At 68.2% G+C, this 56,037-nt stretch carries 54 protein-coding genes (2 of these 54 running past the window's edge); 28 read left to right on the top strand and 26 right to left on the bottom strand.

Annotated elements, in window-relative coordinates; translation table 11 throughout:
• From RHA1_RS24670 to RHA1_RS24685, 4 genes are all read left to right on the top strand, one after another.
• Positions 1-449, top strand: partial view of a sodium/solute symporter gene (locus RHA1_RS24670; protein ID WP_011597297.1) — the final stretch only. The gene continues 1,309 nt to the left of window position 1, outside the view; only the last 449 of its 1,758 coding nucleotides appear in the window; its start codon lies off the left edge, out of view; it ends in the stop codon at positions 447-449.
• A gap of 184 nt (positions 450-633) precedes the next feature.
• Positions 634-996 carry a DUF485 domain-containing protein gene (locus RHA1_RS24675; protein ID WP_009478082.1) on the top strand — a complete coding sequence of 121 codons (363 nt, stop codon included), beginning with the start codon at positions 634-636 and terminating at the stop codon, positions 994-996.
• On the top strand, positions 993-2,627 hold the full coding sequence (locus tag RHA1_RS24680) for a monocarboxylic acid transporter (RefSeq protein WP_011597298.1): 1,635 nt from the start codon (positions 993-995) through the stop codon (positions 2,625-2,627). Before RHA1_RS24675 ends, RHA1_RS24680 begins: the two co-directional genes overlap by 4 nt.
• Before the next feature lie 71 nt (positions 2,628-2,698).
• Positions 2,699-3,130, top strand: a complete 432-nt coding sequence (locus RHA1_RS24685) for a type II toxin-antitoxin system Rv0910 family toxin (protein ID WP_009478084.1) — start codon at positions 2,699-2,701, stop codon at positions 3,128-3,130.
• Here RHA1_RS24685 and RHA1_RS24690 read toward each other — a convergent pair whose 3' ends face one another.
• On the bottom strand, positions 3,131-4,045 hold the full coding sequence (locus RHA1_RS24690) for an ABC transporter substrate-binding protein (protein ID WP_029538401.1): 915 nt from the start codon (positions 4,043-4,045) through the stop codon (positions 3,131-3,133). It lies immediately after the preceding gene.
• An 88-nt stretch (positions 4,046-4,133) separates the two neighbouring features.
• Here RHA1_RS24690 and RHA1_RS24695 point away from each other — a divergent pair, with 88 nt between their 5' ends.
• Both RHA1_RS24695 and RHA1_RS24700 read left to right on the top strand, forming a co-directional pair.
• Positions 4,134-6,410, top strand: coding sequence for an ATP-dependent DNA ligase (locus tag RHA1_RS24695; RefSeq protein ID WP_518525571.1), 2,277 nt, complete (start codon positions 4,134-4,136; stop codon positions 6,408-6,410).
• The gene (locus RHA1_RS24700; RefSeq protein WP_011597301.1) at positions 6,410-7,006 is read left to right on the top strand and encodes a hypothetical protein; all 597 of its coding nucleotides are present in this window, start codon (positions 6,410-6,412) and stop codon (positions 7,004-7,006) included. Before RHA1_RS24695 ends, RHA1_RS24700 begins: the two co-directional genes overlap by 1 nt.
• On the opposite strand, the gene RHA1_RS24705 is transcribed toward RHA1_RS24700, so the two are convergent.
• Positions 6,956-7,222 (bottom strand): hypothetical protein, encoded by a 267-nt coding sequence (locus RHA1_RS24705; protein ID WP_011597302.1) that lies wholly within the window; start codon positions 7,220-7,222, stop codon positions 6,956-6,958. The genes RHA1_RS24700 and RHA1_RS24705 overlap by 51 nt on opposite strands.
• Positions 7,223-7,243: 21 nt before the next feature.
• A complete protein-coding gene (locus tag RHA1_RS24710) occupies positions 7,244-7,810 on the bottom strand; it encodes a hypothetical protein (protein ID WP_011597303.1) in 567 nt (188 codons plus the stop codon).
• Positions 7,811-8,068: 258 nt separating this feature from the next.
• On the opposite strand from RHA1_RS24710, the gene RHA1_RS24715 reads away from it, so the two are divergent.
• The 3 genes from RHA1_RS24715 (at position 8,069) to RHA1_RS24725 (ending at position 11,322) form a co-directional block, all read left to right on the top strand.
• The gene (locus RHA1_RS24715) at positions 8,069-8,755 is read left to right on the top strand and encodes a response regulator transcription factor (protein ID WP_011597304.1); all 687 of its coding nucleotides are present in this window, start codon (positions 8,069-8,071) and stop codon (positions 8,753-8,755) included.
• A 23-nt stretch (positions 8,756-8,778) separates the two neighbouring features.
• Positions 8,779-9,756 carry a HAMP domain-containing sensor histidine kinase gene (locus tag RHA1_RS24720; RefSeq protein ID WP_011597305.1) on the top strand — a complete coding sequence of 326 codons (978 nt, stop codon included), beginning with the start codon at positions 8,779-8,781 and terminating at the stop codon, positions 9,754-9,756.
• 78 nt (positions 9,757-9,834) lie between these two features.
• Positions 9,835-11,322: a DUF4153 domain-containing protein gene (locus tag RHA1_RS24725; protein WP_011597306.1), complete on the top strand. Its 1,488-nt coding sequence runs from the start codon at positions 9,835-9,837 to the stop codon at positions 11,320-11,322.
• A 102-nt stretch (positions 11,323-11,424) separates the two neighbouring features.
• Here RHA1_RS24725 and RHA1_RS24730 read toward each other — a convergent pair whose 3' ends face one another.
• The 3 genes from RHA1_RS24730 to RHA1_RS24740 are packed head-to-tail and all read right to left on the bottom strand — an operon-like array spanning position 11,425 to position 13,130.
• The gene (locus RHA1_RS24730) at positions 11,425-11,607 is read right to left on the bottom strand and encodes a hypothetical protein (protein WP_025431930.1); all 183 of its coding nucleotides are present in this window, start codon (positions 11,605-11,607) and stop codon (positions 11,425-11,427) included.
• Positions 11,608-11,634: 27 nt separating this feature from the next.
• Positions 11,635-12,441: an ABC transporter ATP-binding protein gene (locus tag RHA1_RS24735; protein WP_009478093.1), complete on the bottom strand. Its 807-nt coding sequence runs from the start codon at positions 12,439-12,441 to the stop codon at positions 11,635-11,637.
• Positions 12,438-13,130, bottom strand: coding sequence for a FadR/GntR family transcriptional regulator (locus tag RHA1_RS24740; protein ID WP_011597307.1), 693 nt, complete (start codon positions 13,128-13,130; stop codon positions 12,438-12,440). Before RHA1_RS24740 ends, RHA1_RS24735 begins: the two co-directional genes overlap by 4 nt.
• Before the next feature lie 94 nt (positions 13,131-13,224).
• On the opposite strand from RHA1_RS24740, the gene RHA1_RS24745 reads away from it, so the two are divergent.
• The gene (locus RHA1_RS24745; protein ID WP_009478095.1) at positions 13,225-13,686 is read left to right on the top strand and encodes a PPOX class F420-dependent oxidoreductase; all 462 of its coding nucleotides are present in this window, start codon (positions 13,225-13,227) and stop codon (positions 13,684-13,686) included.
• An 11-nt stretch (positions 13,687-13,697) separates the two neighbouring features.
• Here RHA1_RS24745 and RHA1_RS24750 read toward each other — a convergent pair whose 3' ends face one another.
• From RHA1_RS24750 to RHA1_RS24775, 6 genes are read right to left on the bottom strand one after another with little or no spacing between them, the layout of a single operon-like run.
• Positions 13,698-14,840, bottom strand: coding sequence for a CaiB/BaiF CoA transferase family protein (locus RHA1_RS24750; protein ID WP_011597308.1), 1,143 nt, complete (start codon positions 14,838-14,840; stop codon positions 13,698-13,700).
• Entirely contained in the window at positions 14,837-17,050 is a 2,214-nt protein-coding gene (locus tag RHA1_RS24755; RefSeq protein ID WP_011597309.1) for an acyl-CoA dehydrogenase family protein, read from the bottom strand. Before RHA1_RS24755 ends, RHA1_RS24750 begins: the two co-directional genes overlap by 4 nt.
• A gap of 11 nt (positions 17,051-17,061) precedes the next feature.
• Positions 17,062-17,931, bottom strand: coding sequence for an SDR family oxidoreductase (locus tag RHA1_RS24760; protein WP_009478098.1), 870 nt, complete (start codon positions 17,929-17,931; stop codon positions 17,062-17,064).
• A gap of 10 nt (positions 17,932-17,941) precedes the next feature.
• Complete coding sequence (locus RHA1_RS24765) at positions 17,942-18,817, bottom strand: MaoC/PaaZ C-terminal domain-containing protein (RefSeq protein ID WP_011597310.1); 876 nt, start codon at positions 18,815-18,817, stop codon at positions 17,942-17,944.
• 5 nt (positions 18,818-18,822) lie between these two features.
• Entirely contained in the window at positions 18,823-19,254 is a 432-nt protein-coding gene (locus RHA1_RS24770) for a type II toxin-antitoxin system Rv0910 family toxin (RefSeq protein ID WP_005243970.1), read from the bottom strand.
• A 47-nt stretch (positions 19,255-19,301) separates the two neighbouring features.
• Positions 19,302-20,486: a lipid-transfer protein gene (locus tag RHA1_RS24775; RefSeq protein WP_011597311.1), complete on the bottom strand. Its 1,185-nt coding sequence runs from the start codon at positions 20,484-20,486 to the stop codon at positions 19,302-19,304.
• A 104-nt stretch (positions 20,487-20,590) separates the two neighbouring features.
• On the opposite strand from RHA1_RS24775, the gene RHA1_RS24780 reads away from it, so the two are divergent.
• Positions 20,591-21,286, top strand: a complete 696-nt coding sequence (locus RHA1_RS24780; RefSeq protein ID WP_029538415.1) for a TetR/AcrR family transcriptional regulator — start codon at positions 20,591-20,593, stop codon at positions 21,284-21,286.
• 23 nt (positions 21,287-21,309) lie between these two features.
• Positions 21,310-23,601: a serine/threonine-protein kinase gene (locus RHA1_RS24785; RefSeq protein ID WP_237726941.1), complete on the top strand. Its 2,292-nt coding sequence runs from the start codon at positions 21,310-21,312 to the stop codon at positions 23,599-23,601.
• On the opposite strand, the gene RHA1_RS24790 is transcribed toward RHA1_RS24785, so the two are convergent.
• Positions 23,602-24,864, bottom strand: a complete 1,263-nt coding sequence (locus tag RHA1_RS24790) for an Nramp family divalent metal transporter (RefSeq protein ID WP_011597314.1) — start codon at positions 24,862-24,864, stop codon at positions 23,602-23,604.
• 165 nt (positions 24,865-25,029) lie between these two features.
• On the opposite strand from RHA1_RS24790, the gene RHA1_RS24795 reads away from it, so the two are divergent.
• Complete coding sequence (locus RHA1_RS24795; protein ID WP_011597315.1) at positions 25,030-26,205, top strand: acyl-CoA dehydrogenase family protein; 1,176 nt, start codon at positions 25,030-25,032, stop codon at positions 26,203-26,205.
• A 46-nt stretch (positions 26,206-26,251) separates the two neighbouring features.
• Here RHA1_RS24795 and RHA1_RS24800 read toward each other — a convergent pair whose 3' ends face one another.
• The 3 genes from RHA1_RS24800 to pdxR form a co-directional block, all read right to left on the bottom strand.
• Complete coding sequence (locus tag RHA1_RS24800; RefSeq protein WP_009478105.1) at positions 26,252-27,553, bottom strand: bifunctional o-acetylhomoserine/o-acetylserine sulfhydrylase; 1,302 nt, start codon at positions 27,551-27,553, stop codon at positions 26,252-26,254.
• Between the two features lie 40 nt (positions 27,554-27,593).
• Positions 27,594-28,121, bottom strand: coding sequence for an OsmC family protein (locus RHA1_RS24805; RefSeq protein ID WP_009478106.1), 528 nt, complete (start codon positions 28,119-28,121; stop codon positions 27,594-27,596).
• Between the two features lie 230 nt (positions 28,122-28,351).
• Positions 28,352-29,761, bottom strand: coding sequence for a MocR-like pyridoxine biosynthesis transcription factor PdxR (pdxR, locus tag RHA1_RS24810; protein WP_011597317.1), 1,410 nt, complete (start codon positions 29,759-29,761; stop codon positions 28,352-28,354).
• Positions 29,762-29,810: 49 nt separating this feature from the next.
• Here pdxR and RHA1_RS24815 point away from each other — a divergent pair, with 49 nt between their 5' ends.
• Positions 29,811-30,269: a carboxymuconolactone decarboxylase family protein gene (locus tag RHA1_RS24815; RefSeq protein WP_009478108.1), complete on the top strand. Its 459-nt coding sequence runs from the start codon at positions 29,811-29,813 to the stop codon at positions 30,267-30,269.
• A 46-nt stretch (positions 30,270-30,315) separates the two neighbouring features.
• Here RHA1_RS24815 and hppD read toward each other — a convergent pair whose 3' ends face one another.
• Complete coding sequence (gene hppD, locus RHA1_RS24820) at positions 30,316-31,521, bottom strand: 4-hydroxyphenylpyruvate dioxygenase (RefSeq protein WP_011597319.1); 1,206 nt, start codon at positions 31,519-31,521, stop codon at positions 30,316-30,318.
• A 217-nt stretch (positions 31,522-31,738) separates the two neighbouring features.
• Between hppD and RHA1_RS24825 the strand changes: the two genes are divergently transcribed.
• Positions 31,739-32,386 carry an IclR family transcriptional regulator gene (locus RHA1_RS24825; protein WP_011597320.1) on the top strand — a complete coding sequence of 216 codons (648 nt, stop codon included), beginning with the start codon at positions 31,739-31,741 and terminating at the stop codon, positions 32,384-32,386.
• Positions 32,387-32,391: 5 nt separating this feature from the next.
• Here the strand turns inward: RHA1_RS24825 and RHA1_RS24830 are convergent, their stop codons facing one another.
• On the bottom strand, positions 32,392-32,934 hold the full coding sequence (locus tag RHA1_RS24830) for a gamma carbonic anhydrase family protein (RefSeq protein ID WP_192815088.1): 543 nt from the start codon (positions 32,932-32,934) through the stop codon (positions 32,392-32,394).
• A 214-nt stretch (positions 32,935-33,148) separates the two neighbouring features.
• Here RHA1_RS24830 and RHA1_RS24835 point away from each other — a divergent pair, with 214 nt between their 5' ends.
• The 4 genes from RHA1_RS24835 (at position 33,149) to RHA1_RS24850 (ending at position 39,149) form a co-directional block, all read left to right on the top strand.
• The gene (locus tag RHA1_RS24835; RefSeq protein ID WP_011597322.1) at positions 33,149-34,366 is read left to right on the top strand and encodes a CaiB/BaiF CoA transferase family protein; all 1,218 of its coding nucleotides are present in this window, start codon (positions 33,149-33,151) and stop codon (positions 34,364-34,366) included.
• A gap of 16 nt (positions 34,367-34,382) precedes the next feature.
• On the top strand, positions 34,383-35,252 hold the full coding sequence (locus tag RHA1_RS24840) for a hydroxymethylglutaryl-CoA lyase (RefSeq protein ID WP_011597323.1): 870 nt from the start codon (positions 34,383-34,385) through the stop codon (positions 35,250-35,252).
• A gap of 28 nt (positions 35,253-35,280) precedes the next feature.
• Positions 35,281-36,648, top strand: coding sequence for an SLC13 family permease (locus RHA1_RS24845; protein WP_011597324.1), 1,368 nt, complete (start codon positions 35,281-35,283; stop codon positions 36,646-36,648).
• Positions 36,649-36,869: 221 nt separating this feature from the next.
• A complete protein-coding gene (locus RHA1_RS24850) occupies positions 36,870-39,149 on the top strand; it encodes a SulP family inorganic anion transporter (protein ID WP_011597325.1) in 2,280 nt (759 codons plus the stop codon).
• Between the two features lies 1 nt (position 39,150).
• Here RHA1_RS24850 and RHA1_RS24855 read toward each other — a convergent pair whose 3' ends face one another.
• On the bottom strand, positions 39,151-40,047 hold the full coding sequence (locus tag RHA1_RS24855) for an AurF N-oxygenase family protein (RefSeq protein WP_005255915.1): 897 nt from the start codon (positions 40,045-40,047) through the stop codon (positions 39,151-39,153).
• A gap of 99 nt (positions 40,048-40,146) precedes the next feature.
• On the bottom strand, positions 40,147-41,730 hold the full coding sequence (locus RHA1_RS24860) for an MFS transporter (protein WP_011597326.1): 1,584 nt from the start codon (positions 41,728-41,730) through the stop codon (positions 40,147-40,149).
• Positions 41,731-41,820: 90 nt separating this feature from the next.
• On the opposite strand from RHA1_RS24860, the gene RHA1_RS24865 reads away from it, so the two are divergent.
• Complete coding sequence (locus RHA1_RS24865; protein ID WP_009478117.1) at positions 41,821-42,492, top strand: TetR/AcrR family transcriptional regulator; 672 nt, start codon at positions 41,821-41,823, stop codon at positions 42,490-42,492.
• Positions 42,493-42,696: 204 nt separating this feature from the next.
• Here the strand turns inward: RHA1_RS24865 and RHA1_RS24870 are convergent, their stop codons facing one another.
• Positions 42,697-43,752 carry an adenylate/guanylate cyclase domain-containing protein gene (locus RHA1_RS24870; RefSeq protein ID WP_011597327.1) on the bottom strand — a complete coding sequence of 352 codons (1,056 nt, stop codon included), beginning with the start codon at positions 43,750-43,752 and terminating at the stop codon, positions 42,697-42,699.
• A 164-nt stretch (positions 43,753-43,916) separates the two neighbouring features.
• Here RHA1_RS24870 and RHA1_RS24875 point away from each other — a divergent pair, with 164 nt between their 5' ends.
• Positions 43,917-44,630: a DUF6319 family protein gene (locus RHA1_RS24875; protein ID WP_011597328.1), complete on the top strand. Its 714-nt coding sequence runs from the start codon at positions 43,917-43,919 to the stop codon at positions 44,628-44,630.
• Positions 44,631-44,752: 122 nt separating this feature from the next.
• Complete coding sequence (locus RHA1_RS24880) at positions 44,753-45,406, top strand: S1 family peptidase (protein WP_009478120.1); 654 nt, start codon at positions 44,753-44,755, stop codon at positions 45,404-45,406.
• 68 nt (positions 45,407-45,474) lie between these two features.
• On the opposite strand, the gene ilvD is transcribed toward RHA1_RS24880, so the two are convergent.
• Both ilvD and RHA1_RS24890 read right to left on the bottom strand, forming a co-directional pair.
• Entirely contained in the window at positions 45,475-47,169 is a 1,695-nt protein-coding gene (gene ilvD / locus RHA1_RS24885; protein WP_009478121.1) for a dihydroxy-acid dehydratase, read from the bottom strand.
• 37 nt (positions 47,170-47,206) lie between these two features.
• Positions 47,207-47,773, bottom strand: a complete 567-nt coding sequence (locus RHA1_RS24890) for a TIGR03086 family metal-binding protein (protein WP_009478122.1) — start codon at positions 47,771-47,773, stop codon at positions 47,207-47,209.
• Between the two features lie 84 nt (positions 47,774-47,857).
• Here RHA1_RS24890 and RHA1_RS24895 point away from each other — a divergent pair, with 84 nt between their 5' ends.
• The 4 genes from RHA1_RS24895 to RHA1_RS24910 all read left to right on the top strand — a co-directional run bounded on the left by RHA1_RS24895 (position 47,858) and on the right by RHA1_RS24910 (position 52,753).
• Entirely contained in the window at positions 47,858-48,856 is a 999-nt protein-coding gene (locus RHA1_RS24895; protein WP_081437533.1) for an aldo/keto reductase, read from the top strand.
• Positions 48,857-48,901: 45 nt separating this feature from the next.
• The gene (locus tag RHA1_RS24900; RefSeq protein WP_011597330.1) at positions 48,902-50,179 is read left to right on the top strand and encodes an MFS transporter; all 1,278 of its coding nucleotides are present in this window, start codon (positions 48,902-48,904) and stop codon (positions 50,177-50,179) included.
• Positions 50,180-50,261: 82 nt separating this feature from the next.
• Positions 50,262-51,842, top strand: coding sequence for an FAD-binding oxidoreductase (locus RHA1_RS24905; protein ID WP_050787375.1), 1,581 nt, complete (start codon positions 50,262-50,264; stop codon positions 51,840-51,842).
• Positions 51,839-52,753 (top strand): diacylglycerol kinase, encoded by a 915-nt coding sequence (locus tag RHA1_RS24910; protein WP_041811972.1) that lies wholly within the window; start codon positions 51,839-51,841, stop codon positions 52,751-52,753. Before RHA1_RS24905 ends, RHA1_RS24910 begins: the two co-directional genes overlap by 4 nt.
• 4 nt (positions 52,754-52,757) lie before the next feature.
• Here RHA1_RS24910 and hslR read toward each other — a convergent pair whose 3' ends face one another.
• Entirely contained in the window at positions 52,758-53,141 is a 384-nt protein-coding gene (gene hslR / locus RHA1_RS24915; RefSeq protein WP_041811975.1) for an Hsp15 family ribosome-associated heat shock protein, read from the bottom strand.
• Between the two features lie 47 nt (positions 53,142-53,188).
• A complete protein-coding gene (locus RHA1_RS24920) occupies positions 53,189-54,664 on the bottom strand; it encodes an MFS transporter (protein WP_011597334.1) in 1,476 nt (491 codons plus the stop codon).
• Between the two features lie 6 nt (positions 54,665-54,670).
• Between RHA1_RS24920 and RHA1_RS24925 the strand changes: the two genes are divergently transcribed.
• Both RHA1_RS24925 and RHA1_RS24930 read left to right on the top strand, forming a co-directional pair.
• Positions 54,671-55,234, top strand: coding sequence for a GNAT family N-acetyltransferase (locus tag RHA1_RS24925; protein WP_009478129.1), 564 nt, complete (start codon positions 54,671-54,673; stop codon positions 55,232-55,234).
• Positions 55,235-55,287: 53 nt separating this feature from the next.
• Positions 55,288-55,707, top strand: a complete 420-nt coding sequence (locus RHA1_RS24930) for a hypothetical protein (protein ID WP_005561883.1) — start codon at positions 55,288-55,290, stop codon at positions 55,705-55,707.
• A 13-nt stretch (positions 55,708-55,720) separates the two neighbouring features.
• Here RHA1_RS24930 and RHA1_RS24935 read toward each other — a convergent pair whose 3' ends face one another.
• Positions 55,721-56,037: the final stretch of an MFS transporter gene (locus tag RHA1_RS24935; protein WP_009478130.1), read on the bottom strand. It continues 1,132 nt past the right edge of the window; the window shows 317 of its 1,449 coding nt (coding positions 1,133-1,449); the start codon falls outside the window, past its right edge; the stop codon is at positions 55,721-55,723.

Genomic DNA, 56,037 nt, shown 5'->3' on the forward strand with positions numbered 1-56,037 from the left:
TCCGGATCGCCGCAGTCCTGGCCGGGGCGGTGCCGCTGGTGCTGTCGCTGGCGGTGACGTCGCTGGACCTGTCGCGCACGGTGGGGCTGGTGTTCGCGGTCGCGGCGTCGACCCTCTGCCCGCTGCTCGTGCTCGGCATCTGGTGGCGTGGTCTGACCGCCGCCGGGGCGGGTGCCGGGATGGTCGCAGGCGGGCTCGTCGCCGGCTGTGCCGCCGGGATCTCGGTGCTCGGCGGCTTCACCGTCGACGTCTGGAACGGCTGGCCCGCGGCGATGGTCGCGTATCCGGCCGCCGTCAGCGTTCCGCTGGCCTTCGTCACGATGGTGCTGGTCAGCAAGGTGACCAAGCGTCAGATTCCCGCCGACGTCAGCCGGATCTTCACCCGCATGCACGCCCCCGAACGCCTCGACGTGGGCTCCGACCGCGAGAGGGAGCTCCGCTCCCCGTGAGTGCTTGACGAGTCCCTGCACTCCTCGAGCACGCACGGGTGGCGGAGCCGCTTGTCGCGGTCGGGTGACCGTTCGGCGCACAGTCCCGCAGCTCGCCGTGTGACAGATGCCACAACCTGTTTCTGTGACTCAACTCTCACTAACGTCGGTAGCCAGTTCACTTCACACGACCAAGGAGTCTGCAGTGACCACAGCCGATCTCAGTGAGGGCGCACCGCAGAAGCGGCGCGCTCCTGATGCGCAAGCCTTCGTAGACATGCAGGCGAGCCCGGAGTTCCAGGAGTTGCGACACCGCCTGCGTAGTTTCGTCTTCCCGATGACGGCGTTCTTCCTCGCCTGGTACGCGGCGTACGTCCTGCTGGCCACCTACGCGGCCGAGTTCATGGCCACCAAGGTGATCGGCAACATCAACCTCGGCATCATCCTCGGTCTCGGCCAGTTCGTGACCACGTTCGTGATCACCGCGCTGTACGTCAAGTTCGCCAACCGGGAACTCGACCCGCGCTCCGCCGCGATCCGCGACGAGCTGGAAGGACCCCTCAAGTGATCACCACGCTCGCAGTCGGCACCGACGTCGGCAACCCGCTCCTCAACATCGCCATCTTCGTGGCATTCGTCGTGATCACGATGACCATCGTGATCCGGGCGAGCCGCACCACCAAGAAGGCCTCGGACTTCTACACCGGCGGCGGTCAGTTCTCCGGACCGCAGAACGGTTTCGCCATCGCCGGCGACTACCTGTCGGCCGCCTCGTTCCTCGGCATCGCCGGCGCCATCGCCGTCTACGGCTACGACGGATTCCTGTACTCGGTCGGCTTCCTCGTCGCCTGGCTGGTGGCCCTGCTGCTTGTCGCGGAACTGCTCCGTAACACCGGCCGGTTCACGATGGCGGACGTGCTGAGCTTCCGCCTCAAGCAGCGTCCCGTGCGGATGGCCGCGGCGCTGTCCACGCTGGTGGTCTCGCTGTTCTACCTGCTCGCGCAGATGGCAGGAGCCGGCGGACTCGTCGCCCTGCTGTTGAACATCGACGGCAAGGTCGGTCAGGGCGTCGTCGTCGCGGTCGTCGGCGTGTTGATGATCGTGTACGTGCTCGTCGGCGGCATGAAGGGCACCACCTACGTGCAGATGGTCAAGGCGGTCCTGCTGGTCGCCGGTGCGGGCATCATGTTCTTCCTCGTGCTGTTCGCGGTGCGCGGCAACTTCTCCCAGCTGCTCGCCGACGCCCAGGCGACGGTCAGCACTTCCACGAACGAGGCCATCGCGGGCCGCGACATCCTCGCTCCCGGCGCCAAGTACGGCATCAGCTCGATGAGCAAGCTCGACTTCATCTCGCTCGGCATCGCACTCGTCCTCGGCACGGCGGGCCTGCCGCACGTGCTGATGCGGTTCTACACCGTCCCCACCGCCAAGGAAGCCCGCCGCTCGGTCACCTGGGCGATCGGACTGATCGGCGCGTTCTACCTGTTCACGCTCGTCCTCGGCTACGGTGCCGCCAAGATGGTCGGCCCCGACGTCATCCTCGCAGCACCCGGCAAGGAGAACGCGGCGGCGCCGCTGCTCGCGTTCGAACTGGGCGGCACCATCTTCCTGGCGATCATCTCCGCGGTCGCGTTCGCAACGATCCTCGCGGTCGTGGCGGGGCTGGCGATCACGGCGTCCGCGTCGTTCGCCCACGACATCTACGCCAGCGTCATCAAGCGCGGACACGCGTCGGAGGAGTCCCAGGTGCGGGTTTCCCGGATCACCGTCGTCGTGATCGGTCTCGTGTCGATCGTCCTCGGCATCTTGGCCATGGGCCAGAACATCGCGTTCCTGGTGGCGCTCGCCTTCGCGGTGGCCGCCTCGGCCAACCTGCCGACGCTGCTGTACTCGCTGTTCTGGAAGAAGTTCAACACCACCGGCGCCCTGTTCAGCATCTACGGCGGCCTCGTCAGCTGCCTCCTTCTGATCGCGTTCTCCCCGGCCGTGTCCGGCAAGCCGTCGTCGATGTTCCCGAACGCCGACTTCGACTACTTCCCGCTCGCCAACCCGGGCATCGTCTCCATCCCGCTGGCGTTCGTTCTCGGCATCGTCGGCACCTATATCGGCCGCGGCAAGGCGGAGGATCCCGCCAAGCAGGCCGAGATGGAGGTCCGCTCTCTCACCGGTGTCGGTGTGGAGAAGGCCGTCTCCCACTGATGCCTTCGGCCTGTGAGTACTTATCAACCGCCCGCGGTTAATAAGTACTCACAGGCCGTTAGGCTGCACCAATGGCGAAACTCACGGTCAAGACCGATGTTCCCCTCAGCCCCCAGGACACCTGGGACAAGGCCTCGAATCTGCAGGACTTCGACAAGTGGTTCGTGGTCCACGACGGCTGGCGCGGCGAACTTCCCGAGACCCTCACGGCCGGAACCGAGATCAGTTCCGTCGTGACGGTCAAGGGACTCCGCAATCGCGTGAAGTGGACGATCAAGGAGTACGACGCCCCGAACCGCATCGTTCTCAAGGGTGACGGCAAGGGCGGCGTGAAGCTCGGAATGGTGCTCGACGTCAAGGCGAAGGGTGATGCGTCCGAGGTGGCGTTCACCATCGAACTCGGTGGCGCACCGCTGTTCGGGCCCATCGGCTCAGGTGTCGCGAAGGCGCTGAAGGGCGACATCGAGAAGTCCCTGAAGACGTTCGTCGAGCTATACGCCTGATCAGTCGAGGACGTGCGCGCCGCCGGTGTCGGTGATCCACTCGGCGGCAAGGGCGTCCAGCGTCCCGTCGGCGTAGAGCGAATCGACGGCCGCCGAGACGCACGCGGTGAGCGGACTGTTCTTCTCCAGCACGAGGCCGAAGAATTCGGTGACGGCGTTGGGGCGCGGGAACTGCCCGACGAGGACACTGTCCTTCACCTCGTTGGCGGTGATCTGAAATCCGGTCGGGATGTCGACCACCAGTGCGTCGATGTCGCCCGCGGCCAGGGCTGCCTTGGCGTCGTCGGTGGTGGTGAAACTGACCGGTGTCTGGCGGGGCTGCACGGTCTGGGTGATGGCGTCGAAACTGGTGGACCCCACCTGCGCCCCGAGACGGAACGGCGCGAGGTCGGCGAGCGACTTGGCTCGCGCAGCGGGAGAGTTCTTCAGCGCCAGCACCGACTGCGTGACGGCGTAATAGGGCGAACTGAAATCGACCGTCTCGCGCCGGGTGTCGACGATCGTGAACTGGTCGATGGCGAAATCGAAGTTCTTCTCGCCGGGCGCCAGCGCGTCGTTGAATGCGACGGTCTCGAATTGCACCTGGTCCGGACCGTATCCCAGCTTCTCGACCACTTCCCGGGCGACGGCGCCCTCGTAGCCCTTGCCGTTGGACGGGTCACCGTCGACGAACCACGGCTGGTACGACGGACTGTCGGTGGCGATGGTGACCACGCCGTCCCGCGCGGTGACGCCGCTACCGGGGGCGCAGTCGCCGACCGCGCGGGTGGACGGAAGTTTGGTGAACGCTTCGGGAATCGTCGAGGCTTCGGCCTGGGCGTCGACCTCCGACGCGGTGTCGGTGGAGCAGGATCCGGCGAGCAATGTCAGTGCAGCGGATATCGCGGCGACGGCTGTCTTGGGACCTCGGTGCACCACGCCATCTTGCCTGGCGGGTGGCGATCCGGCCAGCGAAGCGGCCGCGCGGCGCACAATATGTATGTATCGGCGGAGGGAGGCGCGCGTGGCCACTGCGGGAACCCGGCAACTGACGGTCGACGGACATCGCCTGTCCCTGACCAATCTCGGCAAGGTCCTCTACCCGGAATCGGAAACGACGAAGGGCGAGGTCATCGACTATTACACGCGGATCGCCCCCGCCATGCTCCCGCACGTCGTCGACCGCCCCGCCACCCGTAAACGCTGGCCCAACGGGGTGGACAGCGAGCCGTTCTTCGAGAAGAACCTCGCGGCCTCCGCACCGGCGTGGTTGGAGCGCCGTGCACTCGAGCACTCGGATCGGTCGGTGCACTATCCGCTCCTGAACTCGGTCGCGGCCCTGGCGTGGGCGGGGCAGCAGGCCGCACTCGAACTGCACGTGCCGCAGTGGCGGTTCGACGGACCACATCGGGGTCCCGCCACCCGGATCGTCTTCGACCTCGACCCCGGTCCCGGTGTGGGCCTGGTCGAATGCGCGGAGGTGGCACGGGCCGTGCGCGACCTGGTCGCGAACCTCGGCTGGACCGCGTACCCGGTCACCAGCGGCAGCAAGGGTATTCATCTGTACGTGCCGCTCGACCGGAAGCTGGACGGTTCGGGCGCGTCGACCGTCGCGAAGCAGGTGGCGACGGGACTGGAGAAGCTGCGGCCCGAACTCGTCACCGCCACCATGGCCAAGGCGGTGCGCGCGGGAAAGGTCTTCGTCGACTGGAGCCAGAACAATCCGTCCAAGACCACCATCGCGCCGTATTCGCTGCGGGGGCGCGCCCAGCCGTATGTCGCGGCGCCGCGGAGCTGGGACGAACTCGACGACCCCGACCTACGGCAGCTGCGGTTCGAGGAAGTGCTCGAACGGTGGGAGTCGGACGGCGACCTGCTCGCCGGACTCGATCCGCCGATCGAGAACGACGCCACCCTCGCCGAGTACCGCCGCAAGCGTGATCCCGGACGGACACCCGAGCCGATGCCGGACACGGTGCAGCCAGGGGAGGGCAACAGCTTCGTCATCCAGGAACATCACGCCCGGCGTCTCCACTACGATCTGCGGCTCGAACGCGAGGGGGTGCTCGTGTCGTGGGCGGTGCCGAAGAACGTGCCGACGACGACGGGGGAGAACCGGCTCGCGGTGCACACCGAGGATCACCCGCTCGAATACCTCACGTTCTCCGGGACCATCCCGAAGGGCGAGTACGGCGGCGGCGAGATGGCCATCTGGGACACGGGAACGTATGACACCGAGAAGTGGCGGGACGACGAGGTGATCGTCCAGTTGCACGGCGAGCAGGTGGAGGGCCGGTTCGCGCTGATCCGCACGAAGGGCGACCAGTGGCTGATGCATCTGATGAAGGATCAGACCCCGGGTGGGTCGCACACGTCCGAACTGCCGCGGGGACTGTCGCCGATGCTCGCGAGCCCCGGCACCCTCGACGGACTGGACGCCGACGAGTGGGCGTTCGAAGGAAAGTGGGACGGGATCAGGGTGATCGCCGAGATCAGTGGCGGCGAGCTGAAGCTGACGAGCCGGGCGGGCAACGACAAGACCCGCGACTACGCCCGATTGGGTTGGCTGGCAGACGCTCTCGGCGACCACGAGGTGGTCCTCGACGGTGAAGTGGTCGCGTTCGACGAGCGGGGTGTCGCGAACTTCGGCCTCCTGCAGCAGGGCAACGAGCCGCACTTCCTCGCGTTCGACGTGCTGTATCTCGACGGAGTGTCGTTGTTACGCAAGAAGTACACCGACCGGCGCCGCGTCCTCGAAGCCCTGGCGGCCAAGGTGGACGACCTGGTCGTTCCGCCGCAACTGCACGGGTCCGCGCAGGACGCTCTGGACGAGAGCCGCGGCAAGGGCTGGGAAGGTGTCGTGGCCAAACGCCGCGAGTCAGTGTACTTGCCGGGCAAGCGGGGGTCGAGCTGGATCAAGGTGAAGAACTGGCGCACACAGGAAGCCGTGATCGGCGGGTGGCGCCGGGGTCAGGGCGGGCGGTCCACGGGAATCGGGTCGGTCCTGCTCGGCGTTCCCGAGGACGGTGGGCTGCGCTACATCGGGCGCGTCGGAACCGGCTTCACCGAACGGGATCTGCAGGAACTCGCATCTACCCTGGGGCCGCTGGAAACAGACACCAGTCCGTTCGTCGAAGACCTGCCCACCGCCGACCGCAAGGGGGCCGTGTGGGTCACCCCGACACTGGTGGCGGAGGTGCGGTTCATGGATTGGACCGGCTCGAAGAGACTGCGGCACCCCAGCTGGCGTGGGCTCAGGGACGACAAGGCACCCGAGGACGTCGAAGTGGAGGTCTCGTGATGACCGGTATCCGATTCCAGTCGACCCCGGAGAACGAGATCCCCGTCTCCGTGCCGGTCGGCACCGTGCTGGCCCGCACCGAGTCGCTCGTGCTGTGGCTGACCGACGTTCACGTGTACAGCTGTGGTGTCGAATTCACGATCCAGGCACGCAGACCCGAGTCCACGGTGCTGCTCGACATGTTCGGCTTCGGCAAACCCGCGTCGGCGAAGAGCAGCGGGCCGTTTCTGTTCGGAATCGAGTACGCGGACGGCAGTGTGTTCACGAACCTTCCCGGCGCTCGCATGACCGACGGCCTGCACGGCGGGGCAGGGCGCGGCGGACCGCTCACCGCGGACAAGACGTATTTTCTCCAGCCGCTCCCGCCGCCGAAACGCTGGTCGATGATCACGGCGTGGCCCTACTTCGGGGTTCCGGAATCTCGGACCGACCTCGATTCCGCCGTCTTCGCCGAAGCCGCCGAGCGGGTGGAGACACTGTGGCCGGAACCGGTTCACGCGCTCGTCGAGGCACCGGACGGTCGACAGCAGCCGCCGGAACTCGAGTTACCGCCAGGGGGCTGGTTCGAATGGGCCGGCCGACGCGGTGTCGAATGACCCGGGCGGTTCCTGTGTCGGGGTGTGCAGCGCCGGGGGTGTGAAGACCGGTAGGGGCGCGGACGTCGTGTCCTCGTCCTGGTGCCGCTCGGAGACACTCACCTCGGCGGTCGGTGACGCCGTGCCGCCGGCGACGGCGATCCCGGCGGCTCCGACGACCGAGAGGACGAAGGCCGCGCCCCCGCCGATCGCGATACGGGTCTTGGTGTGGGACATGGTGTGGATTTCCTCCGGTGATCAGGGGCCGACGACGGTTCCGCCGTCGACGGGGCCGACTCCGCCGGGCGACTGCGGGGCCGCGGGCGGGGCAGGCTTCGGGCCGCCGCCGACGGGGAACGGATTGGTTTCGGGTTCGAGAACGCCCGGCTCGACCTGGCCCGGTCCTTCGAACGGACCCTTCGGCGGGTGAACAGGGTCGACGACGACGGGCGGGTCGACGACGACGGGCGGGTCGACGACGACGGGCGGGTCGACGACGACGGGCGGGTCCAACACGACGGGCGGCTGGGCGATGGGCGGCTGGGCGATGGGCTGCGGGACAACCGGCGGCTGGGCGATCGGTGCTCGGACGATGGGCGGTGCCGCCACGACGGGCGGAACGACACCCGGTCCCGGCGCAACCGTTTCGGTGTCTGCCGGGTAGCCGGGCGCCGAGTACCCGGGATTCACCGAGTAGCCGGGGTCTGCGACGACGATCCGACTCGGGGCCGGCGCGATCGCCGGAGCCGGCTGCTGCTGCGAGACGGCCCCCTCCGAACTCGGGGTCGGAGCCCCGTCGGTATGTCCACCGGCAAGAACGATCACTGCGGCTCCTGCGAGGGAGAACGTGAGGGCGGCGGTTGCGCCGATCGCGATGCGAGTTGCGGTGTGGACGATGGGATGCCTCCGGTGGTTTGGGGTGTCTAGCTGGGCTGATAGACCAAGCTTGCGCCGGGCGCGAGCCTTTCGACAGGCACCCCAGGGTGCGCATCTCCCACCCCGCGGCGGAACCGCGGGCAAACCTGCACAGAATCTTCACAAGCTCTGACGGGGATCCGCACGTGCGCCCAATACAGTCGGGGAATGGGCCAGCGAAGAGTGCTCGTCGTCGACGACGAGGCGACGATCCGCGAGGCGGTCGCGGCGCGGTTGCGGGCGGAAGGCTTCGACGTCGTGACGGCGTCGGACGGTCCCTCCGCCGTCGCTGAGTGCGAGGCCTCGTCGCCCGACGTTCTGGTACTGGACGTGATGCTGCCGGGATACGACGGCCTAGAGGTGTGCCGGCGCGTCCAGGCGTCGCGGCCGGTGCCGGTGCTGATGCTCACCGCGCGCGCCGACGAAACGGACATGCTGATCGGTCTCGGCGTGGGTGCCGACGACTACCTGAGCAAGCCGTTCAGCATGCGGGTGCTGGTGGCGCGGGTGCACGCGCTGCTGCGGCGGGCCGATCGTGCCCAGGAGACCGTGCCGGCCGAGCGGGACGGACTGTCCGTCGGCGACATCGAGGTGGACCTCGTGGAGCGTCGTGTCCGGCGCGGCGTCGACGAAATTCATCTGACGCGAACCGAATTCGACCTGCTTGCGTACTTCGCCTCCCGGCCGCGCGCGGCGATCGCGCGGGAGTCGCTCCTCGCGGAGGTGTGGGGGTGGGGTGACGGGGCGGGTAGCCGGACCGTCGACAGTCACGTGAAGGCGTTGCGCCGAAAACTCGGCGGCGACCTGATCCGCACCGTGCACGGCGTCGGCTATGCCCTGGACGTGCAGCGGTGAGCGCGGGCCGGATCCTGGACAGGATGCCTCGACCTCTCGATCCGCTGCGATCGTTCAAGGTGAAGACCGGTCTTCTCGTCGTGGCCGCGTTGTTCTTCGCTTCGCTGACGTTCTGGGTGACCGCTCGCTGGCCGTTCCGATACGCGCTGGTCCTGGCGTTGCTGGTGTCGTTGGCCGTGACCCAGATCCTCGCGCACGGCATGACGTCTCCGCTCCGCGCGATGACCGCCGCGGCCCGCGCGATGGCGACCGGCGACTATTCACGCCGGGTGCGGTCGACGTCGCGGGACGAGATCGGCGAGCTGGCTCGCGCGTTCAACCAGATGGCGGAGGACCTCGAGGCCGCCGACCGGTATCGCCGCGAACTCATCGGCAACGTCTCACACGAACTCCGTACACCGATCTCCGCTCTGCAGGCACTCCTCGAGAACATCGTCGACGGGGTGGAGGAACCCGACCCCGCCCGGATGCGGGTGGCGCTCGACCAGACCGAGCGGCTCGGCCGCCTCGTCGCCGAGTTGCTGGACCTGTCGAGGGTGGAAGGCGGTGCGGTGCAACTCGAACGGGAGAACTTTCCGGTCCGTGAGTTCCTCGAGGACGTGGTGCGGCAGTCGGAGGACCCGCGGCGACCGCGGCAGGTGATCGTCGACGTGCAGCCGCCGCACCTGCGCGCCGACGCGGACACCGCACGCTTGCATCAGGTGGTGACGAATCTCGTGGACAACGCGTTTCGGCACGGCCCGGCGCGCACCCGGGTGGTCGTCCGTGCCAGACCGGACGCGGGCGGCGTGATCATCGAGGTGGAGGACGACGGCCCCGGTATCGCGCCCGGCGAGCGGTCGCGGGTGTTCGAGCGGTTCACCCGCGGCGGCTCCACCGACGGTGGGACCGGCCTCGGACTCGCCATCGCCCGCTGGGCGGTGGATCTCCACGACGGCCGCATCGAGGTCGTCGACACGGCCGAAGGCTGCTGTATCCGGGTGAGTCTGCCCGCCGCCTGACTACCGATCCACAACCGGGACGCGACGTCCCGCGATGACGCCTGCCTTCATCCGGCAGCGACAACCAGGGAGGGAACCATGACCATCGCACCCCCACAACCCGCCGCGCCCCCGTCGGGCGACTTCTGGCCGAGACGTGCCTGGCGCCGCGACCGGACGTCGATGGCTCCACGGCCGATAGTCCTCGCGGCCTTGGCGGCAGGCGTGGTCGCGGCGCTGACGCTGCAGGTCACGGTGGTCGGCCTCGGCTACGTCGTCACCGGCGCCGCGGTTGCCGTCGCGGTGTTCGCGACGCGCAGGACGATGCCGACGGCTGTTCAGTCCGTCGCGATCCTCGGTGCCCTCGCCCTGCTGGCCGTGCTCAGCGTCCGCGGTGCGGGGTGGCTGGCCGCGGTCTGTGTGGCGCTGAGCTGGGTGGTCGGGTCGTTCGCCCTCGTCGGCGGACGCACGTGGACGGGGTTGGCGGCCGGGTCGTTCGCGTTGTGGTTCACACCGCTGCGGGTGGCGCGGTGGACGCGTCGAGGTGTGAGGCGGTGGCATTCGAGCGGGAAGGTGCCGGTGGGTAGGGCTCTCGGTGTCGCGGCCGTGACGGCCGTGCTGCTCCTGGTCTTCGGTTCGCTGTTCGTCGGCGCGGACGCGGGTTTCGCCGACTTGCTCGGCAGAGCCGCACCGACCGTCCACGTGTCGAATCCGGTCGGGCGGTTCGTGCTCGGCGTCCTGGTGTGCGGGGGAACGCTGGGGGCCGCGTACCTGCTGAGGCGGACGCCCCGCGTCGACGCACTCGCCCCCGGGCCGGGGCGTCCGGTTGCCCGGTGGGAGTGGGCGTTTCCGCTCGCACTGCTGGATCTGTTGTTCCTCGGGTTCGTCGCGGTGCAGTTGACGGTGCTGTTCGGTGGGAGCACGCACGTGCTGACCACGGCAGACCTGACGTACGCCGAGTACGCGCGACAGGGCTTCTGGCAGTTGCTGGCGGTGACCGCGCTGACACTGGTGGTGATCGCCGTCGCGGTCCGGAAGGCGGCGCGAGTGGAGGTGGTGGATCGAATCCTCGTGCGCGTGCTGCTGGGATTGCTCTGCGTGTTGACGCTCGTCATCGTGGCCTCGGCGATCCACCGGATGTCGCTGTACGAGAACCAGTACGGGTACACGCGGCTGCGGGTGACCGTGACGGTGACGGAACTGTGGCTGGGGTTGGTGTTCGTGTTGCTGATCGCGGCAGGCGTCCGGTTGTCGGGGCGGTGGTTGCCGCGTGCCGTCCTGGCATCCGCGGTGGGTGGGGTGCTCCTGCTCGCCGCGATCGATCCGGACGCGTACGTCGCCAGGAAGAACGTGGAGCGGTTCGGCGAGACCGGGCGGATCGACGTGAGCTACCTCGATTCGCTGTCCGTCGACGCCGTCCCCGCTCTCGATCGGCTGCCCGAACCGGAACGGTCGTGCGCCCTGTACCGACTCGACCGGCAGGTGAGGGGAGAGTCGCAATGGTACGAGTACAACGCGGCACGCAGCCGCGCGAAGGAACTGCTGGCCGCGCATCCCGTCGGCTCGTGTGAGCGGGCGGGGTCGTAGCGGTTCTCGCGCGGTTTGCCGGCGGATTTGCCGGAGTCACAGGCAATTGCGTGGGAACCGGGCCAATGGCCGTGCGGCTGTGGCGCGCCGAGCGCTACCCACTCACGACCGGTCGCGGAACGTCATGACGAAGCCGGCCATGGCGGCGAGCACGGCCAGGACGTAGACCGGCACCTGCACCCAGACGGGTGCGGTGCGGTTCACGATCATCGCCGCCGCCAGTGCGACGACGATGAGCACCACACCGTAGAAGGGGGTGCGCTGGGGGTGGTCGCCTCGTGCCATACCCACCAGTGTGCACCGCGTCGGCGGTTATCCGACCGTCTCGGGCACCCGCGTCTGCGCGACCCACCGCCCGCGTTGCCGGGTGATCTCGATCGGGTGGTCGAAGCATTCGCTGATGGTGTCGGTGGTGAGGACGTCCGTGACGGGGCCCTGTGCGATCACCCGGCCGTCGCGGATGAGGACGGCGTGGGTGGTGGTGGTCGGGATTTCCTCGAGGTGGTGGGTGACGAGGATGCTGGCGAGGCTCGGGTACGTTTCGCGCAGTTCGTCGAGTGCGGTGAGGAGTTGTTCTCGCGCAGCCAGATCCAGGCCGGTGGCGGGCTCGTCGAGCAGGAGGAGTTGCGGCTCGGCCATGAGGGCTCGCGCGATCAGGGCGCGTCCGCGTTCGCCCTGGGACAGGTTGGGCCACAGGGCGTCCGCGTGCTTCTGCATGCCGAGGGACGCGATGAGTTCGTCGGCGCGGGCGACCTGGCCGGCGGTCGGTGCCCACCTCGGCACGAACTCGGGTGTGTTGGTGAGACCGGTGAGCACGACGTCGCGCACCGTCAGCGGCGCGTCGATCCGGTGTCGCGGGTTCACGTGCCCGATGTGGGCGCGCAACTCCCGCATGTCGACCCGGCCCAGCTGATGGCCGAGGACGTGCACGGTGCCGTGGGTCGGATGAGCAAAGGCGCCGAGCATGCTCAGCAGCGTGCTCTTGCCCGCACCGTTCGCGCCGAGCAGCACCCAGTGCTGTCCGCGTTCGATGTGGAGGGTGATGTCGCTGAGCAGATATCGCCCGCTCCGCACGAGGTCGACGTGGTCGGTGCTGACGACCGAGTTGGGGGTGGTCACTGATGTTCGCCTTTCCGCAGAATCGACATGGTCGGATCGAGGTTGGCGGCGGTGGCGGCGACAGCCGCCCCGGCATCGCCTGCTTCCAGCGCGCGCACCAGGTCGTCGTGCGCGCAGCTGGTGTCGGGTCTGCCCGGTTCGTGGTCGACGAGTTCGGCGAGCGCGTCGACGAGCAGCGGCCGGATCGAGTCGAACAGGGCGGACAGGATCGAGTTGCCTGCGATCTCCAGGATCGCGGCGTGGAAGTCGAGGTCGGCCGCGACGAAGACGGCGGTCGACTCGGTGGTGCTGTCGTGCCGGGCCGACAGCTGCTCTCGCAGTCGCCGCAGATCCTCGGGGCGTGCGCGTTCCGCGGCGAGTCGGGCGGCCTCGATCTCGAGGGCTCGCCGCACCTCGTACACCTCGAGCAGGCGGGCGCGGCGCAGCAGCTTCCCGAGTCCCGCACCGCCCGTGGGTGGTTTCGCGACGAACGTGCCGACGCCGTGCCGCACGTCGAGCAGGCCGTCGCGGGCGAGCAGCCGGACCGCCTCGCGCACGGAGGAGCGGCCGACACCGAGTTCGGTGGCCAGTTCGGCCTCGCTGGGGATGCGGCTGCCGAGGGCCCACTTGCCGTCACGGATCCAGGCGGTGAGGAGTTCCTCGAGCTGGGGTACCAGCGGTCCGCTGCGGAGGGTGTGACGTCCGGCCATTCGGCGACGCTAGCACAGTCCTCAGACGTCTGAGGACTGTGGTGGAGCCTATGGTGAACCGGAGAGAACCAACGCAGCAGAGGAGAGGTGCACCATGGCCATCGCCACCGCAGACCGTGTCACGCGGGAAGAGTTGCTCGACTTCGTCCGGCCCCGCCATCGCAGCGTGCTGATCACCCGGAAGCGCTCCGGCGGCCTGCAGATCTCCCCGGTCACGTCGGGACTCGACTCGGAAGGGCGGATCGTCGTCTCCACCTACCCGCAGCGCGCCAAGGCCGCGAACGTGCGACACGACCCCGCCGTGAGCGTCTGCGTGCTCTCCGACGAGTTCAACGGCGCTTACGTGCAGATCGACGGAACGGCCGAGGTACTGGACATGCCCGACGCACTCGAGCCGCTGGTGGAGTACTTCCGCGGCATCTCCGGTGAGCATCCCGACTGGGACGAGTACCGGGACGCCATGCGGAAGCAGAACAAGAGCCTCATCCGGATCACCATCGACGAGTGGGGACCCATCGCGACCGGTGGCTTCCCGCCGGACGCCGATCGCGGATAGGTCCCCGTCACCTACTCGACGGCACCCGCCGAGCGCAGCTGCTCGATGCGCGACGGGTCGTAACCGGCCTGCGCGAGGATCGCATCGGTGTCCTGCCCGGGCCGCGGGGCCGGCCGGGGAACGGGCGCCGGGGTGCGGCTGAAGCGCGGTGCCGGTGCGGGCTGGCGGATGCCACCCACCTCGACGAACGTCTCCCGTTCCTTGTTGTGGGGGTGCTCGTGCGCCTCCCACGGCGACAGGACGGGCGACACGCACGCGTCGGAATCGGCGAAGAGTGCCGCCCAGTCGTCCCGCGGCCGGGTCGCGAACACCTCGGCGAGGCGCTTCTTCAGTTCCGGCGCCGCATCGAGGTCGTACTGCAACGGCAGATCCTCGCCGCTCAACCCCAGCACGTCGAGGAGTTCACCGTAGAAGTGCGGTTCGACGCACCCGACCGCCACGTGCAGACCGTCGGCGCACTCGTAGGTGTCGTAGAACGCGGCGGCCCCGTCGAGGACGTTCCGCTCCCGACCCTCCTGCCACAGACCGGCGGCGTTCATGCCGTGGACGAACGCCGTCAGCAGGGCCGCGCCGTCGACCATCGACGCGTCCACCACCTGTCCGCGGCCCGACCGGGAACGCTCGTGCAGCGCGGCAAGGATCCCCATCGTCAACATGAGGCCGCCACCGCCGAAGTCGCCCAACAGGTTCAGCGGCGGCACCGGCCGCTCGCCGGCGCGCCCGATGGGTTCGAGCGCGCCCGCGAGCGCGATGTAGTTGATGTCGTGCCCGGCCCGCGGTGCGAGAGGTCCATCCTGGCCCCAGCCGGTCATGCGCCCGTAGATCAGTCCGGGGTTGCGGGACAGGCAGTCGTCGGGGCCGATGCCCAGGCGTTCCGCGACGCCGGGACGGAAACCCTCGACGAGGATGTCGGCTGCTTCGACGAGTGTCAGGACGGCCTCCAGCCCCTCCGGAGTCCGCAGGTTCACGGCGATCGATCGTCGTCCGCGGTCGAGTACACCCGACGGCGCCATCAGCCCGCTGCCGCCGTCACCCGCCCGCTCGACGCGGATCACGTCCGCGCCGAGGTCGGCGAGGATCATGCACCCGAACGGGGCGGGCGCGAGGCTCGCAATCTCGACGACGGTCAGCCCGCTCAGCGGCCCACCGGTCACGACACCCCCTGCGCGTCGCGGGGCAGTCCGAGCATGCGTTCCCCGATCACGTTGAGCTGCACCTCGGTGGTGCCGCCGTAGATGGTGGTGGCGCGGCCGGCGATCAACTGCTCCATCGCCTTGTCGCTCGGCTCCCCGGGAATGCTGACGGCGCCCGCCGCCCCCAGTTCGGCGACGACGAACTCGGCGATCGACTGTCCGAGCCCCATGCCCAGCAGCTTCCCGACGCTGGACGTGGTGCTCACGTCCGCCCCCGACAGTTGCTTCAGCACGATCCGTGCGCCGATCAGATCGATTGCCTGGCTCTCGGCAACCAGTTCGCCGACGCGGAAGCGTGCCAGCGGGCCGAGGTCGCGGCCGCGGGCGAACTGCAGCAGATCCTTGTCGGTGGCGTAGGCCTCCATCTTCTGGCTCAGGGCCACCCGCTCGCCCGCGAGGGTCGTGCGGGCCACGTTCCAGCCGTCGTTCACGTTCCCGACCACGTTCTCGTCCGGGATGAACACGTCGTCGAGGAAGACCTCGTTGAACAGGGCCGACCCGGTCATCTCGCGCAGCGGCCGGACGGTCACCCCCGGCGTCGACATGTCCAGCACGAAGTACGTGATGCCCTCGTGTTTCGGCCTGGACGGGTCGGTGCGGGCGATCAGCATCGCCCAGTCGGAGAACTGTGCCACCGTGGTCCAGATCTTCTGGCCGGTCACCGTCCAGCCGCCGTCGACCTTCTCGGCCTTCGTCGTCAGCGACGCCAGGTCGGAACCAGCACCCGGTTCGCTGAACAGCTGGCACCACACGAGATCTCCGCGCAGCGTGGGGACGGCGAGATCCCGCTTCTGCGCGTCCGTGCCGTGGGCGACGACGGCCTGCACCGCCCAGCCGCCCATCAGCAGCTGCGGCATCGGGATTCCGGCGGCCTTGATCTCCTGGGCGATGACGATCTGCTCGAGCGGGGACGCGCTGCGCCCGTACGGCTTCGGCAGGTGCGGCTGCACCCATCCGCCGTCGCCGAGTGCGATCAGCTGGTCGTCCTCGTCGAGGCCCACCAGCGGGGCGAGTTCCGCCCGCACCTCGGCGCGGATCGCCTCGGCTTCGCCCGGCAGTTCCAGTTCGGAGGTGCGGGCGATGCCTGCGAGGGACTGGTCGGCAACCCGAGTGGCTCGCTCCTCCCGGGTGCCGAGGAGCCCCCGGATGGCCAGCGCCCGGCGGTAGAACAGGTGCGCGTCGTGCTCCCAGGTGAATCCGATGCCGCCGTGGACCTGGATGCAGTCCTGTGCGCACTGCACCGCGGCGTCGGGAACGACGACGGCGGCGATGTCCGCGGCGAAATCGGCGGTGTCGTCGCCGTTGTCGAGAGCGGAGGCGGCATCCCACAACACCGCGCGCGCCTTCTCCAGTGCGATGCCCATGTGGGCGCACTTGTGCTTGACGCCCTGGAACTGGCCGATCGGACGCCCGAACTGCACCCGCGTCTTCGCGTACTCGGATGCGGTGGACACGCACCACGACATCACACCGATCGCCTCCGCACCGAGAACGACGGTGGCGACGGACCGGACGCGCTGCGCGCTCAGACCGTCGAGGATCCGGTCGGCGCCCACGTGCACGGCGTCGACCGTGATCCGTGCCGAACCGCGGAGCACGTCGATGCCGTCCTGCACCGTCACGGTGACGTCCGCCGAATCGACGACGGCCCAGCGGACGTCGTCGCCGACGGTGATCGGGAGTAGCAGGATGTCGGCGTGTTCGCCGCCGAGAACCGCGTCCGCGACCCCGGTGACGCGGTATCCGCCTTCGCGCGCCGACGCATCGAGTGGGCGGCCCAACGCGACTGCGGCGGTGTGTGATCCGTCGAGAAGACCCGGCATCACCTCGATGCCGACCTTGGAATCCGCGGCCGCCACGAGCGCGGCGGACAGCGCGGTCGGGACGAACGGACCCGGAGCGGCCGTCCGGCCCAGCGCTTCGAGAGCCACCGCCAACGTGAGGAGCCCGGCGCCGTGACCGCCCTTGTCCTCGGGGATGTGCAGTCCCAGCAGGTCCTGACTGACGAGTGCATCCCAGAACGGCGGGAACTTGTCCTCGCTGGTGGACTCGACCGCGGTCCGGACATGATCGGAGGTGATGGTGCGTTCGGCGAAAGCGCGGACCGAGTCGGCGAGGGCCCGGTGTTCCTCGGTCAGCCCGAGCCCGAGCTCGTACGTGTTCTTGGCCATGTCGGGGCCCTTCAGCCGAGCCGGTCGGCGAGGTCGGCGACGGTCCACGGGCCGTCGCTCTCGATGGTCGTGACGTCGTGCCAGCCGGCGAGCTCGGAGATGGCACCGCCCTGCACGGCGAACACCTTGCCGGTGATCTTGCAGTTCGCGTCGGCGAGACGCGCGACGAGCGGAGAGATGTTGGCGGGGCTGAACGCGTCGAACTCGCCCTCCGGCACCTCCTCGGCGAACAGCGCGCCCATACCCGGGGTGGCCAGGGTGAGCCGGGTGCGGGCGATCGGGGCGATCGCGTTGACCCGGACGCCGTAGCGTTCGAGCTCGTCCGCGGCGACCAGGGTGAGTGCGGCGATGCCGGCCTTCGCGGCGCCGTAGTTGCCCTGGCCCGCATTGGGCATGAACGTGCCCGACGCCGACGCAGTGTTGATCACGGACGCGTTCACGGTCTCACCCGCCTTGGTCTGGGCCTTCCAGTACGCCGCCGCGTGGCGGAGAGTGGCGGCGTGTCCCTTGAGGTGCACGGCGATGACGGCGTCCCACTGGCTTTCGGTCATGCCCGCGATGAAGGCGTCCCGCAGGATGCCCGCGTTGTTGACGAGGACGTCGAGGCGGCCGAATTCGCTCACCGCTTGGTCGACGAGTCCTTCGGCGCCGTCCCAGGACGCGACGTTGTCGGTGTTCGCGACTGCCCTGCCGCCCGCGGCGACGATCTCGTCTACGACCTGCTGCGCCGGGCCCGCGTCCTCGCCGGTGCCGTCGTTCGCGCCGCCGAGGTCGTTGACGACCACGGCAGCGCCCTCACGCGCGAAGAGCAGTGCGTGCTCCCGGCCGATTCCGCGTCCGGCGCCGGTGACGATGGCCACCCGTCCGTCGAGTGTTCCCATGTGTGTACTCCTAGGTTTCTGTGTCCGCGATGACGGCGAGGCCGTCCTTGATGACGAGTGCGTCGCCGACGGTGGTCTCGTAGGCGTACGACGTCGCCCCGCCCGTGGACTCGGCGACCTGCCGGAACTGCGTGGCGATGTCCTGACCGGGCAGAACGGGTTTCGCGAACCGCACCGCGAGCCGGCGGAGCCGTTCGACCCTGCCGTCGGCGAGTTCGGTGAGCGCCGCCCACGACGTGAACGCCATGGTGCACAGGCCGTGGTTGATGATTCCGGGAAGTCCGGACATCCGGGCGATCTCGTCGTCCAGGTGGATCGGCATCGGATCACCGGAGGCGGGCGAGTACCGGAACGTCTGGTCGTCGTCGATGTGCTGGGTGATCGACGCGACCGGGGCCTGTCCGCGCAGGGACTCGTCGAACCGGTGCGCGGGTGCCCGCTCGCCGAGTCCGGCTCCCGCGTCGACCTTCCGGAAGAACGCGGTCATCCACTGCTCGTTGACCAGTTCGCCGTCGTCCGTGGTGGTTTCGACGTAGACGACGACGGTGGAGCCGTTCTCCCGGCCCTCGAATCCGATCGGCTTCGCGCGAACCACGAGGGCGTCGCCGGGACGGATCGGACGGTGGAAGTGGAAATCCTGCTCCCCGTGCACGAGTTTCATGAGCAGTTCGACCGGGGCGACGGACAGTGCCGCCGGTGCCATCGACGTGAACGCGGGGACCACGGCGAACACCGGTGGCGCCACCTCGCCGGCGAGGTGGCGTGCGATGGGATCGTTGGTGGCCGCGGCATAGTCGGCGATGCGCTCGGCGGTGACCTCGAACCGCTGCGGATCGGTCCACTCGCCGAGGCCTCCCGTGTCGAATTCGACTGTGGGGTTGGTCATGCGGATCAGCCCACCATGTCGGCGAACCCCGCCAGGGACGCCTCCAGATCCGCCTTGGCGTTCTTGGCGACGGCCTTGCCGATGGGGCCGACGATCATCGTGCCGGTGAAGCTCGCGTCGATGATCGCCGTGGATCCGGCGCCGTCCGGCTCGACCTTCAGCGTGAATTCGACGGTGACCCCCGCCATGCCGGTGCCGGAGATCTTCACCATCTCGGGCACCTGCACCTCGGTGACGGTCCACTCGATCTTGTTGGCCATGCCCATCACGGAGACGACCTCGGTGAACTTCGATCCGAGTGCCACCTCGGCGGGGATCTCGCTCTTCCACGACTGGTGGATGGTGAGCCACTCCTCCCAGCGGGACAGGTTGGAGAGCGCGTCCCACGCCTTGTCGGGGGAGGCGGGCAGGGACGCTGCGACGGAAACGGAAGCCATGGTGAACTCCTGGTGCTCGACGTGAAAGGAATTGTGGGAGAGAAGAATCAGAGTGCGCGATAGGCGGTGACGACGACGGCGCCACCGAGGCCGATGTTGTGCTGGAGGGCGACCGCGGCGCCGTCGACCTGGCGCTTGTCGGCCGTGCCGCGGAGTTGCCAGGTGAGTTCGCTGCACTGGGCGAGTCCGGTGGCGCCGAGCGGGTGCCCCTTGGAGATGAGACCACCGGACGGGTTGACCACCCAGCGCCCGCCGTACGTGGTGTCGTCGTTGTCGACGAGTTTGCCGCCCTCGCCCTCGCCGCACAGGCCGAGCGCCTCGTAGGTCAGCAGTTCGTTGGTGGAGAAGCAGTCGTGGAGTTCGATGACGTCGATGTCGTCCGGTCCGATGCCCGCCTGTTCGTACACGCGGGCCGCAGCCGTGCGGGTCATGTCCGCGCCGACCAGGCTGATCGCGCTCCGGTTTTCGAACGTGCTCGGGAGGTCGGTGACCATGGACTGGCCGACGATCTCCACGGCCTGCCCGGCGAGGTCGTGCTTGTCGACGAACTCCTCGCTCACGACGACGACGGCACCGGAGCCGTCGGAGGTGGGGGAGCACTGCAGTTTGGTGAGGGGCCCGTAGATCGGCTTCGAGCCGAGGATCTCGTCGAGCGTGTACTCGTCCTGGAACTGGGCGTACGGGTTGTTCTGTGAGTGGCGATGGTTCTTCACGCCGATCTTGGCGAACTGTTTCGCCGTGGTCCCGAAGCGTTCCATGTGTTCCTTGCCCGCGGCGCCGAACATGTAAGGGGCAGGCGGCATCGCGAACTCCTGAAGTTCGGCGAGCGCGAGGAGATGGCGCATCATCGGCTGTTCCCGGTCGTCGTACGTGGACCCGAGCGAACCGGCCTGCATCTTCTCGAAGCCCAGCGCGAGCGCGCAGTCGACCTGACCGCTCCGGACGGCCTGCGTGGCGAGGAAGAGCGCGGTCGACCCCGTCGAACAGTTGTTGTTGACGTTCACGATGGGAATGCCGGTGAGGCCGAGTTCGTAGACGGCCCGCTGTCCCGACGTCGATTCGCCGTACACATATCCGACGTACGCCTGCTCCACGAGCCCGTACTCGATTCCGGCGTCCGCGAGTGCCCTGCCGCCGGCCTCGCGCGCCATGTCGGGGTAGTCCCACTCGCGTGCACCCGGTTTCTCGAACTTCGTCATCCCGACGCCGACGACGAACACCCTGTTACCCATTGCGGCTCCCTAGAGTCCGGAGAAATGTGTGTGTGACACCCTGTCTCACCAAAGTATGTGAGACAGTATGTCCAGTCAACAGTCGGATGGGTAACGTGTGCGTGATGCCGGACAAAGTGGAAACCGCCGCGTCGCCCCAGGGCGACGGCCGCGCCACGCGCTGGGAGGACCACAAGGCGGAACGCCGAAGCCGGATTCTCGAAGCCGCGATGGACGCCATCAACGAGGACGGCCCCGACGTGGGCGTCCAACAGATCGCCAACCGCGCCGACGTGCCGCGGTCGGTGGTCTACCGGATCTTCACCGATCGCGGCGACCTCGACGAGCAGCTGCGCGGACGTATCATCGAACGACTGATGACGGACCTCGCGCCCACGTTGACACCGGAGGGGACCGTGGGCGAGGCGATCGCCCGCGCGGTCGAGACGTACCTGCGGTGGATCGTGGAATATCCACGGCTCCACCAATTCCTCGGCACCGGATCGCCGAGCAGGCGCACGACCGGCTCGCGTGTGGTGACCGGAACGAAGACCGCGATCGCACTTCAGCTGTCGGGTCTGCTCGCGACGGTCCTCGACTCGGTGGCCGGCAATTCGGATCTCGCCGAGTCGCTGGCCTTCGGGTTGGTGGGACTCGTGGATGCCAGCGTCAACCGGTGGCTGAGCAACCCGCAGTCGGCGCTCGGCAGCGACGAGCTGGCCGAGTTCCTCGAGGTGTCGATCTGGCAAGTGCTGCACGGCAATCTGGCGCGGATCGGCGTCACCATCGACCCGTCGACCCCGGTGTCGGAACTGCAGTAGTCCGCTGGGCCTGGCCAGCTACCATGGCTTTCATGCCCTCCCGGCGAGGTTCACCGGCCGCTTCCGAGCAGGCCTGGGTGTCGGACACGGCGGTCGGCGACGCCGTCGCGCGTTTCGCGAGTGCCTGGGAGTCCTCGTCGTCCGCGCCCGATCTGGTCGCCTACCTGCCGGCGTCCCCCGCTCTCCGCCGGGTCACGCTCATCGAACTGGTCAAGGTCGACCTGGAGAACCGCTGGCTGCGCGGCGACCACCCGAAACGGCTCGCCCAATACTGTGAGGAGCTGCCCGAACTGCGGCGGTGGCCGCTGCCACCGGACCTGCTGTACGAGGAATTCCATATCCGGCGGCGCAGCGGGGAGTCGGTCGAGGCGAGCGAATACACGCAGAATTTTCCGGGTCAGGCCGGTCAGCTCGACGAACTGCTCGGCACCGGCGAGTACCAGAGCACCTCGCTCCACCACGGGGAGAAGGCCTTGACGGTGTCTGCGGGAAGCGCAGGCACCCTCGACGATCTCGAGGTGGGTCAGCGGATCGACGACTTCGACCTGATGACCGGTCTCGGCCGGGGCGCGTTCGCGCGGGTGTTCCTCGCCCGGCAGCGGTCGCTGCAGAGGCTGGTCGCGGTGAAGATCTCCCAGGATCACGGCACCGAGCCGCAGACCCTGGCCCAGTTCGACCACGACTACATCGTCCGGGTCTTCGATCAACGACTCCTCGCGGGCCGCGACCTGCGACTGCTGTACATGCAGTACGTGCCGGGGGGAACCCTGCTCGACGTGGTCGGGCGGGTCCGTGAGACTCCGCCGGACTCGCGCAGCGGCGCCGTGCTGCTGGACGCGATCGACCGGGCGCTGGTGGGCAGGGGCGAGATCCGGCCCAGCGAATCCGGCGTGCGTCAGGAGATCGCGACGCTGAGCTGGCCGGAGGCGGTGTCCTGGCTCGGCCGCCGGCTGGCGCAGGCGCTCGATTACGCCGGCAGGCACGGCGTCCTCCACCGCGACGTGAAACCGGCAAACGTGTTGCTGACGGCCGAGGGTGTCCCCAAGCTCGCCGACTTCAACATCAGTTTCAGCGGGAACATCGCGGGTGCGAGCCCGGTCGCGTACTTCGGCGGCTCGCTGGCCTACATGTCACCGGAACAGCTCGAGGCGATCCACCCGGACCGGCCGGGCACACCCGGCGATCTCGACACCCGCAGCGACCTGTACTCGCTCGCCGTCGTCCTGTGGGAGTTGCTGACCGGCAGAAGGCCTTTCGACGACAGTGACGCCGAGCTCCACTCCCATCCGCCCGGCGACCGCACCACCCTCGACGCGATGCTCGCGCGGCGGCGGGGGGACGCCGAACCGGCCGCCGACGAACTGCCCGCCGACTGCCCGAACGCGCTGCGGCGAGTGCTGCTGAAATCGCTGGCGCCGGAACCGAAGGATCGGTTCTCCTCCGGTGCCGAACTCGCCCAGCAACTCGACGTCTGCCTCGACGCGCACGCCCGCGATCTGGTCGATCCGCCGCCGGGGAGCTGGAACCTGCGGATGCGCCGGTGGACGCACCCGATCATGTTCCTGGCCATCGCAGTTCCCAATCTGCTGGCCATCCTCTACAGCTACCACCACAACACCACCCTGATCATCAGCAAGCTGCCGCCCGACGCGCAGGAGAGCTTCGAGCGAATCACCCGGATCGACTACACGATTGCATTCCTGATCGGGACCGTGGGCACGCTGTCGATGGTGCTCTACCTGACGGTGGTGGCCGGCGGTCTGCGCCGGGGGAGGGTGTACTCCGGCGCCCAACTCGCCCGCGCCCGCCGGGACACCCTGCTGCTCGGCCAGCGGTGTGCGCTGCTGTGTCTGGGGTTGTGGGTGGTCACCGGCATCATCGTGCCGATCACGCTGGAGGTGAGCGGCAGTGAGGTTCCGTGGAACACCGTCGTCCACTTCACCGCGTCACAACTGGTCTGCGGGGCGATCGCCGTGGTTTATCCGTTCTTCTTCGTGAACTTCTTCGCCGTGCGCTGCCTGTACCCGGTCTTTCTGCGGCACGGCGAGATCAGTGCCTCGGACGCCCGGATGCTGCGGCGGCTCGGGCGGCGCAGCACGTTCTTCCTCGCCGCGGCGGCCGCCGTGCCGTTGCTCGGAATCGCGGGGGCCACGTTCATTCCCCCGGAGGACCTGCCCCGGGTGATCGTCGCGCTCCGCGTCCTGTGCGTCGGCAGTGTCGTCGCGTTCGTCGGGGCCTACTGGATGTTCCGGATGCTGTCCGAGGACCTGCAGGCGCTGCATCGCGTCGTCTCCGGTGCGCCGCGACACGAGTGATCAGGCCGAGCCCGTGAATGTCAGCCACAGCAGCGACACGTTGAGCACGACGATCAGCGACGCCGCCACCCAGGCGGCGACCGTGGTGGCCGTCGCGTTGCGGTGGACGCCCATCAGGTCGTGGCTCGACGTCATCCGCACGAGTGGAATCACCGCGAACGGGATGCACAGGCTGAGCACCACCTGACTGAGGACGAGCGCGAACGTGGGATCCACGCCGACCGCCAGCACGACCAGTGCGGGAATCAGGGTGACCACCCGGCGTAGCAGCAGCGGGATGCGCATCGACAGCAGGCCGTACATGATCTCGGAGCCGGCGGCGCAGCCGATCGACGTGGACGCCAGGCCGGAAGCCAGCAGTCCGACGGCGAAGATGACGGCGACGGTGGGGCCGAGCGAACTCTGGATCGCGGCGTGCGCGCCGTCGATCGAATCGGTGCCGGGGATGCCGCTCAGGGCCGAGGCGGCGAGCAGCAGCATGCCGATGTTCACTGCGCCCGCCACGATCAGCGCACCGACCACGTCCCACTTCGTCACCCGTAGCAGCCGCGCGAGGCGTGGTCCTTCCAGGTCGTTCCCGTGCCGGTCGCGGGCGAGGGCGGAGTGCAGGTAGATCGCGTGCGGCATCACGGTGGCGCCGAGCATGCTCGCGGCGAGCAGGACCGTCTCGGTGCCCTCGAAACGCGGCACGAGTCCGGCGAGCGCGTCCGTGCCCGACACGTCGGTGAACGCGAGCCCGGTGAGGAACCCGACGGTGATGATCGTCAGGAGTCCCATCACGACGAACTCGAACGTCCGCTGACCGCGGCGACTCTGGATCGACAGGATGCCCATCGATACGACGCCCGTGATCAGGCCTCCGGCGAAGAGGGGAACGCCGAACAGGAGATTGAGTGCGATCGCGCCGCCGATCACCTCGGCGAGGTCGGTGGCGACGGCCATCGCCTCCGCCTGCAGCCAGAACGCGCGACGGTTACCGGTCCTCAGGCGGGTCCCCAGCATTTCGGGCAGTGATTTGCCAGTGACCAGCCCGAGTTTCGCGGAGAGGTACTGCACCAGCACGGCCATGGCGTTGGCGAGCACGAGGACCCAGACGAGCAGGTACCCGTACTTCGCGCCCGCGGTGAGGTTGGCGGCCACGTTTCCGGGGTCGACGTACGCGATGGCCGCCACGAAGGCGGGCCCGAGGAGCGCGACCGTTCGGATACTGCCCTTGCGGGGCGTGCGGCGCGGGAGGAGAGGGCGGGGTGCCTCGATGCTCACGGAGCTCCTGGTCCTGGTCTGTCGATCTACCTGCTGATTCGTATCTCCGCACTATAGATTTAGGTATGGCGAACTTTCAAGCGTGGGGTGCGGATCGGCTCGGAAATGCCACCCCGGCGCTATATTGACTAGAACGTGTTCTACTCGCGGTGGAAGGGAGTCCTGATGGGTCGGGTTCTCGACAGAATCGAAGTCGTCGCCGAGGAGATTCGCGGGCAGGCGGTCCAGTCGGAGGCGGACTGCCGGCTCACCGACGCCGCCGCAGGCCTCCTGCGCGACTCCGGGGCGATCCGGTTGCTGCAGCCCAGGCTCTACGGCGGCTACGAGGTGCACCCCCGCGAGTTCGCCGAGACCGTCATGGGAGTCGCCGCACTCGACGGTGCGAGCGGATGGGTCACCGGGATCGTCGGCGTGCACCCGTGGGAACTGGCGTTCGCCGACCCGCAGGTGCAGGAGGAGATCTGGGGCGAGGACAACGACACGTGGATGGCGTCGCCGTATGCGCCCATGGGTGTCGCGACACCGGTCGACGGCGGGTACGTACTGAAGGGACGATGGTCGTTCTCGTCCGGAACCGACCACTGTCAGTGGGCCTTCCTCGGGGCGATGGTCGGCGACGGCGAGGGTGGCATCGCGACGCCCTCGTCGCTGCACGTGATTCTGCCGCGCACCGACTATCAGATCGTCGAGGACACGTGGGACGTCATCGGCCTGCGCGGAACGGGAAGCAAGGACCTGATCGTCGACGGTGCATTCGTCCCGGGATACCGGACGTTGAACGCGGCGAAGGTGATGGACGGGCGTGCGCAGAAGGAGGCGGGCAGGCCGGAGCCGTTGTTCAACATGCCGTACTCCTGCATGTTCCCGCTCGGCATCACCGCCGCCGTCATCGGCATCACCGAGGGCGCGCTGGCCTGTCACATCGCGGTGCAGAAGGACCGCGTCGCCATCACGGGCCAGAAGATCAAGGAGGATCCCTACGTGCTCAGTGCGATAGGAGAATCCGCCGCCGAGATCAATGCGTCGCGGGTGTCCCTCATCGAGACCGCCGACCGGTTCTACGACAAGGTAGACGCGGGCAAGGAGATCACGTTCGAGGAGCGGGCGATCGGACGCCGCACCCAGATTGCCGCGGCCTGGCGTGCGGTGCGTGCCGCGGACGAGATCTTCGCGCGCGCCGGCGGTGGCGCGTTGCACTACAAGACTCCGATGCAACGGTTCTGGCGGGACGCGCACGCCGGCCTGGCCCACGCGGTTCACGTTCCCGGCCCCACCAACCACGCGAGCGCGCTCACCCAGCTCGGCGGCGAACCGCAGGGGATGATGCGCGCCATGATCTGAAAGCGCCGGGAGGCCGAGGCGCGCGCCTCGGCCTCCCGGCATCGGATCAGACTGCGGCTGCGGCGAACCCGGTCTCGAGGTCGGTGAGGATGTCGTCGATACCCTCGATGCCGACGGCCAGCCGGACCAGTCCGGGCGTCACACCGGCGGCGAGCTGCTCCTCCGGGGTGAGCTGCGAGTGCGTCGTGGACGCCGGGTGGATCACCAGCGATCGCACGTCGCCGATGTTCGCGACGTGGCTGTGCAGGGTGAGCGCGTTGACGAACTTCTTGCCGGCATCGACACCGCCGGCCAGTTCGAATGTCACGATCGCACCCGGACCCTTCGGGGTGAGCTGCTGTGCGCGCTCGTGCCACTGCGAGGACGGCAGACCCGCGTAGGCCACGGATGTGACCTCCGGGCGGGCCTCGAGGAACTCGGCCACCTTCTGGGCGTTGGCGACGTGCCGCTCCACGCGCAGGCTGAGGGTCTCGATGCCCTGCGCGATGAGGAACGCGTTGAACGGGGCGACCGCGGAACCCAGGTCGCGCAGCAACTGAACGCGCGCCTTCAGCGCGTAGGCCGGGGCGCCGAGGTCCGCGAAGACGACACCGTGGTAGCTCGGGTCCGGGGTGGTGAAGTTGCCGTGGCGGCCCTGGGTCCAGTCGAACGTGCCGCCGTCGACGATGACACCGGCGATCGCCGTGCCGTGACCACCGAGGTACTTGGTGGCCGAGTGCACCACGATGTCGGCGCCGTGCTTCAGTGGCTGCAGCAGATACGGTGTGGCCACCGTGTTGTCGACGATCAGCGGGATTCCGTTGTCGTGGCCGACCTTCGAGATTCCCGCGATGTCCAGGATGTGATTCTTCGGGTTGGCGATCGTCTCACCGTAGAACGCCTTCGTGTTCGGGCGGACGGCGCTGCGCCACTGCTCGAGGTCGTCGGGGTCCTCGACGAACGAGACCTCGATGCCGAGCTTGGGCAACGTGTAGTGGAAGAGGTTGTAGGTGCCGCCGTACAGGTACGGGCTCGAGACGATGTGGTCGCCCACCTCCGCGAGGTTCAGCACCGCAAAGGTTTCCGCCGCCTGCCCGGAGGACAGCAGCAGGGCGGCGACGCCGCCTTCGAGGGCGGCGATGCGCTGCTCGACCGCGTCCTGGGTGGGGTTCATGATGCGGGTGTAGATGTTGCCCGGCTCGGCCAGACCGAACAGCGCGGCAGCGTGATCGGTGCTGTCGAACGTGTACGAGGTGGTCTGGTAGATCGGCAGCGCCCGCGCCTTGGTGGTCGCGTCGGACGTCTGCCCGGCGTGGATCTGCTTGGTCTCGAACGACCAGTTGACGGTGGGATCGATGCTCTCGGTCACGAGTGGTGTGCTCCAGATTCGGTGAGGTGGATGTGGTGAATCAGTTGTCGCCGGTGAGTGTTTCGACCACGGTGTGGACCGGGGTCTGGTTTCGGGTCAGGTCGAGGACGGGGCAGTGCGCATCCACCGCCTCTTGCAGTTCGAGGTAGCGCTCCCGCGATTCCGGGCCGGTCAGCGTCACGACGACGCGCACTTCGCCGAACCCGGCACGGACGGCGTCGTCGAAGCCGAAGAACCCGCGCACGTCGAGGTCGCCCTCCGCGCGCGCCGAGATATCGTCGACACGGACACCGAGCTTCTCGGCCCAGAATCGGTACGTGACCACCTGGCAGGAGAGCAGCGACGCGAGGTAGTACTCCACGGGATTGGCCGCCGAATTGTCGCCGCCGAGCGCCGGCGGCTCGTCCACCTCGACGCTGTACTTGCCGAGCGTGACGGTGCTCGCGACGGCGTCGTGCGCCTGTGCGGAGGCGCGGAAGACGACGTGAGCGTTCGCGGAATCCTCGGACACGGCGTCGCGGGTGACGCCGATGACCGATGCGAGATGCGAAACGGATGCAGTGGTCATGACAGTACGAATCCTTAGAAAACGAGGGTGTGCAGGAAGAACCCGGCGTGAAACGTCACGCCGGGACGGGTCCGATCAGGAGATCGGACACCTCGAGGTACACACCAGTGCGAAATCGACATGGCGACGCCGCGTCAGCAGTTCACCTGAGTCGAGCACGCCGGATTCGGTCACGGATCAGACTGTAACCGCACGACACGCATTCCGACCAGTCCCATAGGAAATTCTGTTCACGGAGTGGGCAGCGCGCGGCACAGGGCGTCCAGAGTGGCCGAGAAACGCGCGGACGACGGCGTGCTGTAGCCGACGACGAGTCCGTCGGGCCGGTCCGAGGGACCGTCCGGATGACGGAACGTGCGCAGACCCTCCACTGCGAGACCGAGGGCTGCGGCCCGGTCGAGGGTGGCCGCCTCGGTCCCGTCGGGAAGTTCGAGTACGGCGTGCAGACCGGCCGCGATGCCGGTGACGTGCACGTGTGGTGCACGGGCGGCGAGGGTTTCGACGAGGCTGTCGCGGCGACGACGGTAGAGGGTGCGCATCCTGCGGACGTGCCGATCGAATGCGCCGCTCTCGATGAAGTCTGCCAGGGTGAGCTGGTCCGTCGAGCTGACCCATCTCTCGTATCCGCCCTTGACTGCCAGGACGCGGTCGATCAGGCGTTCCGGCAGCACCATCCAGCCCACGCGGATCGCGGGGGAGAGGGTCTTGCTCACCGTGCCCAGATAGGCCACCTCGTCCGGGGCCAGGCCCTGCAGGGCGCCGACGGGTTGGCGGTCGTACCGGAACTCCCCGTCGTAATCGTCCTCGATCACGATCGCCCCCGTCACACGTGCCCATTCGACGAAAGCCGTTCTCCTGCTGGGATGGAGTGGCCCGCCGGTGGGGAATTGATGCGCCGGGGTGAGTAACGCCGCCGACAGTTGCCTGCCTGTCGCATCCGGGGGTTGCGCTCCGCGGTTGTCGAGGTGCAGGGGGACGGTGGAGACGCCGGCGTCGCCGAGAAGTTCGCGATGAAGATGCAGCCCGTACCCTTCGACGGCGATCGATCCCTTCACGGCGCGGGCGAGCAACCACAGTCCGTGCCCCGAGCTCGCACTGACCACGATGTGGTCGGGATCGGTGCGCACTCCTCGTGCACGAGAGAGGTATTCAGCGAGAGCGTGACGGAGCTCGGGACGTCCCCGCGGATCACCCGGTCCGAAGGCGTCGTTGGGCGCCGCGGTCAATGCGCGGCGGGCCGACGTCATCCAGGCCGTACGAGGAAACTCCCCGACGTCGGGAGAACCGGGCATCAGGCTCAACGCCGGTCGGGGCGTGGCCGCGGAGCGGGTGCGCGGACGCAGGGCAGGCTCGCCTGCCCGATCGGCGACCCGGGTGCCCGACCCCTGCCGGGCGGTGAGCCAGCCCTCGGCCACGAGTTCGGCGTACGCCTCGGCGACGGTGTTGCGGGCGATGCCGAGGTCGAGGGCCAGGGTGCGGGACGGCGGGAGAGTGGTGCCTGCGACGAGCCGTCCCGATCGAACCGACTCGCGCAGAGCGGAAACCAGGTTCGCGCGCACCCCCTGCGCCCGTCCGCCGCCGGACGCGGTGAGGTCGAGATGGAGGTCGCGGCCCAGACCCGAATTGGCCCAAGTTTCCATCACTGAATTGAACCATACAGATGGGCTATTCCGCGACTACTGTTCTCGTATGACCACAACAGAGCGCAAGACCCGAGTCGATCTCGCACGCAAGGCGCCCGCCGTCTACAAGGCCATGATCGCCCTGGACGCCGCGGCACGGCAGGGCCTCGACCCGGAGCTGGTCGAGTTGGTAGTCACCCGTTGCTCCCAGATCAATCACTGTGCCTGGTGCATCGACATGCACACCGCCGACGCCCGCAAGATCGGCATCAGCGAACAGAAGCTGTACCTGCTGAGCGCGTGGGAGGAGGCGCACGGGCTGTACACCGACAAGGAGCGTGCGGCGTTCGCGCTCGCCGAGGCGATCACCGTGCTGACCGACGGCTTCGTCCCCGACTCGGTGTACGAGGAGGCGGAGGAGTACTTCGAGGAGACGGAACTGGCGCAGCTCATCTCGCTGGTGCTCACGATCAACGCGTGGAATCGCATCGCCGTGAGCACGCGGAAGTCCCCGCGGGTGCGCTGATCTCAGGTACGGACCTGCCGCCTCGCGCCCACTGAACGCCGCCCGCTCAGAAGTTTCCGCGGGCGGCTTGTTCGCGTTCGATGGCCTCGAAGAGGGCTTTGAAGTTGCCGATGCCGAAGCCGAGGGAGCCGTGGCGTTCGATGAGTTCGAAGAACACGGTGGGCCGGTCGACGAGGGGTTTGGTGAAGATCTGCAGCAGGTAGCCGTCTTCGTCGCGGTCGACGAGGATGCCGCGTTTCTGCAGTTCGGCGATGGGGGCGCGGACGTTGCCGATCCGGGCCCGCAGTTCGGGGTCCTCGTAGTAGGAGTCGGGGGTGGCCAGGAACTCGACGCCCTCGGCGGTCAGCTGGTCGACGGCGGTGAGGATGTCATTGGTGGCCAGGGCCAGGTGCTGGGCGCCGGGGCCGCGGTAGAAGTCGAGGTATTCGTCGATCTGCGAGCGTTTCTTGGCGAGGGCGGGTTCGTTGAGGGGGAACTTGACCCGGTGGTTGCCGTTGGAGACGACCTTCGACATCAGGGCGGAGTAGTCGGTGGCGATGTCCTCGCCGACGAACTCGGCCATGTTCGTAAAGCCCATGACCCGGTTGTAGAAGTCGACCCAGTGGTCCATCTTGCCGAGTTCGACGTTGCCGACGACGTGGTCGAGGGCCTGAAACAGGCGCTTGGGTGCCCCGTCCCGTTTGGTGTGGCCGGAGGTGCGGGCGGTGTAGCCGGGCAGGTAGGGGCCGGTGTAGTGGCTGCGGTCGACGAGGGTGTGGCGGGTGTCGCCGTAGGTGGCGATCGCGGCGAGGCGGACGGTGCCGTGGTCGTCGGACACGTCGTGGGGTTCGTCGAGGACGGTGGCGCCCTGGGCGCGGGCGTGGGCGATGCACTTGTCGACGTCGGGGACGGCGAGGGCGATGTCGACGACGCCGTCGCCGTGGGTGCGGTGGTGGTCGATCAGGGGGCTGTCCGGGTTCACGGCGCCTTTGATGACGAAGCGGACGGCCCCGGATTCGAGGACGAAGCTGTGGTGGTCGCGGTTGCCGGTGGTGGGTCCGGAGTAGGCGACGAGGGTCATCCCGAACGCGGACTGGAAGTAGTGGGCGGTCTGGGTGGCGTTGCCGACCACCCAGACGACGGCGTCCCAGCCGCTGACCGGGAACGGGTCGCGGGTGCCGTCGTACTCGACGAGCCCGACCAGCTGCTCGAGCTGGCCGAGGTCGAGACCTGCGAGGCGTTCTTTGTCGGTGAGAGTCTGCTCGATCGTCATGATGGTGCCCTTCCTTGCAACGGTTTTCGGGTACGGAGAAGGTGAGTGCGACTGCGCACCGGGGGAGTGGCGAATGCCTGACTCAGAGGTAACCGGCCGCCGGCCCGGTCGTCAACCGAGACCCGCACATCTAGCCGCATCGACGGATGAGAGCAGCCCCGCCCCCGCTTTCCTATACAATCTGAATACTTCAATGGGGCAATAGAAATGGACTGCGATGGTTGCGCGGAGTGAGATCGGCGTCGGAGTGCTCGCACGCGCGGTGGCGATCCTCGACGTCGTGGAGGCGAGCCCGATGGGTGCGAGCGACCTCGCCCGCGAATTGGACCTGTCCCTGTCGACCACGTACCGGCTGGCCACGGACATGGTCAAGCACGGCCTCCTCCGGAAGGATCAGGAAGGCCGTTTCTACCTCGGTCAGCGTTTCGTCACGACGGCGCTGAGCGACCTCGCCATCCCAGCGCTGCGCGAATTGGCGGAGATGACAGGCGAATCCGCACAGCTATGGGTGCGGCGGGGCGAATCGCGGCTGTGCGCGGCCAGCGTCGATTCCCAGCACGAACTGCGGGTGGCACTGCCCGTCGGAACGTTGGTCCCGCTACCGCAGGGGTCGAGCGGCCACGTGTTGTCCGGAGACTGGGAGGCCGACCCCGAAGCCGTGAAATCGGGTTGGTGGGTGTCGGTTTCGGAACGGACACCGGGATCCGCGTCCATCAGTGCGCCGGTCCGCAGGCATGGCGAGATCGTGGCCGCCGTGTGCGTGTCGGGTCCCGAGGGGCGGATGGGGAAGAACCTGGGTGCGTCGATGGGCCGCGCAGTCGTCGCTGCCGCGCGGCAGATCGAGAAATCCGTTCCGGGCGACTGAGCCGCTCAGGCGATGTCGAACGTGGTGACGTCCGCCGATCGATGTTGCTGCGCCAGTTGACGGTAGACCGCGGCGTTGGCGGCGTTGTGGGCCACCTCGTCGTCGGTCAGTTCGCGACGCACCTTCGCTGGCACGCCTGCGACGAGTGAGCGCGGCGGAATTCGCGTGCCCTCGAGGACCAGTGCGCCGGCCGCGACCAGCGACTGCTCGCCGATCACCGCACCGTTGAGGACGGTGGCCCCCATGCCCACGAGGGCGCCGTCCCCCACGGTGCAGCCGTGCAGGACGGCGTTGTGCCCCACACTGACGTCCCTGCCGACGACGACGGGGAAGCCCGGGTCGACGTGAACGGCCACCCCGTCCTGGATGTTGCTGCCCTCGCCGAGGGTGATGGAATCGCAATCGGCACGCAGCACCGCGCCGTACCAGACGCTGGTCTCCGCGCCGAGCGTCGTGGCGCCGATCACCGCGGCCGTCGGCGCGACCCAGGTGCTCTTCTCCGCGCGCGGCGAACGTCCATCGATCGCAACGACGTGTGGTTCTCTCACCGTGTTCTCCTCCTGTCGAGCAGCGGAATCCTGCTGCATTGCGCAGCGTCCCGTCGTCCATTGTCGTGTGGTGCGGACTCCGGGCATTGCCAATTGTGACTGCTGCCACTACCGTCATTCTTATCAGACGGGAATCCAACTGCCAAATAATGAGAATTAGCAGGTTAGGAGCCCAGTCGTCATCCAGTTCAGATCGACGAGGGAGAACTCTCACATGCAGGTCCCAGAGAACGGCCCACTGCACGGCATCCGTGTGCTGGAACTCGGCAACTTCATCGCAGCCCCCATGGCGAGCCGCATCTTCGCCGACTTCGGCGCCGAGGTGGTCAAGATCGAGCGACCGGGCGTCGGCGACGAACTGCGGGGCTGGCGTCGCCGCCGTGGCGCGACGTCGATGATGTTCCGCACCATCGCGCGCAACAAACGGTCCGTCACCCTCGACCTCCGGACCGACGAGGGCCGCGCGATCATTCTCGGCCTCGCCGCGAAGTCGGATGTCGTCATCGAGAACTTCCGTCCCGGAACGCTCGAGCGGTGGGGAATCGGGCCCGACCAGCTGACGGCCGCCAACCCCGACATCGTGCTGGTCCGGATCTCCGGCTACGGGCAGACGGGCCCGTACCGGGAGCGCACCGGATTCGGCGGCGTCGCCGAGGCCTTCGGCGGACTGCGGCACGTCACCGGCTATCCGGACCGTCAATCGGTCCGGGCGGCCGCCCCCATCGCCGACACGCTCGCCGGACTGCACGGTGCGATCGGCGCCCTGATGATGTTGCTGGCCAAGGCAAGGCAGGGTGATCACTCGACCCCGGGCGTCGCGGACGTGGCCCTGTACGAATCGGTGTTCATGGCGATGGAATCCCTCGTCCCCGACTACGACGCGTACGGCATGGTCCGCGAACGGACCGCGGGCAATCTGCCCGGCGTGGTGCCCAGCGGCGTCTATCCGTGCGACGGCGGCTCCGTCATGATCGCCGGCAACTCGAGTGGCGTGTTCGGCCGGTTGATGCAGGCCGTGGGGCGCGGCGATCTGGCCGACGATCCCGAACTCGCCGACGGGGATCAGCGATTCCGCCGGGAAGCCGAACTCGACGAGGCCATCTCGTCGTGGACGTCGGTGCGTCGCCCCCGCGACGTCGTCGCCGAACTCGGCGCCGCCGGTGTGCCCGTGGGCGAGGTGTACGACGCGGTGCAGATCGCCGACGACGAGCACTACAACGCCCGCGGCATGCTCCAGAGCCTGAAGGTGTCCGTCGACGGGGAACCCGAAGAGGTGCGCTTCCCCGGCGTGGTCCCGCAGCTCGACGGCGAACCCACGCAGATCCGCTGGGCCGGCCCCGAGCTGGGTGAGCACACCGACGAGATCCTCGGCGGATTGCTGAATCTGTCGGGTGATCAGCTCGACGACTACCGCGCCCGCAACGTCATCTGAATCGGAGGAAAGTGAAATGTCAGTCACCATAACGGATGTCGTGCTACGAGACGGACTGCAGGACGAGGATGTGGTCGTCTCCACCGACCACAAGATCGTCGTCGCGGACGCACTCGTCGCTGCCGGTGTGAAGCACATCGAAGCGGCATCGTTCGTCTCGCCCACGCGTGTCCCGCAGATGGCGGACGCCGACGACGTCATCGCCCGGCTGCCCCGCACCGACCCGTCGGTCACGTACAGCGCTCTGGCACTCAACCCGCGTGGAGTGCACCGTGCGATCGCGACCGGCATCGACGAGATCCAGGTCGTGACGTCTGCCAGTGCCGGGCACAGCACCGCGAACACGGGCCGGAACCCGGACGAGGCGCTGCACGGACTTGCCGAGGCATTGCAGAAGTACCCGGACCGGAGTTTCCTCGGAGGTGTGTCGACCGCGTTCGTCTGTCCGTTCGAGGGCATCATCGCCCCCGCCGCGCTGGTGCGGGTGGCGAGCGCGATGGCCGCGATGGGTGTGCGCCGGCTCGGGCTGGCCGACACGCTGGGGACGGCCACCACCGAGCAGGTGCTCGCATCGGCCGGGGCGGTACGCGACGCCCTCCCCGACGTCGAACTGAGCCTGCACCTCCACAACGCGCACGGTCAGGCCCTGAGCACCGTGATCGCCGCGCACCGGCAGCTCGGCATCACGCACTTCGACAGCGCCATCGGCGGGTACGGCGGCTGCCCGTTCGCGCCGGGCGCCCACGGCAACCTCGCCACCGAGGAACTGGTCGCGTACCTGCACGCGCACGACATCGACACGGGTATCGACCAGCAGGCCCTCGGCCTCGCCGTCGACACCGTGAAACACGCTCTGGCCCAAGCTCGGCCCCTCACCGCAGTGTGATCTGCGAACTCACCCCGAAAGGCCGACCATGGTCTACGCAATCTCCATCGTCGCTCTCATCGCGATCTTCACAGTTGCGACCCTCACCCCGATCAACATGGGCATCCTCGCGTTCGCCGGAGCGTTCGTCATCGGCGGGTGGGTGTCCGGGATCCCGGTCGAGGACATCATCGACGCCTTCCCCGGCAGCACGTTCATCATCGTCGGCGGCATCACGCTGCTGTTCGCCATAGCCAAGACGAACGGGACCATCGACCTCGTCATCGAGGCCTCGCTCCGACTCGTACGCGGCAGGCGGTGGGCGATCCTGTGGATGATGTTCCTGCTGTCCGGACTGCTGATGGCCCTCGGATCCGTCCTCGCGGTCGGGATGCTCGCCCCCATCGCGATGCCTCTCGCGGCCAAGAACAAGATCAACCCGTTCCTGATGGGCATGGTCATCAGTCACGGCGCCCTGGCCTGCGCGTTCTCGCCCATCAATCTCTACGGCGCATTCATCAACGGACTGATGGACTCGTCCGGCGTCGGAGCGAATCCCCTGGTCCTGTTCGCTCTGCCGTTCGTGCTCAACCTGGCCATCGCGATCGTGCTGTTCCTGATCTACGGCCTCGACCTGATCGGTCGCCGCACTCCGCGTCCCGTCGAGGAGACACCCGACGGCGGAGGATCAGGCGGTTTCTCACGTCGGCCGTCCGGTGGCGTGACTCCGGGCAACGGCCCGGGCGGGAACACCGCGACCCTCACCGATCGTGAGGTCATCGAGGAGGCGCTGATCCACGAAGGCGTGAAGCCGGTGAAGATGAACCGGTACCGGTTCGCGACGCTCGCCGGCATCGGCTTCCTCGTCGTCGGGTCGGTCGCGTTCGGAATCGACGTCGGCGTCAGCTCGATCTGCATCAGTGCGGTGCTGCTGCTGATGGCGCCCAAGTCGCACCCCAAGGTCATCGACAACGTGGCATGGCCGGCCGTGGTGCTCGTGTGCGGGATGCTCACCTACATGGCGGTCATGACGCAGAACGGCACGCTCGACTTCCTCGGCGATGCGGCGTCGGCTCTCGGATCGCCGTTGCTGACCGCGTTGATCCTCTGCTACGCGGTTGCGATCATCTCCGCGTTCGGATCGTCGATCGGTACCCTCGGCATCGCGTTGCCCCTCGCCGCGCCGATGCTCGCGATGGGAGAGGTGGGCGCCGTGGGATTCGTCGCGGCCCTGGCATTCTCCGCGACGGTGGTCGACGTCAGCCCGTTCTCGACGAACGGCGTGATGGTGCTCGCCAACGCACAGGTCGAGGACAAGGGTCGTTTCCAGCGCAAGATGCTCGCCTACTGCGGTCTGATCGTGCTGGCGGCCCCGATGTTCGTCTGGGCGCTGGTCGTCGTGCCCACGTCCGTGTAGGCCGGCCCGGCCGTGCCGGTGACCGTTTCCCGCCGGTGACCGGCACGTCTCACGGTGCAAGGGTGGGCACGGTGAACTTTGTGTACTTTAAGCTTCATGTAATGGACTGTTGTCCAATAGTTTTCGATTCAACTGGTCGAAAAGCACTGTCACAGTGACACATGCCACAAGATCCCGTCCGTTTCGGGCGTTTCGTCGTTCTCCGCCCGTAAGGTGTCGTCATGTCGATCCTCGGGAACGAGAAAGCACCCCCATCCGGTGCCCCCGCCCCCGGACCGACCCTCGGCGAAAGGTTGCGAGATAACGCGCGATACGACCTACCCGCGTCGCTGGTCGTCTTCCTCGTCGCACTACCACTGTCGCTCGGTATCGCGATCGCGTCCGACGCCCCGATCATGGCGGGGCTCATCGCGGCGATCGTCGGCGGTGTGGTGGCGGGTTCCATCGGAGGTTCACCGCTCCAGGTCAGTGGTCCCGCCGCCGGATTGACCGTGGTGGTAGCAGAATTGGTCGCCACGTTCGGCTGGAAGGCCACATGCGCGATCACCGTCGCGGCCGGATTCCTTCAAATCATCTTCGGACTCAGTAGAATTGCCCGTGCGGCCCTGGCCATCGCGCCGGTCGTCGTCCACGCCATGCTGGCGGGTATCGGAATCACGATCGCCCTCCAGCAGATTCACGTCCTACTCGGCGGTAGCTCGCACAGCTCGACCGTCGAGAACATCACTCAGCTCCCCGGCCAGCTGACGTCCGCCCGGTACAGTGACGTCCTCGTGGGATCGGTGGTCATCGCCGTCCTTCTGTTCTGGAAGAAGATCCCCGGCAAGCTGCAGGTGCTCCCCGGCCCGCTGGTCGCCGTCGTCGCCGCCACCGTTCTCTCCCTTGTCTTCCCACTCGACATCGATCGAATCACGTTGGACGGATCCCTGTTCGACGCCGTGGCACTGCCTTCGATGCCGGAGGGCCCGTGGCTCGCAGTGGCCACCGGCGTACTCACGGTCGCGCTGATCGCGAGCGTCGAGAGCCTGCTGTCCGCGGTCGCCGTCGACAAGATGCACGGCGGCACGCGTTCGGAGTTCAATCGTGAACTCGTCGGTCAGGGCTCGGCCAACATGATCTCGGGTCTCATCGGCGGCCTGCCGGTCACCGGTGTGATCGTGCGCAGTTCCACCAACGTGGCCGCCGGGGCGCGCACCCGGGCGTCCGCCGTGCTGCACGGCGTGTGGATCCTCGTCTTCGCCGCGCTCCTCACCGGACTCGTCGAGCAGATCCCGATGGCAGCGCTGGCCGGCCTCCTCATCGTGATCGGCATCCAGCTCGTCAAGATGGCTCATCTGCGGACGGCCCGGCGCACCGGCGACCTGTGGGTGTACGGCGTGACCGTGGCCGGCGTGGTCTTCCTGAACCTGCTCGAGGGCGTGATCATCGGTCTCGCACTCGCGGTGGTCCTGCTGTTGTGGCGGGTCATCCACCCCAAGATGCGGGCCGAACCTGTCGGCTCCGAGGATTCCGGGCGGTGGCGCGTGACCGTCGAGGGGTCGTGCAGCTTCCTGTCCATGCCGGCGTTGACGGGGCTCCTCGCGAAGGTGCCCGAGGGTGCGCACGTCACCGTGGAACTGGCGGTCGACTTCCTCGACCACGCCATGTTCGAGGCGATCGACGACTGGAAGCGTCACCACGAGCGGAACGGCGGAACGGTCGTGATCGATGCGCTCGGCCCCGTCGACATGGACGCCGTCGGCGTGTCCCCGCCCCGGCGCGGCATTGGCGTGGTGAGCCCCCGCGGGTTCGCCCCGTGGAAGAGCTGGCAGCCGCGGCACAGCGACACCGCGGAATCCACCACCACACCGGCGGCGCTCCGACCGGTCCTCGCTGGAGTGTCGGAGTACCACCGACGGAACGCGGCTCAACTGCAACCGCACCTCGACGAACTGCGGGACGGGCAGCGCCCCGACTCGTTGTTCCTCACCTGCTCCGATTCACGCATCGTGCCGAACGTCATCACCAGCAGCGGTCCGGGAGACCTGTTCACGGTGCGCAACGTGGGCAACCTCGTCCCGACCGGGAAGCAGGACGTCTCCGTCGAGGCCGGACTGGCCTTCGCCCTCGACGAACTCGAGGTCAGCTCGGTGATCGTGTGCGGCCACTCCGGCTGTGGCGCGATGAAGGCCGTGCTCGCAAATGCGCAGCCCGAGAACGACGGATCCGATCGCGACGCCGTCGAACAGTGGCTGACGTTCGCGCAGCCGAGCCGGAACGCGTTCCTCAGCGGTCATCCGGTGGCGCGGGCAGCGGCCGAACTCGGATTCGACGAGGTCGACCAGCTGGGCATGGTGAACGTGGCGGTCCAGGTGCAAACCCTCGGGCGCCATCCCCTCGTCGGCGCGGCGGCGGCCGAGGGCCGAGTACGCGTCGCGGGAATGTTCTTCGACATTCCGTCCGCGCGCGTCCTCGAGATCACCTCGACCGGTGTGTCCTACCTGGACCACGTCCCCACATGATTCAGAGGAGATGGACCCTCTTGTAGAGGCGCTTGGACGGGCCGCCGACGAGGCCGACGCCATCGAGGAACTGCATCAACTTGGAACCGGACGTACGAACGGTGTCCTTGTAGTGCTGGTTGTTCTTGGCCTCGGCGGCGGCCCGCTCCGGGTCGAGTCCGGCGTTCGCATACACGTCCTTGCGGATCATGCTCTTCATCACGAAATACACGACCACCGCGGTGTTGAGGCGCTCGAACTGCAGTCGTGCCCAGCTGGCACCCTCGATGCGGCGTCCGACCTCCTCGCGGGCGAAGCGGATGTGGCGGGCCTCCTCGAGGACGTGGATCTTGCTCACCGTTCGGGTGACGGGCTGCACGCGCTCGTCCTTCATGAAGTCGCGCTGCATCATGTCGAGGATCTCCTCGGCGGCCATCACACTGGCGTACGCGTTGGCGCCCCGGAAGAAGCCGCCCCAGATGCGTCCGAGCTTGTGGATCGCGGGGTGCGGGCCGTAGCTCGGCATGTTGAGGCGTTCACCGGCGCGGGCGAACATCACCGAGTGGCGGCATTCGTCGGCCACCTCGGTAAGCGCGAACTGGACGTGGCGCGAGTGCTTGTCGCGGCCGTACACGTCACGCAGCAGCATCTGCATGAGCAGGATCTCGAACCACAGCCCGACGCTGGAGACGCTGGCGGCCTCGTGCTTGGTGAGTTCGATCTTCTGCTCTTCGGTCATCTCGTCCCACAGGGCGGTGCCGTAGAGCGTGCTCCACTCGGGGGTGAGACCGAACTTGTCGTCGGGGATCGGTGCTTCCCAGTCGACCTCGACCATCGGGTCGTAGGACTTGCGTGCCGACGACGCCAGCAAGCGCTGGGCGGTCTCTTCGCGGTCGGAGACGACGATCGATGCGGTCATCACTACCCCTTGATCTGTGACTAGGCGGTCAACTATCTGTGACATTCAGTAACTGATACTGAACGATACAATGACGGCGGTCACAAGGGCAATGCCCGCTCAGTCGACGTCGGCCAGTTCCTCGTCCTTCCACGGCGCCGGAGACGACCCTTTCCGGCCCGGCGCCCACACCGCGAGCACGACCGCGGATGCAAAGCACACGCAGGCCAGGGCGATGGACGCCTCGTCCATTCCCTCGAGGAACGCTTTCCGGGCGAAGCTCGCGAGCTGCTCACCCTGCGGTCCCGCCGACTGGGCGACGTGCAGCGCGGCGGCCAGGGAACTCGACACGGGCTCCTTCGCGACGTCGGGGACGGCGTCGACGGCCGGCTGGACGTGCCTGCCGTAGCCCGCGGCCAGGATGCTGCCTGCCAGTGCGACGCCGATCGCCGCCCCGATCTCGCGTGCCGTGTCGTTGACGGCGGACGCCACTCCCTGTTTCTCGTCAGGAGTGTTCTGCACGATCGCGGTGGTGGCGGGTGCGGTGCACAGGCCGATGCCGAACGCGGCCACGACCAGCGGCAGAGCCACCTGGGGGTAGCTCGAGTACTCGTCGAGCCGGACCATCAGCAGGATTCCGACACCGAGAATCGCGGCGCCGACGGAGAGCAACGGGCGGAGGCCGACATAGGGGAGGACGAACGGCATCCCCACGGACAGCATCATCACGGGTACCGCGATGGGGGCGAGCGCGAGCGCCGACTCCAGCGGCGAGTAGCTCAGCACCAGTTGCAGGTACTGCACCGCGAAGAAGAAGAGCCCGAGGATGGCGAGGAACTGCACCAGCAACGACATCGACCCCGACCCGAAGGCGCGGTTGGCGAAGAGCCGCACGTCGAGGAGCGGATGCTCGCGGCGCAGCTCGACGAGCGCGAACGCTACCGCGGCGGCGACGCCACCCGCCATGAGCCCGACGACGGCGGGATCCAACCAGCCGCGGTGCGGCGCCTCGATCGTGCCGAGCACGAACAGGCCCACCGCCGCCGCGATCGTCACGGTGCCGGGAAGGTCGAGCGGTGCCTGGTCGGTCTGGCGTGAGGAGGCGATGGTGAATCCGGTGAGGAAGAGGACGCCGGACACCACGGCGAGGCTCACGAAGATCGCCTTCCACGACCACTGTTCGAGCAGCAGTCCCGAGACCAGCAGTCCGGCGATCGCGCCCGACCCGGCGACACCCGACCAGATGCCGACGGCCCGGCCGCGCTGGGACAGCGGGAAACCTGCGGTGAGCAGCGACAGCGTCGCCGGCATCACGAAGGCTGCGCCGATGCCGGCGACCGCGCGGGACCCGATGATCCACTCCGGGCTGTCGTTCAGGATCGGAATAGCGGCACCCAGGCCGAAGATCAGCAGTCCGAACATGAGGAGGCCGCGGCGACCGTACCGGTCGCCGAGCGCGCCCGCCGGAAGCAGGAGGGCGGCCAGGGTGAGGGTGTAGCCGTCGACGATCCACGTCAGCTGGCTCTGGGTCGCGCCCGTGTCGCGCGCGAGGTCGGGCAAGGCGGTGTTCAGCGCGGCCATCGCCGCGACGACGAGCGCGACCGCGCAGCACGCGACGGTCAGCATCCAGATCTGCCGAAGGGTCCAGCCGGTGGTGTTGCTCTGTTCGATGTCCTGCGGTGGTGCGGAGTCCCGAGAGCGCACGATGTAGTCCCTCCGTGGAAGTAACGAGACTGCCAGTATCGTTGGTAGACTGACAGTTCACAAGAGGTCGGGCAGTGGCAGGAACAGGCGGTGCAGATGACCGAGCAGGATCCCCGCAGGCAGCGCTCTCGCGCGAGACTTCTCGACGCCGCGACAACTCTTCTCGCGAAGGGTGGCACCGACGCCGTGACGATCGACGCCGTCACCAAACTCGCGAACGTCGCTCGGGCCACGCTCTACCGCCATTTCGACAACGGCACCGAACTGGTCGCCGCGGCCTTCGGGCGGCTGATCCCACCCGCGCCGACAGTGCCCGCCGACGGCGACCTCCGTGACCGGCTCGTCGAGTTGATGGTCAGTCAGGCGAAACTGATCGAGAGTGCCCCCATGAACGTGACGGCCATGTGCTGGCTCGGCATGGGTCCGGCATTGGACGACTACTCGAGCGCGGCCGCCGTCGAGGCGGACAAACCGGAACTGCGGACGCTGAGGCAGACCATCGTCGAGCAGTACCGGGCGGCGTTCGACCAGGTCTTCGGAACACCCGAGGCGGCCGAACGCCTCGGCGAATTCGACTACGACCTCGCTCTCGCGCAACTCATCGGACCACTCGTCTTCACCCGGCTCGCGACCCTGACCCCACTGGGACGGACCGCGTGTGAGCAGATCGTCGACGACTTCCTCGCCGCACGCGCCGCCCAGGTCGCCGCCGGTCCGGCCACGCCGGCGCTCCTCGAGATACCGCCTGCTCAGGCATTGTGACGTCGACAGCTCCGCACGTCGTCATTACCGTGGCACGTGCGCGCGGCACCGGATGCCGCGCGTATCGAATGAATGGTGTGGGAAGGTTTCTCGATGATCACTGATGCACTCAACTGGCTCCTCGGTGCTTGGGGCGGCGTCGCCGCCGGCAGCAGCGGATACTCCATCCCGCCCGGAACCCTTCCCTTCGGAAGCTGACGGTCGCTAGGCGTCCCGGTCTCGGCGCAGCACGAACTGTTCGAGTCGTCGAATCCCTCGAACACGTCGTGAGCGTAGCTGCTTGAGGTAGTAACCGGGGGCGTCGGCGAGTTCGTGGGCGAGCGCCTCGTCGATCAGCACCGTGCCGGGACGCGCCGAACCGGTGAGTCGCGCCGCGGTGTTGACGACGGAGCCGTAGAGGTCGCCGAACCGGACGAGCACCGGACCCATCGCGAGTCCTACCCGCAGTTCGGGGTCCGTCTCGTCCGGCAGAACCTGCTCCCGCAGCTGCAGGGCGATCTCCGCCGCATCGGCCGGCGACTCGACCGCGAACATCACCTCGTCGCCGACCGTCTTCACCACCCATCCCTGATGCCGGCCGATGACCGACGTCGACGCCGACTCGAATCGTTCCAGAAGGTCGCTCAGTTCCCGGGCACCGAGCTGACGGGTCAGCGACGTGTACCCGACGATGTCCGCGAAGCCGACCACCAGTTTCCGGCTCGCGACCTCCTCGCCGGGATTCCCGACGTTGCGACCGGTGGTCGAGGCGATGTGCCTGCGCCACACGTATGCCTGCAACGACTCGACCGCCGGGAGGATCTCGGCGGTGAGTTCGCGCACCTGCTCCCGGATGGCCTGCTCGTCGCTGCCCGCGGACCCCGCGAGCTGATCGACGATGTGGGTGCTGATCAATGACACCTGCCATTCGGCGAGCCGCGACATCGCCTGGCCGAGTGCACGGGCCGCCGCCACCTCGCGTTCCGGCGAGATGATCCCCTGGTCGACGAGCGAGGCGATGGTGCGCAACGCGGCGGCGTCCCCCTCGGTGAACATGACGCCGTCCGGATCGGTGTCGACCGCGAAACCCATCGACACCCACAGGCGGTCCGCCCGTTCGAGGGACACCCCCGCGAAGTCGGCGATCTCGGCCCGCGTGTAGCGGCGGGGCCCGCCCAGAAGCGATTCCTCGAGATCGGCCTGGACGTCGCGGAGCAGGGTCGGTGAGATCTGCGTCGTCGTTGCGGTCTCGTCGCCGTTCTCCGGTGCTTCCGAGGTCACGTCGTTCCTCTCGATACGTTCGATCCGCACGCATGGTCGCCGGTGCGTCCGTCCCCCTCAATCTGCCACTGTGCGAGCCCGTCCGATGCGGAACCGTCGGTGGGGTGTGCGAGAGTTGCGGTGCTCACGAGCGTAACCAGGAGACAGACCAGAAAGGACAGCGCATGCCGCCCCGTAGACGTTCCGGTGCCGCCGCACCGGATCACCTGACCGCGGAGAATCTCGAGACCCTCGCTGCCGCGATCGCGGAAGGTAAGCGGGCCACCGTGTATCTGCGCGAGGCGATGCCCAGCCTCGGGCTCGAGGCCGGAGCCTCGGCGAAAGCTATCTCGGTGCAAGGCAATACGCTCTTGATCCGCCCCAAGGGTGTCGACGACGAGCTCCCCTTCGAAGCGGAGGAGCTTCTGATGAGACGAATTCCGGCCCCCAAGCCTGCGCCCGCACCCGCCGCCCGCGCGACACCGGTCGTGCACCAGGAGATCGAGCCCGGCCCGCCCCCTGCCTCCAAGACGCCCGCCGCCAAGACCGTCGCGACGCCTGCGCCCGTTGCCACCGCGGTTCCGAAACCCGCCGCGGCACCGGCCAAACGCACCAGCAAGAAGGTGCCCGCGGGAGTCAGCGTCACCATCCACGCCGGCGCCGACAACGACTGGAGCGTCACCGTCGCGCACGGAGCCAAGCGTCCGGGCAAGGCCGTCCCCGTCTCTCCGGACGCCGTCGAGCGCGCCGTCCGGGAACTCGGCGAGGAGACGGCGATCGAAGCCGTCGAGTCGATCATCGTGGCGGCACGCAACCTCGCGGCGGCCCGGGTGGACGAGCTGAGCCGGCAACTCGAGGACGCCCGCAAAGCACTGGAGGCACTCGGCGCCGTCGAGTAGCGCCCGGGTGAGTAACGGGTCGCGGTCTCTACATCGGCATTCCCCCACACAGGTCTTGCGCGGGGTGGGATTCTTATGGGGAGACACGCGGCCGTCGGGGCTCATCCGGGAAGGTTCGAAAAATGTTGAAACGATTCGCGGCGGTTGTTGCGGCGACAGCGGGAATTCTGGGATTCGTTGCGGCGGGGTCCGCGACAGCAGCTCCGGCCGCCGTCTTGGGGGGCGGTTCGGGGATCGTGGTGAACGACGAACTCGTCTGCTCACTCACCACCATCGGCCACGACAACGCGGGCAGGCTCGTCGGCCTGACGGCGGGCCACTGCGGTGAGGCGGGCTCCTACGTGGTGCCCGAAGCCAGTCAGGACAGTGGCATCGTCGGAAAGTTCGTCGTCTCCAATCCCGCTCTCGACTACGCGGTGATCCAGTTCGACCCGGCGAAGGTCGTCCCGGTCAACCGGGTCGGCGGCGTCACCATCACCCAAATCGGCGCACCGGCAGCGTTCCCGCAGGTGGCGTGCAAGGAAGGCCGCACCACGGGCAACACCTGCGGCATCGTCTACGGCGACCTCATGCAGACGGGGGAGACGTGGACCCAGGCCTGCGTGATCGAGGGTGACTCGGGCGCACCGATGGTCGTCGGCACCACCCTGGTGGCCATGGTCAACGCCTACCTCGCGGCACCGTGCATCGGCCCGGAGATCGGCACCAACCTCAACTCCATCGTCGCCGATATGAACGCGAGCGGTGGTCCCGGCGCCGGGTTCCGGCCCATCTAGGCGCCTCCGGCGCCCGTGCGTGGTTAACGAGTCTCTGGACTCGTCAACCACGCACGGGCGCGAAGCGCCTACCCGCAGACGGCGCCGCCCGAGGCGGAACCGACGAGCTTCGTGTACTTGGCCAGGACCCCGCGGGTGTAGCGCGGGGGCAGAGGCTCCCACCCGTTCTTGCGGCCGGCGAGTTCCTCTTCGTCGACGAGCAGTTCGAGGGTGCCCGTTCCGACGTCCAGTCGGATCTGGTCGCCGTCGCGGACGAACGCGATGGGACCGCCGTCGACGGCTTCCGGTGCCACGTGGCCGACGCACAGGCCGGTGGTGCCGCCGGAGAATCGGCCGTCGGTGAGCAGGAGGACGTCCTTGCCCAGCCCGGCGCCCTTGATCGCGCCGGTGATCGCGAGCATCTCGCGCATGCCGGGACCGCCCTTGGGGCCCTCGTAGCGGATGACCACGACGTCGCCGTTCGTGATGGTGCCGTCCTCGAGGGCATCCATCGCGGCGCGTTCCCGTTCGAAGACGCGGGCGGTGCCGGTGAAGACGTCGGAGTCGAACCCGGCCGACTTCACCACCGCGCCGCCCGGGGCGAGGGACCCCTTGAGGATCGTGATTCCGCCGGTCGGGTGGATGGGCGAACTCATCGCGCGGAGCACCTTGCCGTCCGGGTCGGGAGGGGCGATGGCCGACAGGTTCTCGGCCATGGTCTTGCCGGTGACGGTGAGGCAGTCGCCGTGCAGCATCCCGGCGTCGAGCAGGGCCTTCATGATGACGGGGACGCCGCCGATGTGGTCGACGTCCTTCATCACGTGCTTGCCGAACGGTTTGACGTCCGCGAGGTGCGGGACGCGGGCGCCGACGCGGGAGAAGTCGTCGAGGGTCAGTTCCACATCCGCTTCGCTCGCGATCGCCAGCAGGTGCAGGACGGCGTTGGTGGAACCGCCGAAGGCCATGACCACGGCGATGGCGTTCTCGAACGCTTCCTTGGTGAGGATGTCCCTGGCGGTGATGCCGCGGCGGAGCAGTTCGACGACGGCTTCACCGCTGCGCCTCGCGAATCCGTCGCGACGACGGTCGGTGGCGGGCGGGGAGGCGCTGCCGGGCAGCGACATGCCGAGCGCCTCGGCGGCACTGGCCATCGTGTTCGCGGTGTACATTCCGCCGCACGCGCCCTCGCCGGGACAGATGGCACGCTCGATGGCGTCGACGTCCTCACGGCTCATCAGTCCGCGCGAACAGGCGCCGACCGCCTCGAACGCGTCGATGATGGTGACGTCGCGTTCGGTGCCGTCGGACATTTTTGCGACACCGGGCAGGATCGAACCGGCGTAGAGGAACACGCTCGCGAGGTCGAGGCGGGCCGCGGCCATCAGCATGCCGGGCAGGGACTTGTCGCAACCGGCGAGGAGCACCGACCCGTCGAGGCGTTCGGCCTGCATCACCGTTTCCACGCTGTCGGCGATCACCTCACGGGAGACGAGGGAGAAGTGCATGCCCTCGTGTCCCATCGAGATGCCGTCGGACACGGAGATGGTGCCGAACTCGAGGGGATACCCGCCTGCGGCGTGGACGCCGTCCTTGACGGCCTTCGCGAGCCGGTCGAGCGACAGGTTGCAGGGGGTGATCTCGTTCCAGGACGACGCCACGCCGATCTGGGATTTCCCCCAGTCGTCGTCGCCCATGCCCACCGCACGGAGCATTCCGCGCGCTGCGGTCTTCTCCAATCCGTCGGTGACGTCACGGCTGCGGGGTTTGGGATCCGGGGTACTCATGTCACCCAGCGTAGGCGGGACCCTCCGCGGCGGTTGGTTAAATGCGTTGCCGGGGATCGCGACCGGTCAGGGCGATCAGGCGATCCTGCAGCGGCGAGTCGTCGGGAACGTCGACGGGGTCGGCGAACAGTCCGCTCTCGGAGAGCATCTCGCGTTGGCCGTCGAGATCCGACCAGACGCCGGCGACGAGGTGCGGGTCGAGTGTGTCGTCGGATCCGGTGGCCTTGGCGAGGTCCCATGCGTGGATGGTGACGTCGGCGATCTGCTGCCGCAGATACGGCTCGAGCGGCACCGTCCCGTAGGACAGGTGGACCTGCGTCTGCGGGTCGGTCGACGACCACGCGTGGATGGCCGCGTCCGAATACCGCTGCCATTCCGACCGCATGTCGCCGTGCAGGGGCTCGATGTCCGGGGTCGCTTCGCCGACCGTCTTCCCGGCAAGCAGTGGGGGAACCCACTGCTGTTCCTCGATGACGTGCCGCACCAGGTGGGTGACGTCCCATTCGCGGTCCGGGGTCGGCGCCGACCAGTCGGTGATCGCGGCGACCCGTGCACCGAACTCGCGGTGGGCGATGCGGGCGAGTTCGAACCAGTCGAATGCCATGTCTTCAGGGTAGAGCCAGCCGGGTCACGATCAGCGCGATTCCAAACGATGCACCTGTCGGAGTGCTCGGGAAGGATGGTGCGCATGACCAACATCCCCACCGTGCAGTTGTCCGAAGGCCTCACCGTCAGCGCGCAGGGCTACGGCGCCATGTCCGTCGCCCCCGTGTACGGCCCCGTCGATGCCGCGGAGGCGCTCGCGACCCTCCACCACGCCATCGACATCGGAGTGACGTTCATCGACACGGCCAACGTGTACGGCGACGGCGCGAGTGAGATCGCGGTGGGCACGGTGCTGAAGGAACGCCGCGACGAGGTGCAGCTGGCCACCAAGTTCGGTCTCGTCGGCAACATCGCGAACGGCCGGCGCAGCATCAACGCCAAGCCCGACTACGTGGCGCAGGCCCTCGACGAATCGCTGTCCCGGCTCGGCGTCGACACCGTCGATCTGTACTACCTGCACCGCGTCGACCCCGAGGTGCCCATCGAGGACACCGTCGGCGCGATCGCGGAACAGGTGAAGGCAGGCAAGGTCCGCAACATCGGACTGTCGGAGGCGACCGGCGACGAACTGCGTCGCGCGTCACAGGTGCACCCCATCGCCGCGATTCAGAGCGAGTGGAGCATCTGGAGCCGCGACGTCGAGAAGCACGTCGTTCCCGCGGCGGCCGAACTGGGCATCGGCTTCGTGCCGTACTCGCCGGTGGGCCGGGGCTTCCTCACCGGAACGTACGACCCGGCCACGCTGGGCGACAAGGATCTGCGCCGCCGGTTCCCGCGTTTCGGCGACGATGCACTGCCGGCGAACCTGAAGGTGCTCGACGTCGTCCGCGAGGTCGCTGCCGAACTCGACGCGACGCCCGCCCAGGTGTCGCTGGCGTGGCTGGACGCGAAGGGCCGCGAGTTCGGGTTGCCGTCCGTGTCGATTCCCGGCACCCGGTTCGCGGCGCGCGTCACGGAGAACGCCGGCGCGCTCGCAGTCACGCTGACCGAGGGGCAGATCGCGCGCCTGGACCTGCTCGCGGATCTCACCGTCGGCGAGCGCACGGCCGATCCGACCTGGGTGTCGCTGGGCCGCGAGTGACTTCACTCAGCGGGTAATGCCTGCTGGGGGGTAGTTTGATCTGCGATGAGCAGAGTGTGGTTGGTGTGGGGCGTCGGGGTTGTCGCTTATATCGTCGCCGTCCTGCATCGAACCTCGTTCGGTGTGTCGGGCCTCGCGGCGACGGAACGATTTTCGATCAGTCCGAGTGTGTTGTCGGGTTTCGTCGTACTCCAGATCGTGGTGTATGCGGGGATGCAGATCCCGGCGGGTGTGCTCCTCGACCGGTACGGGTCGCGGATCATGATTTCCGCGGGCGCCCTCATCATGGCCTCGGCACAGATGCTCCTCGCGCTCACCGAATCGCTGCCGCTGGCGGTCGCCGCGCGCGTTCTCGTCGGCGTCGGCGACGCGATGACGTTCATCTCCGTGCTGCGCCTGGTGCCGCAGTGGTTCGCGCCGCGGCGGGTCCCGCTCGTGTCGCAGCTGACCGGCATCTTCGGTCAGATCGGTCAGATCCTGTCGGCGCTGCCGTTGATGCTGTTGCTGAACGGGCCGGGCTGGGGTTTCGCGTACGGCAGCGCGGCGTCGCTCGGTTTGCTGTCGTTCGTGCTCGCCGTGTCCGTCATCCGCAATGCGCCGCCCGGTCTGGAGGTGGTGGCCGCGCCCGCCGGACTGCGGGAGGTGGGCAAGCAGATCCGCGCCGTGTGGGGTCGTCCCGGCACCCGGCTCGGGTTCTTCACCCACATGGGCACGCAGTTCTCGATGACCACGTTCGCCCTGTTGTGGGGTGTGCCGTACCTGAGGTCGGCGCAGGGGTTGTCGCCGGCGGAGGCCGGTTCGCTGCTGACCCTGTCGGTGATCTCGGCGATCGTGGCCGGGCCGATCATCGGCATCCTCAGCGGCCGGTTCCCGATGCGCCGCTCCTATCTGGTGCTGGCGATCATGATCAGCAACGCGGCGATCTGGACCGTCGTCCTGTCGCTGCCGGGTCCGGCGCCGATCTGGTTGCTGATCGTGCTGGTGATGGTGATCTCGGTGGGCGGCCCCGGTTCGATGATCGGCTTCGACTACGCCCGCATGTTCAATCCCAGCACCAGCATGGGAACGGCGCAGGGAATGGTCAACATCGGCGGCTTCCTGGCGTCGTTGCTGGTCATCCAGGCGATGGGTCTCATCCTCGACGCGATGGGCGGGTACTCGTTCGACGCGTTCCGGGTGGCCTGGCTCGTGCAGTACCCGGTCTGGATCGTGGCGATCACGGGTGTTCTGGTGACGCGTGGGAAGACGCGGAGGCAGATGGGATTGGTGCTGCGGCCCATTCGTCAGGTGTGGCGGGAGCGGGGCGGTCGCCGAAAGGGCTAGTTACACTCTTACATGATGTGTAACACTATAACGCATGAGCAATGAGCGATCGGAAGATCACGCCGTCCTGACGGCTCCCCCGATGCAGTGGGACGCCTGGGGTGCGTCGGAAAAGCACAAGGTCCTCTCGGACGGCGTCAAAGGACTGCTCCAGCAGGCCCTCGGCGTCACGATCAGGGAACCCTCCGACCGGGTGGCCGACGACGTCGTCCTGGCTCCCAGCGCACTGTCAGACCAGCAGATCGCCGCGCTCGCGGGCATCGTCGGAGAACAGTTCTGCAGCACCGCGCACTCCGACCGGCTGCTGCGTTCCGGCGGCAAGAGCACGCTCGACCTGCTGCGTCGCCGCAGCACCGAACCGCAGAACGCACCCGACGCCGTGATCACTCCCGGCACCGACGCCGAGGTCGCCGACGTGCTCCGATACTGCGCCGACCACGGCATCGCGGTGGTGCCGTTCGGGGGCGGAACGAGCGTGGTCGGCGGACTCGACCCCGTGCGCGACCGATTCGACGCCGTCGTCTCGCTGGACCTGCGCCGGTTCGACGCGCTCATCGACCTCGACACCGACTCCGGCATCGCGACGCTGGGCGCGGGCGTGACGGGTCCGCTCGCCGAGGAACTGCTCGGCGCGCACGGCTTCTCGCTCGGGCACTTCCCGCAGAGCTTCATGTTCGCGACCATCGGCGGCTTCGCGGCCACCCGGTCGTCGGGGCAGGCGTCCGCGGGGTACGGGCGGTTCGAGGACATGGTGCAGGGACTGCGGGTGGTGACCCCCACCGGGACCCTCGACACGGGGCGCGCCCCGGCCTCCGCGGCGGGTCCGGACCTCGGCGAATTGTTCGTCGGGTCGGAGGGCACGCTCGGCGTGATCACCCGGGTGCGGGTGCGGGTGCACGCGGTCCCCGACACCACCGTCCGGGAAGGGTGGAGTTTCCCCGACTTCGAGACGGGCGCGGCGGCTCTGCGTGCGTTGCGGCAGGAAGGTGCGGTCCCGACCGTGCTGCGGCTGTCCGACGAGGCGGAGACGGCGGTGAACCTCGCGACCACCGACAAGATCGGTGAGGAGACCGTCACCGGCGGCTGCCTGGCGATCACGACGTTCGAGGGCACCGCCGAGCACACCGCGGAGCGGACGGCGGAGGCTCGTGCCGTGCTGGTGGCGCACGGCGGCACGTCCCTGGGCGAGGGGCCCGGAAACGGTTGGGAGCACGGCCGTTTCGACGCACCGTACCTGCGCGACTCGCTGCTCGACGCCGGAGCGCTGTGTGAGACGCTGGAAACCGCGACCACCTGGGGCAACCTCGCTGCGCTCCGCACGGCCGTGACCACCGCGCTGACGGAGTCGCTGTCCGGGCAGGGCACCCCGCCGCTCGTCCTCTGCCACATCTCGCACACGTACCCGACCGGCGCCTCGCTGTATTTCACCGTCGTGTCCGCGCAGGCGGACGACCCGATCGAACAGTGGCGGAAGGCCAAGACCGCCGCCGGTGATGCGATCGTCGCCGCCGGCGGCACCATCACGCACCACCACGCGGTCGGAGTCGACCACCGCCCGTGGATGCGGGACGAGATCGGCGACCTGGGCGTCGCGATTCTGCGGGCGGTCAAGGACACGGTCGATCCGGTGGGAATCCTCAACCCCGGCAAGCTGATTCCGTGAGCACCCAGCAGGTGATCGAGAAGGTCACCGTCCTCGTCAACCCCCTCGCCGGTCACGGTCACGCACCCGTCGCCGGCCGCAAGGGGGTGGCCCGCCTGCGTGAGCGCGGGGTCGCCGTCACCGAGATCATCGGAACGGATGCCGATCACGCGCGCATGCTGGCGCGCCGGGCGATCGACGACGGCACCGACGCGCTCGTCGTCGTCGGCGGGGACGGCGCCATCAGCATCGGGTTGCAGGCGGCGGCGCAGTCCGGGACGCCGGTCGGGCTGATCCCGGCCGGCACCGGCAACGACCACGCGCGCGAATTCGGTATCCCCGTTGGCGATCCCGTCGCCGCGGCCGACGTGATCGCCGACGGGGAGGTGCAGGAGTCCGACCTCGCCAGGATCACGCTCACGGACGGCGCGGTGGTGTGGGCGGGCACCATCGTGGCGAGCGGATTCGACTCGCTCGTCACGGACCGCGCCAACCGGATGTCCTGGCCGAAGGGTCCGATGCGGTACAACCTCGCGATGCTCGCCGAACTGACGCAGCTCCGCCCGCTGCACTACAGCATCGAATTGGACGAGGAGAGGTTCCAGGTGGACGCCACCCTCGTGGCGGTGGGCAACGGACGCTCCTACGGCGGCGGCATGCAGATCTGCCCGGGCGCCGACAAGACCGACGGCCTGCTCGACGTCACGGTCGTCGACTACGGTCGCCGGTCGAGGCTGGTCCGCTTGTTCCCCCGGGTCTACAAGGGCACACACGTGGATCTCCCCGACGTGCAGACCTACCGTTCACGGACGGTGCGATTGCAGTGCGACGGCATCACGGCCTACGCGGACGGCGACCGGGTCGGCCCGCTGCCCGTCACCATCGAGGCGGTGCCGGCCGCCCTGCGCATCCTCAGCCACACCCCGGCCTGAGCGGTCACAACCCGCGCAACCGGTCCATCTCGCGGCGTTCGCGTTTGGTGGGCCTGCCGGCGCCGCGGTCGCGCTGCGGTATCGACGCGAGGACTTCGCGCGGTGGGGGCGGTGGTGTGTTGTCGGTGTAGCACTCGACCGCCACCACCGCGCCGACCCGTTTGGTGATCGGCCGGACAACCTCGACGATGCGTTCGACACCCGCCGCGCGAACGCGGACCTCGTCACCGGCCTTGACCGGCTGCGCCGGTTTGGCGGTGGTGCCGTTGACCCGCACGTGCCCCGACCTGCAGGCGGCCGCCGCCGCGGACCGCGTTTTGAACAGCCGGGTCGCCCAGGTCCAGCTGTCGACCCGGACGCTCGCGGGATCGGTACCGGAAATCGCCACCCGACCAGGATACGAAAGCGCGCGTGACGGTGTGGCCTGCGGGCGCGTCACCCGTTCGGGGGAGTACGGTTCGACCGGGCGAGGGTCGGTTGCACTGCCGGGCCGGTGACGTCGCAATGTGGTTTGCATGCAACCGAATCCGCGGGGGGAGTCGGCGGGGCGGGCGCCCGGATCAGGGCTGCGGCGATGGTCGCCCCGACCAGGAGCAGTGCGATGCAGATGTACATCGCGATGCGGAAGCCCTGCGAGAAGCTGTCGGGGTCGATCATGCTTTCGGCGTCGATCCCGGCGATCCCGGGGAGTGCGGCCACCGCCAGCAGCTGGCTGGTGCGCGCGACGGCGTTGTTCACCCCGGAGGCGATGCCGGACTGGTCGACCGGGACCGACCCGAGCACGGCGGCGGTCAGCGGCGCGACCATGGCGGACAGTCCGAGGCCGAAGACGACGACGCCGGGGAGCACGACCGTCCAATAGTTCGCACCCGGCCCGATCCGGGTCATCAACAGCAGGCCGATCGCTGCGAGTGCGGGCCCGACGGTCATCGGCAGCCGTGGGCCGTGGGTCTGGGCGTAGCTGCCGGCGCGGGAGGAGAACGCCAGCATCGCCAGCGTGATCGGGATGGTGGCGACTCCGGCTTCGATCGGCGAGTATCCGGCCACCAACTGCAACTGCAGGACCAGGAGGAAGAAGACGCCGCCGAGTGCGGCGTACACGGCGAGCGTCACCAGGTTTGCCACCACGAACATGCGCGACGCGAACAAACTCGGCGGCACCAGGGCGTTCGGTGAACGCCGTTCCACCACGACGAACGCGATCAGCGCGACGGTCCCGACCACCCCGGCGATCAGGTTCATCTCGATCAGACCGTAGGTGAGCGCGCCGAGGCCGATCACCGCGCACACCGACCCGAGCACGTCGAGGTGATCGGGCGGATGCGGGTCGCGGCTCTCCGGGACGTGCCGCATCGACGCCCACACGACGACGACGGCGAACGGAAGATTGAGCAGGAACACCGACCGCCAGCCGGCCACCTCCACCAGCCAGCCGCCCAGGAGAGGGCCGATCGCCCCCGCCACCCCGCCGAGTCCCGACCACAGTCCGATTGCGGCACCCCGGTCGTCCTCGTGGATCGAGGCCGAGATCAGAGCGAGGCTGCCGGGGGTCAGCATCGCGGCCCCGACACCCTGCAGAATCCGTGCGATCACGAGCATCGTGATGTCGGGTGCGATGCCGCACAGGAGTGACGCCGCCGCGAACCAGACCGTCCCCCAGACGAAGACGCGGCGCCTGCCCCAGCGATCCCCGAGCGCCCCGCCCAGCAGGATCAGCGACGCCAGGGCGAGGGTGTACCCGCTCAGTACCCACTGCATTCCCGCGACATCCGACCCGAGGTCCTCGCCGATGTGCGGCAGGGCGATGTTCACCACCGTGCCGTCCAGTAGCGCGAGGCTCGAACCGAGAACGGTCGCGGTGATCACCCACCGCCCTTGGCGGGTGCTCAGGCGCAGAACTGTCTCGGTCATCTCCCCATGGTGCGCCGCGGTTCAGGCAGCGCGGTACTCGTTGCGATTTCTCGCGCGGGCTTCGGCATACTCGACATCGTTGCCCGGTCGAAACCGAAAGTCGAGAGCCTGCACGTGTACATCGAAGTCGACGACCTGTCCCGCGAGGCCGTGCACGGACTGTTGGCCGAGCACCTGGCGGACATGCGTGCCACGTCGCCGCCCGACAGTGTTCACGCCCTCGATCTGCCCGGCTTGCGGGACCCGTCGGTCACCGTGTGGACGCTCTGGGACGAGGAGACGGTGCTGGGAACCGTGGCTCTGCGTGAGCTCTCGCCGGCCGAGGGCGAGATCAAGTCGATGCGGACGGCCACCGAGGCGCGCGGGCGGGGTGTGGCCAGCCGGCTCCTCGCGCATCTGGTCGACGAGGCGCGGGCACGCGGGTACGTCCGGCTCAACCTCGAGACCGGCACCGAGGACTTCTTCGCCCCGGCCAGGCGCCTGTACACCGAGCACGGCTTCACCGAATGCCCCCCGTTCGGGAGCTACGGCAACGATCCGAACAGCATCTTCTTCACACTCGCCCTGTGACAGCCCGGTCCGTGCGACACTTTCCGCCACGCACCTCGATATACGGAGAACTCATGGACATCATGCGCAAGGTCGCAGTCGGGGCCGTCGCGGTGGCCGGCCTGTCTTTCTTCGCCGCGGGGACGGCCGCGGCAGACCCGGTGCCGGCGCCCATGCCGCCGCCGCTACCCGCGCCGATGCCGGTCCCGTTGCCTGCGGGGACATACCTCGGCACCACCAACGTTCTCGGTGGCGACCTGATCTGGAAGGGCAAGACGTTCGGGCCCGGGTGGGTCATGGACAACTTCGGTGTGTTCTTTCCGTACATCTTCGGCATGACCACACCGGAAGCGAGCGGTTCCCTCGTCACCGACTACAGCCCTTCCGGGCTGCCGTTCCTGACCGACCGGATCACCCCGAGGCCCGACGGCACCTACGAGGGCACCGTCTACATCAACGGCAACCCCGTGGCGGGGTACGCCCTCCACAAGTAGGCGATCAGCAGGGCTACACCTTCGACGGTGCGAGCGGTTCGGGGGTAATCGAGTTCGGCGCCGCGGGGGTGACGCGGCGAGTGGGGATGGCCAGCGTGATGGCCGCGGCGACCAGTGCGACACCGCAACCGATCAACAGGCCGGTTCGGAAGCCGCCCTCGGTGGGCAGGGTGTGGCCGGCGACCTGGACGCTCATCTGGGCGAGAACCACACCGACGACGGCAGCGGACACCGCGGTACCGACCGAGCGCATCAGAGAATTGACGCTGTTGGCGGAGGCGGTCGCGGACTGCGGCACGGCGCTCATCACCAGGGCGGGCATCGCACCGT

Source organism: Rhodococcus jostii RHA1 (genome assembly GCF_000014565.1).
In the GTDB taxonomy this organism is placed as follows: Bacteria; Actinomycetota; Actinomycetes; order Mycobacteriales; family Mycobacteriaceae; genus Rhodococcus_F; species Rhodococcus_F jostii_A.

Excerpts from the sequence above, each read along its gene's own strand:
- RHA1_RS24795 (WP_011597315.1), top strand. The coding sequence starts at position 25,030 with ATGGGTCGGGTTCTCGACAGAATCGAAGTCGTCGCCGAGGAGATTCGC.
- RHA1_RS24740 (WP_011597307.1), bottom strand. The coding sequence starts at position 13,130 with ATGGCCGGACGTCACACCCTCCGCAGCGGACCGCTGGTACCCCAGCTC.
- RHA1_RS24930 (WP_005561883.1), top strand. The coding sequence starts at position 55,288 with ATGGACATCATGCGCAAGGTCGCAGTCGGGGCCGTCGCGGTGGCCGGC.
- ilvD (WP_009478121.1), bottom strand. The coding sequence starts at position 47,169 with ATGAGTACCCCGGATCCCAAACCCCGCAGCCGTGACGTCACCGACGGA.
- RHA1_RS24715 (WP_011597304.1), top strand. The coding sequence starts at position 8,069 with ATGGGCCAGCGAAGAGTGCTCGTCGTCGACGACGAGGCGACGATCCGC.
- RHA1_RS24780 (WP_029538415.1), top strand. The coding sequence starts at position 20,591 with ATGCCGGACAAAGTGGAAACCGCCGCGTCGCCCCAGGGCGACGGCCGC.
- RHA1_RS24730 (WP_025431930.1), bottom strand. The coding sequence starts at position 11,607 with ATGGCACGAGGCGACCACCCCCAGCGCACCCCCTTCTACGGTGTGGTG.
- RHA1_RS24920 (WP_011597334.1), bottom strand. The coding sequence starts at position 54,664 with ATGACCGAGACAGTTCTGCGCCTGAGCACCCGCCAAGGGCGGTGGGTG.
- RHA1_RS24720 (WP_011597305.1), top strand. The coding sequence starts at position 8,779 with ATGCCTCGACCTCTCGATCCGCTGCGATCGTTCAAGGTGAAGACCGGT.
- RHA1_RS24890 (WP_009478122.1), bottom strand. The coding sequence starts at position 47,773 with ATGGCATTCGACTGGTTCGAACTCGCCCGCATCGCCCACCGCGAGTTC.
- RHA1_RS24925 (WP_009478129.1), top strand. The coding sequence starts at position 54,671 with ATGGTGCGCCGCGGTTCAGGCAGCGCGGTACTCGTTGCGATTTCTCGC.
- RHA1_RS24855 (WP_005255915.1), bottom strand. The coding sequence starts at position 40,047 with ATGACCGCATCGATCGTCGTCTCCGACCGCGAAGAGACCGCCCAGCGC.
- RHA1_RS24900 (WP_011597330.1), top strand. The coding sequence starts at position 48,902 with ATGAGCAGAGTGTGGTTGGTGTGGGGCGTCGGGGTTGTCGCTTATATC.
- RHA1_RS24745 (WP_009478095.1), top strand. The coding sequence starts at position 13,225 with ATGGCCATCGCCACCGCAGACCGTGTCACGCGGGAAGAGTTGCTCGAC.
- hppD (WP_011597319.1), bottom strand. The coding sequence starts at position 31,521 with ATGACGATCGAGCAGACTCTCACCGACAAAGAACGCCTCGCAGGTCTC.
- RHA1_RS24850 (WP_011597325.1), top strand. The coding sequence starts at position 36,870 with ATGTCGATCCTCGGGAACGAGAAAGCACCCCCATCCGGTGCCCCCGCC.
- pdxR (WP_011597317.1), bottom strand. The coding sequence starts at position 29,761 with ATGGAAACTTGGGCCAATTCGGGTCTGGGCCGCGACCTCCATCTCGAC.
- RHA1_RS24705 (WP_011597302.1), bottom strand. The coding sequence starts at position 7,222 with ATGTCCCACACCAAGACCCGTATCGCGATCGGCGGGGGCGCGGCCTTC.
- RHA1_RS24725 (WP_011597306.1), top strand. The coding sequence starts at position 9,835 with ATGACCATCGCACCCCCACAACCCGCCGCGCCCCCGTCGGGCGACTTC.
- RHA1_RS24805 (WP_009478106.1), bottom strand. The coding sequence starts at position 28,121 with ATGACCACTGCATCCGTTTCGCATCTCGCATCGGTCATCGGCGTCACC.
- RHA1_RS24775 (WP_011597311.1), bottom strand. The coding sequence starts at position 20,486 with ATGGGTAACAGGGTGTTCGTCGTCGGCGTCGGGATGACGAAGTTCGAG.
- RHA1_RS24825 (WP_011597320.1), top strand. The coding sequence starts at position 31,739 with ATGGTTGCGCGGAGTGAGATCGGCGTCGGAGTGCTCGCACGCGCGGTG.
- RHA1_RS24700 (WP_011597301.1), top strand. The coding sequence starts at position 6,410 with ATGACCGGTATCCGATTCCAGTCGACCCCGGAGAACGAGATCCCCGTC.
- RHA1_RS24875 (WP_011597328.1), top strand. The coding sequence starts at position 43,917 with ATGCCGCCCCGTAGACGTTCCGGTGCCGCCGCACCGGATCACCTGACC.
- RHA1_RS24895 (WP_081437533.1), top strand. The coding sequence starts at position 47,858 with ATGACCAACATCCCCACCGTGCAGTTGTCCGAAGGCCTCACCGTCAGC.
- RHA1_RS24760 (WP_009478098.1), bottom strand. The coding sequence starts at position 17,931 with ATGGGAACACTCGACGGACGGGTGGCCATCGTCACCGGCGCCGGACGC.
- RHA1_RS24845 (WP_011597324.1), top strand. The coding sequence starts at position 35,281 with ATGGTCTACGCAATCTCCATCGTCGCTCTCATCGCGATCTTCACAGTT.
- RHA1_RS24785 (WP_237726941.1), top strand. The coding sequence starts at position 21,310 with ATGGCTTTCATGCCCTCCCGGCGAGGTTCACCGGCCGCTTCCGAGCAG.
- RHA1_RS24905 (WP_050787375.1), top strand. The coding sequence starts at position 50,262 with ATGCAGTGGGACGCCTGGGGTGCGTCGGAAAAGCACAAGGTCCTCTCG.
- RHA1_RS24765 (WP_011597310.1), bottom strand. The coding sequence starts at position 18,817 with ATGACCAACCCCACAGTCGAATTCGACACGGGAGGCCTCGGCGAGTGG.
- RHA1_RS24755 (WP_011597309.1), bottom strand. The coding sequence starts at position 17,050 with ATGGCCAAGAACACGTACGAGCTCGGGCTCGGGCTGACCGAGGAACAC.
- RHA1_RS24685 (WP_009478084.1), top strand. The coding sequence starts at position 2,699 with ATGGCGAAACTCACGGTCAAGACCGATGTTCCCCTCAGCCCCCAGGAC.
- RHA1_RS24770 (WP_005243970.1), bottom strand. The coding sequence starts at position 19,254 with ATGGCTTCCGTTTCCGTCGCAGCGTCCCTGCCCGCCTCCCCCGACAAG.
- RHA1_RS24840 (WP_011597323.1), top strand. The coding sequence starts at position 34,383 with ATGTCAGTCACCATAACGGATGTCGTGCTACGAGACGGACTGCAGGAC.
- RHA1_RS24880 (WP_009478120.1), top strand. The coding sequence starts at position 44,753 with ATGTTGAAACGATTCGCGGCGGTTGTTGCGGCGACAGCGGGAATTCTG.
- RHA1_RS24815 (WP_009478108.1), top strand. The coding sequence starts at position 29,811 with ATGACCACAACAGAGCGCAAGACCCGAGTCGATCTCGCACGCAAGGCG.
- RHA1_RS24835 (WP_011597322.1), top strand. The coding sequence starts at position 33,149 with ATGCAGGTCCCAGAGAACGGCCCACTGCACGGCATCCGTGTGCTGGAA.